Genomic DNA, 43,420 nt, shown 5'->3' with positions numbered 1-43,420 from the left:
GGGCCGAGCAGGCCGAGCGCGCCCATTTCGCGGAAGATCGCGGGGTCGGTCTTTTCATGGCGGAACGCCTCGAGCACGCGCGGCTGCAGCCGGTCCTGGCAATACGCATTGGCCGCGTCGCGCACCATGCGCTCGTCATCGCTCAGCTGGTCGTTGAGCAGCAGCGGGTCGTCCCAATGGAACTGCGCCTTGTGTTTCATGACGTCTCCTCTGTTTTCTAAACCCGTTCCAGCACCAGCGCCAGCCCCTGCCCGACGCCGATGCACAGGCTGACCACCGCATAGCGGCCGTTGCGGCGCACCAGCTCGCGACTGGCGGTGAGCGCGAGGCGGGCGCCGGAGGCGCCGAGCGGATGGCCGAGCGCGATCGCGCCGCCGTTCGGATTGACGCGCGCCTCGTTCAGGTCGAGCTCCAGCAGCTTCAGGCAGGACAACACCTGGCTGGCGAACGCTTCGTTGATTTCGATGATGTCCATGTCGGCGAGCGACAGGTTGGCGCGCGCGAGTGCCTTTCGTATTGCATACACCGGGCCGATGCCCATCACGCGCGGCTCCACGCCGGCGACCGCGGCCGACAGGATGCGCACCAGCGGCGCCTTGCCGGCCCTCTCGCCGGCGGCGCGGCTGCCCACCAGCAGCGCGGCGGCGCCGTCATTGATGCCGGATGCATTGCCGGCGGTGACCACGCCGCCTTCGAACAGCGGCTTGAGTTTTTCCAGACTGGCGGCCGTGGTGTCGGGACGCGGATGCTCATCCTTGTCGACCACGGCAGGCGGCGTCTTGCGGCCAGTGGGCACGCTGACAGGGTGGATCTCCCCGGCGAAGAAGCCGTCCTGCAGTGCCGCGTGATACTTCATCTGCGACGCCAGTGCGAACGCGTCGGCCTGCTCGCGCGTGATCCCGAATTCCTTCGCGACGTTGTCGCCGGTCTCGGGCATGGTATCGGCGCCGTACTGCGCGGTGACCTTCGGGTTCGGGAAGCGCGCGCCGATGGTGCTGTCGAAGACCTTGAAGTCGCGGCCGAACGCGGCTTCCGACTTGGCCACGACGAACGGCGCGCGGCTCATGCTTTCCACGCCACCGGCGATGAACAATTCGCCTTCGCCGCAGGTGACCGCGCGCGCCGCATCCATCACCGCGGCCAGCCCGCTTGCGCACAGGCGGTTCACCGTCTGGCCGGGAACCGTCACCGGCAGGCCGGCCGCGAGCAGCGCGTTGCGCGCGACATTGCGCGAATCCTCACCGGCCTGGTTGGTATCGCCGAGAATCACGTCCTCGATCTGTTCCGGCTTCCAGGGGTTGCGCGCGACCAGGGCGCGCATCACTTCCGCCGCCAGGTCGTCGGGACGCACCGGCGCGAGCGCGCCGGCGTGGCGGCCGAACGGGGAGCGCAGGCCGTCGTAGATGTAGGCGTCGAGCATGGCTCAGATCTCCTTGTGGTAGAGCGACAGACCGAGCAGCGCGCGCCGCTGCAGCCAGGGGCTGGGGCGATAGCGCGTATCGCCGGTCTGCTGTTCCAGGTTCTTCAGGATGGTGAGGATGTTGAGCGGGCCGATGCGGTCGCCCCAGGCAAGCGGGCCGACCGGATAGCCGAGGCCGAGCTCGACCGCGCGGTCGATGTCCTGCGGATCGGCGATCTGCTGCTGCGCGATCTCGCAGGCGATGTTGACGATGTGCGCGATCACGCGCTGCGTCACCAGCCCGGCGCTGTCGCGGATCACGCTGACCGGCACGCCGGTGGCGCCGAGCACGCCGCATGCCATCGCCAGGTAAGCCTCGCTGGTGCCGGGCGTGGTCATCACGACGCGCCGGCGGCTGATGTCGAGCAGGCTTTCGACGCCCACCGTGCGCTGCGTATCGAGGTGTTCGCGCACGCAGCAGGTGGTGGCGTCTTCGCCGAACGGCGTCACGATGCACAGCGCGCTGTCGCCCGGCTGGTCGCCCGGCTCGAGCGTCACGCCGGCGGCGGCGACCAGCGTGGCGATGCGCTCGGCCAGTTCCGGGCGGTCGCGGCTGATCCACACGCTCGGCGGCATCTGCGCCGGCGGCGCGGGTTCCGCCACGGCTTCCTTCCTGCCGTCCGCGCCGTAGCGGTAGAAACCGTGTCCCGTCTTGCGCCCGAGGGCGCCGGCGGACAGCATCTGGCGCGTCAGCCCCTGCGGCCGGAAGCGCGGCTCTTCGTAGTACTGGTGATAGATCGATTCCATCACCGGATGCGAGACGTCCAGCCCGGTGAGATCGAGCAGTTCGCACGGCCCGAGCTTGAAGCCGGCGGTGTCGCGCAGGATCGCGTCGAGCACCGGCGGCGTGCAGACCCCTTCGGCAAGCAGCCGCATGCCTTCGGTGCCGTAGCCGCGTCCGGCATGGTTGACGATGAAACCGGGCGTGTCTTTCGCGAGCACCGCGGTATGGCCCCAGTGGCGGCCGAGCGCGAGCAGGGTGTCGGTTACCTCCGGGCGGGTGTGGAAGCCGCCGATCACTTCGACGATCTTCATCAGCGGCACCGGATTGAAGAAATGGAATCCGGCCACGCGTTCCGGATGCCGCAAGCCGGCGGCGATCGCGGTCACCTGCAGGGAAGAGGTGTTGGACGCAAGGATGGCGTCGGCGCCGACGATGTCTTCCAGCGCGGCAAACAGGTTTTTCTTCGCCGCCAGGTCCTCGACGATCGCTTCGACCACCAGATGGCAGCCTCGCAAATCTTCCAGCCCTTTGCCGACCAGCAGCCGGTTGCCGGCATCGGCCGCCGCCGCGGCGTCCAGCTTGCCTTTTTCAGCCAGCCTGCCGAAGGTCGCAATCAATTCCCTGCGCGCCGTTTCCGCAGCGCCCTCGCGGCTGTCGATCAGCCACACCTGCGCGCCGGCCAATGCCGCGATCTGCGCGATCCCGCGGCCCATCACGCCGCACCCGACCACGCCGGCTACCAGTGTTTCGGATCCGGGCTCGGGGCGAGTTCCGTTTTGCATGATGCGTCTCCTCGCAAAGAAAAGTTATAATTCCGCATTGCAGAACTATAACTACTAAAATGGAATTCTCTTCGTTTCACTACAGGATGTCAACGCGGGCTGAGCTGCCGTTTAAGCCAAGAAAAGATGAGTGATTCCCCGGCATGCCGAGGTGTTTGTCATCTTTTCATATGAAACTGCACTGCAGAATTTCGTTCCAAACAACCGTTGCTTCTGTAACTTTCATGTGAGAGTATCGGCAACCACCGGTTTGAGGCCCTGAAGAAGGCCTCCCGGGCAGGAGACTCCATGGAACACGCGGTTTCGCCGTCCGCGCCGCATACAGAAAGCCTTCCATTCTTGGACAGCGTCGCATGCCGACAAGCTCGCGCCGCGCGGCGGCAGCCGTTCGATTACCGACGGCGAACGCCTGGGTCATGGCGCAGCAGGGCGTGACGCTGGTGCGGCTCGCATGGCGTTCCGCGACATGAGCGTCGAGGCCAACCTGAGCAGAACACCCGTGCGCTGGGCGCCGCCGGCCCGGTGGTTATGATGCGAAGCGGCAAGGTGGTGCTGGACGAGCCGGCGCTGGAGGTGGATATCGCGACGCTGCACGACCCGGGTATCGGCAGTACGGGGCAGGCGTTGCGCTAGAATTCGGCATTCAACAGGAATCGAGGCACATGGCGCAAGAACAACCGGGCGAGCAGGCTCCCCAGCAGAAACAGTCGAACGCGAAGGAAGACCGGCACTTCGTCACCGCGCTCGCGCGCGGGCTGGATGTCCTGTCCTGCTTCCGCTCCGGCGAGAAGACGCTGGGCAACCAGGAACTGGCGGAACGCACCCGGTTGCCGAAATCCACCGTTTCGCGCCTGACTTACACCCTCACCAAGCTCGGCTACCTCGACTACGACGACCATCTCGGCAAGTACCGGCTAGGCACCGCCAGCCTGGCGCTGGGCAGCGCGATGCTGTCCAAGCTCGACATCCGCCAGTACGCGCGGCCCTGGATGCAGGAACTGGCGGACTATTCCCATGCAACGGTGTCGCTCGGCATGCGCGACCGCCTGTCCATGATTTACGTGGAGAACTGCCGCAGCCAGGCCGCGCTCACGCTGCGCCTGGACGTCGGCGCGCGCATTCCGATCGCGCAGACCGCAATGGGCCGCGCCTACCTGGCGGAGACCTCGGACACCGAGCGCAACGACATACTGGAGCGGGTGCGCGAACTCGACGAACTGAAATGGCCGTCGATCCGCGACGGCGTCAAGCGCGCGCTCGACGAATACGATACGCTCGGCTGCTGCACCTCGTTCGGCGACTGGCAGCCCGACGTCAACGCGATCGCGGTCGCCTTCCGCCCGGCCAACGGCGGCGCCATCCTCAGCATCAACTGCGGCGGGCCGGCATTCAACCTCACGCCCGACTTCCTGCTCGGGGAAGTGAAGCCGCGCCTGCGCGAGCTGGTGGACCGGCTGCGCCGTACCTGAGGGACGGGGCCGGATTACGGTGTCAAATCCGGTTTTCCGCACCGACACCAGCCCCGGGATAGCGCCATGTTTTTGCCCGATCCCTCGCGGGCGCCTTGCCGCCGCGAAGGACACTTCACTTGACGTTGGCGGCCGGCACCTTCCTTCATGCCGCGCGCATCCTGTCCGAATTATGCGGCGAAATCCTGCACCCGCGGTATTCCATCATTCTTCAAACTTGCTATAGTGATCACAGGGGCCGCCTGCACACGCCGTTGATGCCGCTGTAAAAGAACACACGTTCACTTGTTAAAGTGTCAGGAACGTGTTGAGTAAGATCAAATGCAAGGGTGTGTTGCAGCGCTATCATGTATGGCTCTTTTCCTGCAGCTCTTCCGAGCGCGCCGCGCCACGCAGCACATCCGGGTTAGCTCTTCACAGTATTGTTTGTCGTTCTCGAGGGAGATTTGAAATGAATGAAGTCGTCATCGTCGCAGCGGGTCGTACCGCGGTAGGCAAGTTCGGTGGTACGCTGGCCAAGGTCGCTGCGTCGGACCTCGGCGCGCACGTGATCAGGAACCTGCTGGCGAAAACCGGCATCGCGCCGGAGTCCATCAGCGAAGTGATCATGGGCCAGGTCCTGACGGCCGGCGTGGGACAGAACCCGGCGCGCCAGGCAGTGATCCGCGCAGGTCTCCCCGACATGGTGCCCGCGATGACCATCAACAAGGTCTGCGGCAGCGGCCTGAAGGCAACCCATCTCGCGGCGCAAGCAATCATGTGCGGCGACGCCGAGATCGTGATCGCCGGCGGCCAGGAAAACATGAGTGCGTCGCCGCATGTGCTGAACAATTCCCGCGACGGCTTCCGCATGGGCGACGCGAAGCTGGTCGACACCATGATCGTGGACGGCCTGTGGGACGTCTACAACCAGTACCACATGGGCATCACCGCCGAAAACGTCGCGAAGAAATACGACGTATCGCGCCAGGAGCAGGACGAGTTCGCGGTCGCCTCCCAGAACAAGGCCGAAGCCGCGCAGAAGGCCGGCAAGTTCAAGGACGAAATCATCCCGCTCGAGATCTCTTCCAAGAAGGGTGCGATCGTGTTCGACAGCGATGAATTCATCAAGCCCGGCGTGACGCTGGAATCGATGTCCGCGCTGAAGCCCGCGTTCTCGAAGGACGGCACGGTCACTGCCGGCAATGCCTCGGGCATCAACGACGGCGCCGCTGCGGTGATCATGATGTCCGCCAAGAAGGCCGACCAGCTCGGCCTGAAGCCGATGGCGCGCATCAAGGCCTACTCTTCCGCCGGCGTCGATCCGACCATCATGGGCATGGGCCCGGTGCCGGCCACCCAGCTCTGCCTGAAGAAGGCAGGCTGGAGCCACCAGGATGTCGACCTGATGGAAATCAACGAAGCCTTCGCCGCGCAGGCGATCGGCGTGAACAAGGAAATGGGCTGGGATACCAGCAAGATCAACGTCAACGGCGGCGCGATTGCGATCGGTCACCCGATCGGCGCATCCGGCTGCCGCATCCTGGTGACGCTGCTGCATGAAATGATCCGCCGCGATGCCAAGCGCGGCCTTGCCAGCCTCTGCATCGGCGGCGGCATGGGAGTGGCACTGGCGATCGAGCGCTGATCGCAGGAATTACTGTTGGGTTCTTTTTTAGTTCAACAACACATCAAGAGAGAGAATAAGACATGGCACGAGTTGCATTGGTTACGGGCGGTATGGGCGGTCTGGGGGAGGCAATCTGCATCAAGATGGCCGCACTCGGTTACCAGGTTGTGACGACGTATTCGCCGGGTAATACCAAGGCGGCGGACTGGCTGGCCGGCATGGAAAAGCAGGGCTACAAGTTCCGCGCCTATCCCTGTGATGTGGCGGACTTCGAATCCGCCAACGCCTGCATCAAGAAGATCACCGAAGAAATCGGCCCGGTCGATGTGCTGGTCAACAACGCCGGCATCACCCGGGACATGACCTTCAAGAAGATGGATAAGGTCAACTGGGACGCGGTGATGAAGACCAACCTGGATTCCGTGTTCAACATGACCAAGCCGGTCTGCGACGGCATGATGGAGCGCGGCTGGGGCCGCGTCATCAATATTTCGTCGGTAAACGGCCAGAAGGGTGCTTTCGGCCAGACCAACTATTCCGCCGCCAAGGCCGGCATGCACGGCTTCACCAAGGCGCTGGCGCTGGAAGTGGCGAAGAAGGGCGTCACCGTCAACACCATTTCGCCCGGCTACATCGGCACCAAGATGGTGATGGCGATCCCGAGCGAAGTGCTGGAAAGCAAGATCATCCCGCAAATCCCGATGGGCCGTCTCGGAAAGCCGGAAGAAGTGGCCGGTCTGGTCGCGTATCTTGCATCGGATGAGGCAGCCTTCCTCACCGGCGCCAACATCGCGATCAACGGCGGCCAGCATATGTACTGATCGACCTGCCCGGTCTCGGTAGCATGGCGCAAGCGGCCTTCGGCCCTTGCGCCATTTTTGTTTGCAGAGATGCCCGCGCCGGCGGCGTCACCGGCATCGCAAAAAACAATGCCCGCGGCGGATTGACCGGCGCGGGCAGGAACGCGGGAGGAATCGGGTGCAGGCTCAGGCCGCCTGTTCCTTGTCGATAATGGACTGCAGCAGATCGATCAGCTTCGGCATTGGAACATAGCCGGAAATCACCAGGTCGAGCACGCCGTTGCGCTCCAGTATCAGTGTCGGGAAGCCAGTGACCTTCCATTTGTGCACCAGCAGGAAGTCATCGTTCGCTGCCTTGATTGCCACGTCGGAGCTCCAGGTGGCAAGGAAAGTGTCCTTGTCGATGTTCACACCCTGCTCCGCCATCGCCACCGTCGCAATCTCGGCCAGCACCTCGCCTTGCGTTACGTCCTTGCCTTCCGAGAAGAAACGGCGCTGGATTTCATGCAGCACATACAGGCAGGTCTGCGGCGCGAGCAGGCGGGCGGCGACCACCGCACGGCACGCCGGTTCCGTGTTGTATGCAAAATTTTCGCGGGCCAGAGCGTTGTAGTCGAACGGCAGGTTCGTCTGTTGTGCCACCTTTTTCCATTCGTCGATCTGCTCTTGTTTCAGGGCCGCGTCGACGACTTCGGTTTTGTACGCGCGCAGTCCGCCGACCACGACTTCCACCGGCAGCTCGGGTACGCCTTCCATCAGCGCGGCCAGTTCGGGACCGAAGCCGTAGCACCAGGAACACATCGGATCAGCTATGTAAATCAGGCTGGGCATAGTTTTTCTCTCTTGTACGGGGTTGTGTAGGCAGGATTGCGCATATTCCATGCTATCCCAGCCCGCGGCCGCCCCGAAACCGGAGCATGCGCCGAATTCCCGTCCTTTTCGGCGGATGCCGTGTCATTGCCTGAACTTATCACCCGCTTGGCCGCTCTTATCCGCGATGGCAGGCGGGCATCATCCCTGTTTTTTTGGGCAGCGGGTTCTACACTGGGATTAGCGCGGTTTTTATCGGAGAGCTTTATGCGGATCGATTACATCCAGCGGTTCGGGACGGAAGGCGACGAGGCATTTGAGAAGCAGCGCCGCGACGTGATGCGCACGATAGAAGGGCATGGCAAGCGGCTGGTCACCGACCTGTCGGAGATGACCGAAGGCGAGCGCGCGAAATGGTTTTTCTGGAACCTGCACGAAAACCTGGATGAGTTCAGGAAGCTGGAACCCACGCTGATCGGCCAGGTGATGTGCACCCAGCTGACGGTCACCGACGGGCTGTCGATGGCGACCGAGCGCGTGGGCATGGAAAAGAAGATCGCGCTCAACTGCCGCTGGCACCTGCGACTGGCCTATGCCACCTACCAGAACGAGGAGTCGTTTTCGATCGGCGAAGGTTCGGTCGACCTGTCGGTTTCGAACACCGTTCCGGAGCAGCCGCCGCTGCAGTCGAAGCAGAAGGGCTACATCGACGCCGACAATTCACTCTACCCGAATCAGCTTTATCTCTACGGCTGGGTCACGGAACCGGTGTGGGATGAAATCAAGCCGCATCTCTATCAGCCCACGCCCAACTGCCACACCGACCTGGTGCTGCGCGACAATTGTCTGTTCCCGGTGAAGACCGGCTTCGGCTTCGTCGCCGGCCCGCCCGGCGCCGTCGGCATCACCAACATCGAGTTCCGCGTGTCGTCGCACTCGATGGATCGCAGGACCTCAAGGCGCAGCGACAGCCTCTGACCGCGCGCGCTTGCAGGACGCTTATGGCGGCGCAAGGAAGCGGCCCTGGAGCAGCAAGATCACCGTTCGCAACGCAAGGTAGGCAATCACTGCGGATGCGGCCAGCAGCGCCGTGATGCCGATCCATAGCGGCCACTGTCCCCTGTGCACCGCCTCGAGGATGGCGCTGGCAAGTGCGGCAAGCGGAAACGAAAACGACCAGAACCCGATGGAAAACGGCACGCTGCTCCACCAGCGGAAACGCGCAAGCACGCCAACGAACGGCGCGACGGCGACGCCGAGCCCGACCATCAGCACATCGGCCGGAAGCTGCGGCCAGATCACCGATGCCGCCAGCGTGGCGATCGCGGGCGGCGCGAGTTCGATGCCGATCGTCGGGCGCAGCACCTCCGGCATCGGCCCCTCGAACAGGCGGCTCAGGATGCGCGCTTCGAGCAGCGCCCAGCCCGACAATCCGGTGCCGAACAGCAGGGCGCCCCATCCGGGATAGCGCAGCGTCGCCATCGCCATGGCGCCGATCAGCGCGCCGCCGACGACCGGCAGGTAGAGCGCGGGCGTCACCGCATTGGCTGGCATCCGCCCGGTGGCGAGCGTGGCCACGACGCGGATCGCAATCAACAGGTGCAGGCCGAGCGCCAGCAGCGTCAGCACCAGCCACACGCCTTGCCCGGGGCGCTGAAACTGCATTACCGCCAGCAGCAGCGACAGCGGAATGAGTGCCTGCAGCGAGCCTTGCACCGGATGGTGGTGTTCCCGCACGACGCTTTGCCAATGGCGCTTGCACTTCACCGCGTAGAGCGCCAGCGACACCGCCCACGCCAGGGCGGCCGGCCAGAGCAGGAAGTCGGCGACCGCTGCGGCTTCGCTCCAGCCGAAAGCATCGGCACGGCGCCAGGCGCCAATCAGGCCGAACAGGCCGACAGACATCGCGAAGATCCCGGCAGGCAGGTGTGCCAGCCATGAGGCTCCCCGGGGTTGCTGGCCGGCGCCGAACAGGTAGTACAGGCGCGCGCGTGGATTCTCGTTATCCATCTGTTTCTATCCGATATCGATTGACAGCGCCGACGCCGCGCCGCATCCGAAAGGCGCCGGTCCTGGTTCATATTAGCCGATCCGTGATGTTTGGGCGGAAGGTAACACGGGGCCTTTCATGATGATCCTGCCATGCCTTTTGCATGCATGCCAACGCTACGCCGAATTATTTACCGCGACGCACAAAAAGAAGCTTGAACTTGAGAGAGGCCATCTCTAAAATAACGGTATGTTGCTTTGCAACAAAAAAGGCAAGACTTTTTATCTATGCCGTTCGAATCCCGTTTTTTGGAGACGCCATGTTCCCGATGCAAGACCAGATTTCCGTAGCAACCAAAGCCAACTTCGAAGCCAACCTCGCGCTGGTCGCTTCCCTGACCAGCAAGACGCTGGAAAGCATGGAAAAGCTGATCAACCTGAACATCGCCGCCGCGCGCGCATCGATGGAGGAATCGCAGGCTGCGACGCGCCAGATCCTGGCCGCAAAGGACCCGCAGGAATTCTTCTCCCTGGTAGCGTCGCAGACCAAGCCGAATTTCGAAAAGGCAGTCGCGTATGGCAACCATGTCACGAACATCGCCGGCAGCGTGCAGGCCGAGTTCAGCAAGGCCGCCGAATCGCAGTTCGCGCAATTCAGCCGCAAGATCACCGAACTGGTCGAGGATGCCGCGCAAAAGGCGCCGGTCGGCTCCGACGGCATGGTCGCAGCGATCAAGGCCGCGATGGGCAATGCCAGCTCCGCCTACGACCAGTTCACCAAGAGCGCCAAGCAGGCTGCCGAGGTCGTCGAGGCCAGCGTGAACGGCACCGTCGCGCAGTTTGCGCAATCGGCCGGCGCAACCACGAACAGCTGATCGACAGCGCATTCCTGTCATGAAGACGGGCCGCGAAAGCGGCCCGTTTTTTATGCGCGGTCAAAACGCGCGGCCTGTGGCTCGAGTTCGATCCGGCAGGCATTGGTCAGGCAGGAAATTGTGCGGTAGTAGCCGGCCAGCGCGATCAGCTCGAGCAACTGTTCGACGGAGAAGGCCCGTTCCAGCCCGGCCCATAGTGCATCGGACAGGTCGGCGCTTTCATGCAGTTCATCCGCCATCCGGATCAAGAGCGCGTCCCGTTCGCTCCAGCAATCCGCGCCCGCCGGCCCGAGCGTTGCGGCAACCTCCTGCTCGCTCAGCTGCGCACGCCCGGCAAAGAAGGCGACGTGCACGCCCCACTCATATTCCGAGCCACAGCGCGCGCAAGTGCGCAAGATCATCAGTTCGCGCTCGCGCAGGCTGATCGCCCCCTTGTCGAGCAGGCTGCCGGCAAACATCCTCTGCAGCAAGCGCGGGTTGCGCGCCATGGTGCGGAAGAGTTTCAGCGGCGCGTGGCCGGGCGGCATGGCGCGTTCGAACGCGGCGGCAAGCGCGGGATCGTAGGGCGGTTCGGCGGGCATGATGCGGGGCAGGTTCATCGTATTCTCCTTTTGCGGATTGACCGGCAGCGCCGGTATCGACATGACGCTACGTTTACAGTAGCATATCGCTACTATTTTTGTAGTGGAGGTGTGATGGCTCTGCCGAAACCGGGGACAGCCGTGCGCGGATCGCGCAGCGGTCGTCCGATCATGGTCTTGCTCGACCTGCTGGGCAGGCGCTGGGTGCTGCGGATCCTGTGGGAATTGCGGGACGCGCCGCTTTCCTTCCGCGCCTTGCGGGAACAGTGCGACGCGATGTCGCCCACGGTGCTCAACCAGCGCTTGCGCGAGCTGCGCGAGGCCGATATCGTGGTGCTCGAAGAGCCGTCCGGCTACGCGCTGAGCAGGCAGGGGCGGCAGCTGCTGGAGGCCCTGATGCCGTTGCAGCGGTGGTCGGAACAGTGGCAGAAGAGGCTGGCGAAGGCGGCGGAATAGCAGGGCAGTGGAGGGCAGGGACAGCCGGCGCCGTTCAATGCCGCGCGAGAGGGCGCATTTCCACCTTGCCCGATTCCAGCGCGCGCGATGCGATGCGGTAGGTATCGACCTCGAACGCCGGTCGCGCCGGCGCGCGCGCCAGCAAGCGCCGCACGCCTTCCGCATCGCTCGTGCCGAGCCAGCACCAGTTATCGACGAGATGCACATCGGTGCGGCCGTCGGCGCGAGTCTCGAGCAGGCCGACCGGTCCGTCCCAGGTCCAGTTGATCCGGGGCAGGGATGCGAGCGCGTGCGCAAGACGGCCGGCATGCGCGGCCGCGGGTTCGCGGCCGATGCATGCGCCACGGCATTGTCCGGCCGCCCGGGCGCTGCAGGGCGTCGCCGGCTCCCGCGTTTCCAGTCCGAGCAAGGCCAGGCAAAGGCCTTCCTTTTGCGCCAGCGCGCGCAATGCCGCTTCCGCTTTCGCGCGCGAGGTGAACAATCCGTGCAGCGGCGCGCCGCGTCCGAAGCCTTCCTCGTCCGCATGCGCAAGCAGCGGCGCGCCGTCGCCGGCCGCAAGCCGCCATGAACACGCCTGCCGCTCGTCCGGCCTGCCTTCGGTTCCGGGCGGACGCAGTTGCCGGATCAGGCGCGCTTCCAGCAGCTGGGCGCCGACTTCCCCCGCCGTCTCGTGCCAATCCACCCGATGCGTGTCATGCGCGAGCCGCACGTCGCGCTGCGACGGCCGCTCCCCATGGAAATGCGACAGCACCCGTTGCCGCAGATGCGCGGCCCTGCCGACGAACAGCGGCATGTCGTCCTGCGCCCGGAAGACGTAGACGCCGGGTGTGTCCGGAATGTCGTCGAGCAGGTCGGCATCGAGATGGACCGGCAGATTGGGCCGCTGCAGCAGGTGCTGCACGGCACCGGCCAGCGTGTCGCGCGCTACCGACTCTTCCAGCACGCGCCAGTACTGCCACAGCAGTTCGGCGTCTGCCAGCGCCCGGTGGCGCGCATCCGCGACCAGGCCGTGCCGCTCGATCAGCGCATCCAGGCTGTGGCGCAGCTCCAGCGGGAACAGGCGCCGCGACAGCTTCACGGTACACAGTACCTCGCTGCGGAAGGTCTTGCCGAGGCGCCGGAATTCATTGCGCAGGAAGCCGTAGTCGAAGCGCGCGTTGTGCGCAATGAAGAGGCCGCCGTCCAGGTGCCGCAGCAGTTCATCCTGCAGCAGTTCGAAGGTGGGTGCAGCGCGCACCATCTCGTCGCTGATCCCGGTCAGGCCGGTGATGAAAGGGGGAATGGGTACCTGCGGATTGACCAGCGCCGACCAGCGTCGCACGCCTTCGGCGCTGACCGCGACCAGGCCGATCTCGGTGATGCGGTCGCGCAGGGGATCGGGGCCGGTGCTCTCAAGGTCGATGAAAACCAGTTTTCCAAATTGATGAATCATGCCGCCGCGCCCCGTATGTCAGGGTGGACTGCTTGCGGCGGGCGAAGTTCAGCCGGGGATGACCCGGATCCGGACGTCGCCGAGCGCGACGGTCTGCCCGGCGCGGATCTTGGCCGTCTTGCGCAGTTCCTGCTGCCCGTCGACCGAGACGTCGCCGCCGGCGACGATCGCCTTGCCGGCGCCGCCGCTGTCGCAGATGCCGACCAGCTTGAGCAGCTGGTTCAGTTCCACGTACTCGCCTTCGAGGCGGAAATCGATCTGCTGCATCATGCCTCCAGCGCTTGTTGTGCCTTGTCCAGCCACACCGACAGGCTCGCGCGCAAGTCTTCCTGGCTGAACGAGCAGCTTTCCTCGGTGAACAGGCTGCCGGCTTCCATGCGGCCGAGCAGGTCTTCCATCACTTGCCTGTAGCGCCCGGGCAACGCGTCGAGCAGGGCCGACTGCGCGCGCCAGGTGCGGCAGAAGGAAGCGGTGTCTGTACGTCGGTGCTTCAGCTCCTCCAGCGACGCGCGCAGGAGTTCGATGGCGGGCAGGTGCTGCATGGGAAAGGGCGGTGAATGGGAAGGCGCCATTGTACCCGCTTACAGCTGTCTTGCCTCGAAGGTATTGCAGGCAGTGATCTGGCCGCTCTGGATGCCGCGCTGGAACCAGCGCACCCGCTGCGCTGAGGTGCCATGGGTAAACGAATCCGGCACCACTTCGCCGCGCGCCTGCCGCTGCAGCGCATCGTCGCCGATCGCGCTGGCCGCGTTCAGCGCAGCCTCGACATCGCCCGACTCGAGGATGCTGCGCGCGCGGTCCGCATGGTAGGCCCAGACGCCGGCGAAACAGTCCGCCTGCAGTTCCAGCCGCACCGACAGCGCATTGCCCTCTGCTTGAGACACGCGGCGCCGCACGCCGTCCACCTTGTCGCTGATGCCAAGCAGGTGCTGCACATGGTGGCCTACCTCGTGCGCGATCACGTATGCCTGCGCGAATTCGCCGGAGACCTGGAAGCGTTGCTGCATCAGGCGGTAGAAGCTCAGGTCGATGTAGATCTTCTGGTCGCCCGGGCAGTAGAAGGGGCCGCTTGCCGACTGGCCGGTGCCGCAGGCGGTCGGCGTGGCGCCGGAAAACAGCACCAGCTTCGGCTTCACGTAGGTGGCGCCTTGCGTGCGGAACAAGCCGGTCCAGGTGTCTTCCGTGTCGGCGAGAACGGTCGACACGAACTTCGCCATGCGGTCGGTATCCGGCGGCTGGCGCGCCGGCGCGTCCTGCATCTGCACAGGGGCCGGCCCGCCGGTCAGCAGGCTCAGCACCGTCGTCGGACTGACGCCGAGGAAATACGACAAGACCAGTGCGATGGCAATGGTGCCGAGGCCGACCGATCGTCCGCCGAACCCGCGCCCGCCCCCGCCCCCGCCCATCCCGCGGCGGTCTTCCACGTTATCGCTTTCGCGGTTGCCTTCCCATTTCATGTTGCGCCTCCGGAATCATTGGCAGCAAATGAAGCAATAAGCGTACGCGGCCTGGATGTCGGCGCATCAAGCGGCGAACCGCCTGCCGCGAAGCAGTGGGCGGGAAATTTTTACAGCAGGCGCGCCAGCAATGCGTTCTCGAACCGGGCGTCGAGCGGAATGCGGACCCGGTGGCCGCTGCCGGCAGCGACCGTGAGCGGCGCGCCGTCTTCCGCGCGCATCTGTTCCAGTGTCACCACTTCGTTGCCTTGCGGATGGATGATTTCCAGCCGGTCGCCGACCGAGAAACGGTTCTTCACTTCCACTTCCGCCCAGCCGTCGGCCACCGCGTGCACGTCTCCGACATAGTGGCTGCGGTGCACTTCTGACACGCCGCTCATGTAGTTCTGGTATTCCTGGGTGTGATGGCGCTGGTAGAAACCGTCGGTGTAGCCGCGGTTGGCCAGGCCCTGCAGCTCGCCGAGCAGCTGGGTATTGAACGGACGGCCCGCGACCGCGTCGTCGATCGCGCGGCGGTAGACTTGCGCGGTGCGCGCGACGTAGTACAGCGACTTGGTGCGGCCCTCGACCTTGAGCGAATCGACGCCGATCTTCACCAGGCGCTCCACATGCTCGACCGCGCGCAGGTCCTTGGAATTCATGATGTAGGTGCCGTGCTCGTCTTCCAGGATCGGCATCAGCTGGCCGGGGCGGCCGGCTTCCTCGATCAGGTAGGGACGGTCGGCAAGCGGGTGGCGCGGCGCATCGCCGAGCGCCGCGAAGGACTGGTTCGCCTCTTCCAGCGCCTGCTGGTAATTGAAGCGGATGGTCTCCACCGGCACGCGCGCGATGTCGCCGCTCGCGTCTTCCGCCGCATTCATCACCTTGTAATCCCAGCGGCAGGAATTGGTGCAGGTGCCCTGGTTGGGGTCGCGGTGGTTGAAATAGCCCGACAGCAGGCAGCGCCCGGAATAGGCGATGCACAGCGCGCCGTGCACGAAGACTTCGAGTTCCATGTCCGGGCATTGCTGGCGGATTTCCTCGATCTCGTCGAGCGACAGTTCGCGCGACAGGATCACCCGGGTCAGGCCCATGCGTTGCCAGAACTTCACATCCGCCCAGTTCACCGCATTGGCTTGCACCGACAGGTGCACCGGCACATCCGGCCATTTGTCGCGCACCATCATGATCAGGCCGGGGTCGGCCATGATCAGCGCGTCCGGCTTCATTGCGATCACCGGTTCCATGTCACGCAGGTAAGTCTTCAGCTTGGCATTGTGCGCAAAGATGTTGCTGGCGACGAAAAACAGCTTGCCGCGCGCGTGCGCGTCGCGGATCCCGGTTTCCAGCGCTTCCAGCGTCGAGAATTCATTGTTGCGTGCGCGCAGGCTGTAGCGCGGCTGGCCGGCGTACACGGCGTCGGCGCCGTAATCGAAGGCGGCGTGCATCTTGGCGAGCGAGCCGGCGGGAAGCAGGAGTTCGGGGGAGCGCAGCATGGCAAGTCCGGGAGGATGAAACTGAACGCGCCATTATACTGAATGCCCGCGGGCACCACCGCAGTTCTCCTGCCGTTTCGCGGCCCCGGGAAAGGGAAGGGCGCGCATTCACGAGGAATGCGCGCGCGCCTGATGGCAGAACGACACCAGTTAGCGCGCCGCGTCGCCAGCAGCAAGAAAAGTCAGAGCGCGACCCGGTCGCGCCCATCCTGCTTTGCGCGGTACAGGGCGGCGTCGGCGGCCGAAATCAGCGCTTCCGCATTCTGTTCCGGTTCCAGCGTGGCCACGCCGAAGGACGCGGTGATGTGGGGCAGCGGGCGGCTCGCGGTGCTGAACACCACCGCCTGGCGCAGGCGCTCGCAGAGGCGCTGCGCGACCAGCAGTGCGCTTTTCTGGTGGGTCGCGGGCAGGATGACGATCAGCTCCTCGCCGCCGAAGCGCGCGGCAAAGTCACTGGGGCGCAAGCCGGCGCTGATCACCCTGGCCGCTACCTGCAGCGCGTGGTCCCCCGACACATGGCCGTGCACATCGTTGAATTGCTTGAAATGGTCGAGGTCCACCATGATGACCGACAGCGGGCTGTTGACCGTGTGCGCGTTCTCGATCATGGTCGGCAGGTTGTCGTTCAGCCATGCCCGGTTCTGCAGGCCGGTCAGGCCGTCGACCATCGACAGCTGGCGGTAGAACTCGCCGACCTTCTGGCGCCGCCGCAATTGCGCATTCGCCGCGCGGATGCGGAAAGACAGCAGGCGCAGCAGGTTGCGCGCGATGCCGTTGGATTCGTCGATCAGCTTCCACAGGACGTCGGCCTCGATCACCAGCAGATCGGAATCGACGCGCGCCACGATGCGGTCCGGCGTCGCTTCGCCGTCGAGCACCGACAGTTCACCCACGCATTCGCCCGGCAATACCTTGGTGATGACGTTGTCCATCCGGATGTCGCGCGCGTCGGTGTGCAGCACGTCGAGCGCGCCTTGCAGCACCACGTACAGGCAGCCGCCCTTGTGCGGCCCGTCGTGCACCACCTCCCGCGCGCATACCCGCTTTACCGGGCAGTCCGCGATCAGCGCCGCGACCTGCTGCCGCGCGGCGCCTTCGAAGAGATGGATGGCGGCGATGTCGTAACCCGATGCGGCAAAGGTATGCAGTTGATCCATCAGAAGACCTGCTTTGTGACGGCGAGCTTGACGATGTAGCCGAAGAGCAGCAGGGCGACCGCGTAGGCAGCGGTCCGCATGCCCTTGGTCTTGCCCCGGCGCAGCGCGATTGCGCCGGCGACGATGTAGGCAAGAATGGCGATCACCTTCACCGTCAGCCAGGGCAGCACGAAGGGATATTGCGTACTCCAGAAAACCAGCGTCAACGCGCTGCCGAGCAGCACGGTGTCGATCGCGTAGGAACCGTGGTTCAGCCACGGCTTGTGCAGCAGTGGCGACTCGCGCAGCATCATGATGCCGCGCAGGAAAAACAGCGCGCCGCTCAGCGCGGCGAAGGTCATGTGCAGGTGTTTGAGGGCAAGGTAGCTCATGGGCTTCATTCATTCGGCAGGATCGGCCGGCGCGCGTGACATGGCACCACCCGGCGGTCCCCATTCTATCAATGTCGGGGCGGCCGATAGCTGCAGGAAATAAAAAACGGACGAATACCGACGTACTCGTCCGTGTTTATGCCGCGAGCAGGGTTCTCAGTCGTCGTGGCCGTGGTGCTTGCCGTGCTTTTCCTTGTGCTTGTGCTTTTCCTTGTGCTTGTCTTTCCCGTGGCCGTGCTTTTCCCGCCAGGGCTGGCCATAACGCTCTTCCACATAGATATGCTCGGTATACGGCCGCGCGGACGCCAGCGTGACGGATACGCCGGAGGAGGTGCCGCCCTGGTAGTGCACCGGCAGGCTTGCGCCGAACCGCCAGTTGCTGCCGCTCATCCAGAACCAGAGGCGCTGCTCCGGCGCGTAATACACCTGCTGCGCCGGGTAATACACGTAACGGTAGCTGCGCGCCGCCTCCTGCTTGGCGCGATGGCCGTGCGCCGGCGCCCAGGGCGGCGGGTCGGCCTGCGCCGGCAGGCCGGTACAGACGCCGATCGCGGCGGTCGCCAGTAGCGCTGCGTAGTGCCTTTTCATTGTATTCCTCCGTGTTGACGGGCTGAATTCGAGCCACGGCGCTATCTTCGCCAGAACTCCCGTTCGCGTGTGAAAAATGTTGTTCTAGATTGTAACTGCAGGTGATGAGCAGCGCAGAAGCGCGTTCGATCCGGTTACACGATGTTGCAATTCAGCGATGCGATTGTTTCAGCATTCATCCGACGAATACCAGATATCGCTACTCGCAATTGGAAGTATGCGGCCGGCGTCCCTACACTATGACCAACGGAAATTTTGATCGAGAGGAATACACCATGGCCACCATGACCATCACATCCCCGGCCCCTGGCGACGCCGGCCTGAGCTATACGCAGAACGTCAGCCGCGCGGCACGCGCACTGCTGGCGGCACTACTTGCAGTAAAGGCAGCGGAACCGGCTTCCCGCCGTGCGCCGGTGCACGGCGGCTCCTGGTTCAGCCGCGACGACGAGCCGCAATTCATGATGCCGAACCTGGCGCAGGAACTGGCCCGCTTCGCCGGCCGCGCCGACTAAAGTCATGCAAGGATCGTCCTGAACGTCAGGTTGATCCTTGGCCCCCGCGTGCCGCTTTCCTTCGGCACGCTGTGCTGCCAGCAGCGTTGCGTCGGCCCCGCCATCAGCAACAGGCAGCCGTCGTCGAGATCGATCGCCACCACCGGCTTCAAATCCCTGCGTGTCTTGTGGCGCAGCCGGAAGCTGCGTGTTTCACCGAGACTGAGCGACGCGATCGCCGGGCAGCTGCCTAGTTCCGGTTCGGCATCGCTGTGCCAGCCGACGCTGTCGCGTTCGTCACGGTACAGGTTCAGCAGCACGCTGTTGAAATGCCATCCCGTCGCCTGCTCGATATCCGCCTTGATGCGCAGCAGGGGCGGCGTCCACGGCTGCGGGGTCAGCACCACGCCCGAATAGGAATAACCCCGTCCCGCGTCGCCATGCCAGGCTGACAGCCGCGGCTGCAGGTGCGCCTTTCCCCATAGCGTGATCGTTTCCTGGCGCCATGCGGTCTCCCGCAGGAGTGCCTGCAGGAACAGCGCGGTATCGGGTTGGCGGTAGAAGCCGCGAAGACAGCGCAGGTCGGCGTCCGGCAGCGCGATCCGCGCTGCGCCGCCGTCGTCGAACAAGTCTTGTGCGTGCATGGCGGCCCCGTCCCGGTCATCCCTCGACCAGCCGGAAGCGCGGCAGCTGCCGCCCGTCGACCATGACCGTCTCCCGGAACATGTCGGCGTTGCGGTGGACCAGATAGGGCCAGTCGGTTTCGTACAGCGGGCGGTAGATCACACAGACTTCATTTGTCTCGGTGTTGCGCGACAGGCCAAGGACGAAATATTTCCTGCCCTTGTAGTGCTCGTAGATGCCCGGGCGGATCGGTTGGTCGTTCATGCTGTTCATGATAGTGGAAGCGTCGGCGAATGGCAGCCGCGCTACTTCGGCCACAGGATCATCTGCGTGCAGCGGAAGGTCGCGATCAGCTTGCCGGTGTCGCGATGCTTCACCAGCGCATCCCATACCTGCGTGGTGCGCCCGGCATGCACCGCCTTCGCCTCGCACTCGATCACGCCTTCGCGTGCGGTGCCGAGGAAGTTGCTTTTCAACTCGATCGTGGTGAAGTTCGTCGCGCCTTCCGGCAAATTGGCCATGCAGGCATAGCCGCAGGCGGTATCGGCCAGCGTCACGACGGTGCCGGCGTGCAGGTAGCCATTCGGCGCGAGCAAGGATTTCTGCACCGTCAATTCGGCGTGCAGCGCGGTCTTGTCGAGCGCGGTGATCCGTATGCCGAGCAATGCGGGCAGATAGCCCTCGCCCATGTTGCTGAAATAAGCGGCGTCCTTGTCCTGTGACATGTTCTTTTCCTTTATCAATGTTCGTGATCAAGCTGATCCGGTTCGCCTGGCCACGTACAGGAAATATTCCTGCCTCCGGCGATGGTCTGCTCGTTCGCGCTCGGGCTGTCATCTTCCCGGAAAAGTGTACATCCAATTGTCAAACCCGGCGGCTTCCTTCATGCAAGGTGGAAAAAAACACATTGAACTCGCCGGGCACCCCGCCTTCCAACTGCTTCATTCATCAGCAGGAGGAAAACAATGCACTACGCCACACGGAACGACTTCGACGATTACAAGCGCCGGCCGGCGGCGCGACTGCGCGCCAATCCGCGCCGCGACAAGACCTTGCTCGCGGTCGGCGCGGCATTGGCCGCTGCCGCCCTGGTGGTGCACCGGCGCACGCGGCAAGTGGAACATGAGAACCCCCCGCTGGGCAACTTCATCGAGGTCGACGGCATCCGGTTGCACTACGTGGAGCGCGGGAGCGGGCAGCCGGTGGTGCTGCTGCATGGTGATGGCACGATGATCCAGGATTTCGACATCAGCGGACTGATCGACATGGCTGCGCAAAAGTACCGGGTGATCGTTTTCGACCGGCCGGGCTACGGTTACAGCGAACGGCCGCGCACCACGATCTGGACACCGCAGGCGCAGGCCGCGCTGCTGCACCGGGCCTTGCAGCAGATCGGCGTGCAGCAGCCGATCGTCGTCGGACATTCGTGGGGCACGCTGGTCGCCGTCGCGCTCGGGCTCGACTATCCGGAGGACGTGAAGAGCCTGGTGCTGCTCTCAGGCTACTACTACCCGACCGCACGCCTGGACGTCCCCCTGCTGTCGCCGCCGGCGATCCCGATTATCGGCGACCTGATGCGCTACACCATCTCGCCGCTGATCGGACGCATGATCTGGCCGGCGATGAAACGGCGCATCTTCGGGCCGGCCGAGGTGCCGCAGAACTTCGAGGCGCGCTATCCGGTGTGGATGACGCTGCGGCCGTCGCAGATGCGCGCCACCGCGGCCGAGGCGGCGCTCATGATTCCTGCCGCTTATGCGCTGCGCCACCGCTACCATGAACTCACGATGCCGGTGGTGATCATGGCGGGCGACGCCGACCTGCATGTGAGCAGCGAGAAGCAATCGGAACAACTGCACAAGGAACTGCCGCACAGCAGTTACCACGTGACGCACGGCGCGGGTCACATGGTGCATCACCTTGCGCAGCATGAGGTGCTGGATGCGATCGACCAGGCGGCGACCGCCCTGAGCGCCGACCAGCGCGGCGGCCAGGCGGAGCGCCACATCTTCCCGGCGCCGGCCACGGTGATCTGACCGGCCTCAGCCGGCGATGAACTGGCGGTAGCGGCTCGGGGACAAGCCGACACCGGCGCGGAAGCGATGGCTGAAATGGCTCAGGTTCGCGTAGCCGCAAGCGTCGGCCACCTGCTGAAGGGGCACTGCGCTCGCCTTCAGCAGCGCGCGCGCGCGGTCGAGCCGGCGCGCCGCGATCCAGGCGTGCGGCGGCATGCCGAACGAGATGCGGAACATGCGCGCGAGGTGGTATTCGGACAGGCAGGCGATATCGGCGAGCATGCCGAGTGTGACCGGCTTTTCCAGGTTCGCCTCGATGTAGTCGGCGAGGCGCCTCCTGATGGCCGGCGCCAGCCCGCCCCGCAATGCGCCGCCGGAGCGCACCGCAGCCTGTGACTGCAGCAGGCTGCTCAGCGCTTCATGCACGGTTTCATTGGCGCGCAGCAGTGCGTCCGGCGCGTCCCACGGCATCTGCTCGAGCGAAGCGCACAGCCGGGCGGTCTGCGCGTGTTCGAAATAGGTGCGGTCCGCCAGCGCCAGTTCGCGCGGTTCGCGGTCGAGTTCCAGCACCGCGCGCCGGGTGAAGTGCTCCTGCAGGAAATAGACGTGCAGGAAACGCAGGCGGTCGCGCACCACCCAGCGCGATTCATGCTCATCCGGCAGCGTGCACAGCATGCCGGGACTGCCGTACAGTCCCGGCGCTTCGTTGCGCTCGGTACGATAGCCGCCGCCAAGGTAATACGAAAGCGTGTGATGGCCGGGTCGGATATACGCAGTCTCTTCCTCGTCGGTCTGGCGCCGCCAGATCGCCACCGCGAGGTCGTCGCCCAGCCATGCAAACCGTTCCAGCTCGGCATTGGTGCCGCGCAGCGTGCGGAATACCGCATGCTCGATGCGGGTCTTCGGTGCGGCGTCGGCGGAGGGTGGGGGCGTGCTGTTCATCGGAGGCGACTGGCTTGTTGTCGTTCACTTTATCATTTCCCCCGAAGACGTGTGCAGGGACCCGGCCGCGGTGCGCAAAAATGCGCAAGAACGGACAAGCGGTGCGGCGTGGCCGCGCTTGCCGGCGGCGGGCATGTGCAACACCGCAAGTCCGGACAAGCCGTGCCACGTCGGCGGCGTCATGATAGCGTCAACCAAACAAGAACACGCTGCCATGAACGCCTTCCTGTACCTCCTTACCGTCCTCATCTGGGGCTCCACCTGGATCGCCATCAAGTGGCAGCTCGGCGTCGTCCCGGCGCCGGTTTCCATCGCCTATCGCTTCTGGATCGCCGCCGCCGTGCTGCTGCTGATACTGGTGGTGATGCGCAAGCCGGTGCGGCCGCCGCAACAGGCCTGGCGCTACCTGGTTGCGCAAGGCATCGCTCTGTTCTGCTGCAACTTCCTGTGCTTCTATTACGCCAGCCAATGGGTGCCCAGCGGCCTGGTGGCGGTAGTGTTCTCGACAGCGCCGCTATGGAATGCGGTCAACGGCCGCCTGTTCCTCGGCCGCGCGCTGCAGCCGCAGGTGGTGCTAGGCGCACTGCTCGGCCTGGCCGGCATCGGGCTGCTGTTCCTGCCGCAGATGCAAGGCCACTGGAGCGACGGCGGCATGCTGCGCGGGCTCGGGCTGGCGCTGCTGGGAACGCTGTTCTTCTCGACCGGGAACCTGCTGTCCTCGCGCATGCAGGCGCTCGGCCTGACGCCCTGGCTGACCAATACCTGGGCGATGTTCATCGGCGCCGGCGTCCTCACGCTCGCCGGGGTGCTGCTCGGCTTGCCGTTTGCGATCGAACCCAGCGCGCGCTATGTCGGCTCGCTGCTCTACCTGGCGGTGCCCGGCTCGGTGATCGGCTTCACTGCCTACCTGCTGCTGGTCGGCCGCCTCGGGCCGGACAAGGCGGCCTACTGCACGGTGCTGTTTCCGGTGGTGGCGCTGACGATCTCGACGGTGTTCGAAGGCTATCGCTGGAGTGCGCTGGCGTTCGCGGGACTGGCCTGCGTCCTTGGCGGCAACCTGCTGGCATTCCTGCCGATGCGTGCCAGGCTGAAAGCGGTTTCAGCGTAACGGGACTTCCGGTTCGCCCTGGGCGCGGCTAATAGCCCCTGCGATAGCGGTGCCCGCGGTAGTTGAGCACCATCCCGTTCGGCAGCATCCTTTCCAGCACCAGGCCGGGGGCGACTTCGTCGCCTTCACGCAGCAGGCGCTGGTTGATCAGCACTGAACGGTCGGCCTTGCTGCCGGAATAGATGTAGCCGCCGACCGCCAGCGCAGGGATTTCGCGCTGGATCTGCTCCGGCAGGTCGCGCAGCGCCGGCGCAGGCGGCTCGCGCGGTTCGGCGGGGGCCGCCTTCGCGGTTCTTGCTTCCGCCGACGCTGGCGGCGTTTTCTTTTCCGCGCGTTTCCTCGCGGGTTTTTCCTTCGGCGCGGATGCAGGCGCGCCGGTGCCGGCGGGCGGCGTGTCCGCGGGTGGTGTTGCCGGCTGTGCCCCGGTTGCGGCCGGTTCGGCGCGGGCAACCGGCGGCGCTGCGGCCGGCGCCGGCGCGGCAACCGCCGGTGAGGGCGATGCGGCGGGGGATGCCGCGGGTGACGGCGCAGCAGGCTTGTCGCGCGTGACCGCATACCAGCCGGCGCAGGCGAGCGTGACGGCGAGGCTGGCCAGCGCCGCCGACGGCAAGGGGCGCCGCCATGCCGGCGCGTTGCGCGCGGCAGGCGCGATCGGCGGCAGGATCTGCACCTTCGGCAGGGCGCCGCCCTTGCGTTCCGCTTCCGCTTTCTTCAGCGCTTCCAGGATATAGGACATTCCATTACTCCACCCTGCGTTCCGGTTCGGTCCGCTTGTCCAGGCGCGGCTCGGCGAGGCCGGCGGCGCGGTTGATGTGCATCGCAGTCACCGGCCCGATCACGCCGTCGACGTACAGGCCGAGCGCCTGCTGGAACTGCTTCACCTGCTTCAGCGTCTTCGCCCCCAGCGGCTCGCCCGGCGCCGGCGGTTTCACCCTGTTCAGTTTCGCCAGTTCGGCGGCGAACCAGTCCGCCGCCGGCCCCTTGTCCTTTTCCTCGACGGCGACGTCGAAGCCGGAGGGCGCGCGCCACAGCGTCACGAACTCGCTGCGGAAGTGCCGCACCAGGTGCAGCAGGCTGACTTCCTGCGTGATGTCGCCGACCCGCAGCGTCAGGCTGTTTTCGCCGAGACCGGTCATGAGGACGTAGAAAGGCTTGTTCGCCTGGTCGTACAGGGTCAGCACCGCGGGACGGTCGAGCTGGCGCAATTCGGCGATGCCGCCGTTGCTGCGATGGCAGCGCAAGGTGTCGCTTTGTGCCGGCGCGCAGGGATCGCCGGACGGGGCGGTTTCGCCCCACAGCGCCCAGAGGCGGCGGACGGCGTCGCGCTCGTCGCGCAGGCCGGCGCGGGTAGCACCGTTATTCTCTGCCAGGATGCGCTGCTCCGGGGCCGGCTTTTCCTGCGTCGCCGGCGCCGGTTGCGCCGGACGCAACGGAGGATCATCCGGTTTTGCCGGCGCTGCGGCCTGGGTTGCCTGCGCTGCCGGCGCCGTTTGTGCCGGCACCGGGTCATGCTGGCTTGTCAGCGCCGCATGCATCTTCCGCAGCACGGACTCGCCATTCCATGCCCAGCCGGCGGCAATGACCGCCGCGCCCAGTCCGACGGCGGCGAACGCCGGCCAGCGCCTGGCCGGCGCAGGACGCGGCGCGCGCAGGTTGATGAAAAGCTCGGATGCGGCTTCGTCGACGGTGCGGCTGTCGACCTGCTGCGCACCCTGCGCATAGGCGCCGAGCAGCGCCCGGTCGCACAGCAGGTTGATGCGCCGGGGCACGCCGCCGGTCAGCCGGTGGATCTGTTTCATCAGCGGTTGCTGGAACGGCGACGCGGCAGTCAGCCCCGCGGTCGCCATCCGGTGCTGGATGTAGCTCGCGGTTTCCTGTTCAGACAGCGCGGTCAGGTGGTAATGGGCGATCACCCGCTGCGCGAGCTGCTCCAGTTCGGGGCGGGCGAGCATCGCGCGCAGCTCCGGCTGGCCGATCAGGATGATCTGCAGCAGCTTGCGTTCATTGGTTTCCAGGTTGGTCAGCAGGCGCAGTTGTTCCAGCACGTCCGCAGACAGGTTCTGCGCTTCGTCGATCACCAGCACATTGTTGCGGCCGTCCGCATGCGCGGTCAGCAGGAAACGGTTGAGCGCGTCAATGTATTCCTTCACGCCGGCGCCGTGGCGGATGGCGGGCTCGATATGGAATTCCTCGCAGACCGATTGCAGCAGTTCGGCGACGGTCAGCTTCGGGTTGAAGATGTAGGCGACATTGCAGTTGGCCGGCACCTGTTCCAGGAAGCAGCGGCAGATCGTGGTCTTGCCGGTGCCGATGTCGCCGGTCAGCAGCACCACCCCGCCGCCCGCATCCACTCCGTACAGCAGGTGCGCGAGCGCCTCCCGGTGGCGCTCGCTCATGAACAGATAGCGCGGATCGGGCGAGATGGAAAACGGCGCCTGTGCCAGCCGGAAGAATTTCGTGTACATGGCAACGGATTAGGGAACGAGCGCAAAGGCTAGCACAAGTTTGGACAGGCAGCGGCTTCACGGAACGCGTTTGATAGAATGCAATGCCACTCGCCACCGGTGCGGAACAATATCAGGTTTCGCCCACTTCCCGGAGATACCATGCGCAAGTCTTCCCTTCCGCTGCTGCTGTGTTCACTTCTTTCCCTGCCGGCATGGGCGGCGACGCCCCAGATGAAGCCGGGCCTGTGGGAAATGACGATGAAATCCGATGCACTGAAGAACATGCCGAAGATTCCGCCGGAACAGATGGAGCAGATGCGCAAGATGGGAGTCGAAATCCCGCGCATGCAGGACGGTGCCATGACCACGCGCGTGTGCATCACCAGGCAGATGATGGAAGAAGGTCCGCTCCCCGGCATGGAAAAGAACGACATGGGATGCCAGACGAAAAACATGCAGCAGAGCGGCGGCGGCTACAGCGCTGACATTGTCTGCAGCGGCGCCGACATGAAGGGCGAGGGCAAGGTGAAAGGCAATTTCTCCGGCGACACCAGCTTTACGTCGACCTATGACTTCAAGGGCACGATGCACGGCCAGCCGGTAAGCCAGCGCCAGGAGAGCAGCGGCAAGTGGCTGGGCAGCGATTGCGGCAAGGTGATGCCGGTCGGCGCCAAGCCGAAAAAATAATTCCATGGCGCGCCGCTGGCACTACAGCGTCTACGTCGTCGAATTGTCGAAGGACGTGCTGTACGAGGCGCGCTTCAGGAAAGCCAATCCGGATTACAGGACCGGCATGCCGTGCGTCTACGTCGGCATGACCGGGGTCGATCCGGACGTCCGCTTCGACAAGCACAAGGCAGGCATCCAGTCCAATCGCTTCGTGAAGGAATACGGCTTGCGGCTGTTGCCGGAGCTCTACGAGATGTATAACCCGATGCCTTACGACGGCGCGCGCGACATGGAGGTGGAACTCGCGATCGGCCTGCGCGAAGCGGGATACGGGGTGTGGCAGGCGTAGGCCGCGCGCGCGTCAGAAGCCGATCAGCACACCGCCTGTGCCAAAGGGCATGCCTGTCCCGATGCTGGTGGTGCCCAGTCCCGGCAGCGTTCCGGTGCCGGTCAAACCCGTTCCCGTGGTTCCCGTTCCGGTGAGGCCGGGGCTGGTCAAGCCCGATCCGGTCATCCCTGTACCGGTCAGCCCGGTGCCGGTCAATCCAGATCCCGTCGTTCCTGTGCCGGTGAGGCCGCTGCCGGTCAGTCCTGATCCGGTGGTTCCGATTCCGGTCAGACCGGTGCCGGTCAGTCCCGATCCGGTGGTTCCGATTCCGGTCAGGCCGCTGCCGGTCAATCCCGATCCGGTGGTTCCGATTCCGGTCAGGCCGGTGCCGGTCAGTCCCGATCCGGCGGTGCCGAATCCGGTCAGTCCGGTCCCGGTCAACCCCGTTCCGGTGCCGGTCAGCCCTGTGCCGGCGGTGCCGGTACCGGTCAGGCCCGGAAGGGTGGGAAGGGTGGGCAGCGTCGGTACGGCGCCGGTTCCCGTCGCACCCGGCGTTCCGGTGGCGCCCGGAGCCCCGCTCGTCCCCGGCGCTCCCGGGGCTGTGGTTGCTCCGGTTGCTCCGGGTGCCGTTGCCGGTACGCCGGTGCCGGCCAGCGGAACACTGCCGAGGGTTCCGGAAACCACTTGCAGCTGCACCTGCTGCGGAAGTATCTGGCCGCGGATTTCACCATTCTGGAGTGCGGCGCTGCGCACATTGAAGTAGGCGTTTCCGCCCTGCACGGACGCCAGCTGTGACTCGGTCAGCGTTCCTTGCGCGGTCCAGATGCCGCTGCCCGGCGTCGATTCGGCAAGCGAAATACTGATGTTCCCGTTGACGCCCGGCGGCGCTTCCTGGATCTGCGCGCTGGTGCCGGTGATGCCGGCCGTGGTGATGGCCGCAGAAAATTGTCGGGTGGCAGGATTGACCAGCAAGCTCCCCGCGCCGGTTGCGGTGCTGGCATTGGCCGGCACTTGCTGGGACCCGCGCAACGCGGCAAGGAAGGTCGCGTTCGAAATCACGCTCGATACCAGTCCCGCGGGAGCGGGGGCGCCGAGGCCGGCGCTGGCTGGCGCGGTTCCAGCGCCGCCCGTGGAAGGCGCGGAGCTTTGCGCAACGATCTGTCCGCGGATTTCGCCTTCGGCAAACATTGTGCTGCCGACGTTGAAGTAGAAATCGCCTGCGCGCAAGGCGTTGTATTGCGCTTCGGTCAGCGTCGCGCGCGTGGTCCAGATCCCGCTGCCGCGCGGCGTTTCGGTGAGCGGGAAAGCGATCGTGCCGATCACGCTGGGCGCTCCCTGGCGGATCTGGGCGTCGGTCGCGGCAATCCCGGTCGTGGTCAGGGTGGCGGTCATCTGGCGCGTCGCGGGATTGATCACAACTGTGCCGGAACCGGTCGCGTTGCTGGGACGCGCCGGCACCTGCTGCACGCCGCTGAGGGTCGCGGCAAAGGTGTCCGCCAGTTCCTGTCCCGCCGCCTGCGCCGAGGGAGCGGGCGTCGTCAATGCATTGCTGGTGACGCCGCTGCTGCCGCCGCCGCCGCCGCATGCGGCGAGGGCGAGCGCAACGAGCAGGGCGAGCGCCGATGTTCCTGTCCGTTCCATGCGCATTTCTCCTTCGCGGGTGAACGTCGTGCCTGGCGAGCTTGCGCGGATAATCCGTCGGGGCAGGATGCCGGACGGCAGAAGGCCCGCTGCGCCGGGCAGCAACCGATCCAATGCAGCCTTCATGCCAGCGCCAGCGATGCGGGCGCATCGCCGACCCTCCCGCCATGCATGCGCCTGGCCGCGCGTAAGAAGTACGCGGCACGGAAAAAAATACCGGAACCTCAGCGCTTCTTCTTCAGCGCGTCGCGCATGGCGTCGAGCGCCACCGACTGGTGGCCGTCGCGCCAGACCAGCCAGGTTTTCGCGCGCGCGACCCGGTCCGGCAGCGGATAGACTGCGACGTCGTTTTCCGCATGCATCACGGCGATCACCGTGCGCGGCACGATCGCGATGCCGGAACCCGCTGCGACGCAGGCCACGATCGCGTGGTAGGACGCGAGTTCGAGCACGCGGTCGGGAACGATGGACGACATCGCAATCCAGTTCTCCAGCACACGGCGGTAGGAGCAGCCGGTGGAAAACGCGATCAGCGTCTGCTTGCGCAAGTCCTTCGGGGTCTTCACCGGCGGCGCATTCTTCGAGGTGATCAGTACCAGTTCTTCCTGGAAGGCTTCCTGCATTTCCAGGCCGGCGGCGGAAAACGGTTCGGCCACGAACGCCGCTTCGACTTCGAAGCGGTGCACCTTGGCGATCAGCGCGCCGGAGGTGCCGGTCACCAGTTCGATCTGGACTTCCGGGTAGTCGTTGTGATACCGGGAAAGCAGCGGCGGAAGACGCGCGGCCGCAGTGCTCTCCATGGTGCCGATGCGCAGCGTTCCCTGCGGCACCTTGCTGCGTAGCGCCGCCTCCGCCTCCGTCGACAGCCGCAGCAGCCGCTCCGCATAGGACAGCAGCAACTTGCCTTCGGACGACAGCACCAGCTTGCCGCCCTGGCGCTGGAACAGTTTCACGCCCAAGCGCTGCTCCAGGTTCTTGACGCGGGTGGTGATGTTGGACTGCACGCGGTTGAGCTGGCTGGCGGCGCGGGTGATGCCGCCGTAGTCGACCACCGTCTTGAAGATATGCAGCGATTCCAGGTCAATGTTTCTCATTTTGAGAACCTCCTTTCTTCATTATTCATTTTTCAGAATAGAGAGGTCAAGGTAGACTGTGTTCATGGCCGAACATCCTTCTTCCGCATCCGATGCACAAGAGCCGACCGGCATCGTTTCCGCCGGCATTGCCAAGGCGCTCGCAGGGCTGGCCGCGCTGGCGGTCGCAATGGGCATCGGCCGCTTCGCATTCACGCCCGTCCTGCCGATGATGCTGCAGGACGCCAGCTTGTCGATCTCCTCCGGCGGCCTGCTGGCGTCCGCCAACTATCTCGGCTACCTGCTGGGCGCGCTGTCCGCGATCGCGGTCCGCATCCGGCCGGAGAGGGCGATCCGCGGCGGCCTGCTGGTGATCGGCGCGGTCACGCTGGCGATGGCCTGGCCGCTGCCCTTTGCCGTGTGGGCACTGTTGCGGCTGCTGGCCGGCGTCGCCAGCGCATGGGTACTCATCTCGGTATCGGCCTGGTGCATGGAATCGCTCGCCGGCTACCGGCGCCCCTTCCTCAACAGCCTGGTGTTCGCCGGCGTCGGCACCGGCATTGCAAGCGCAGGGCTGGTGTGTATCGCGCTGATCGACGGCAATGCCTCCTCCGCGCATGCGTGGTCGGCGCTGGGCGCGCTGTCGTTCATCGTGACTGCGATGATCTGGCGTTTCTTTCCGTCCGCCGCGAGCAGCGCCGGGACCGCGAAGGCGACCGCCGCGCCGCAGCGCTACCGCTGGGACGCGCGCTCGGTGCGCCTGGTGCTGTGTTACGGCGTGTTCGGCTTCGGCTACATCATCCCGGCCACCTTCCTGCCGGTCATGGCGCGCAATGCGCTGCAGGGTTCGCCGCTGTTCGGCTGGTCCTGGCCGGTATTCGGACTGGCCGCGGCGTTGTCGACCCTGGCAACCGCCGCGCTGGTGCGGCGCATGGACAACATTGGCGTCTGGATTGCCAGCCACATCGTGATGGCGGTCGGGGTCGTGCTGCCCGTCATCTGGCCGGGGCTGGCGGCGATTTTCGCCGCGGCATTGTGCGTCGGCGGCACCTTCATGGTGATCACGCTTGTGGCGCTGCAGGAAGCCAAGCGCGTCGCCGGCGCCAGCGGGACGGTTCTGATCGCGGCAATGACGTCCGCATTTGCCGCCGGGCAGATCATCGGGCCCCTGACAGTATCGGCCGGCACCGGCAGCAATGGCGGTTTTTCGCTCGCACTGGTGATTGCTGCCGTCCTGCTGGCCGGCAGCGCCGCACTGCTGGCCGCCGGTCGTAACATGGAAGGAAAAGGAGCTGTCACATGAGCGACACCACGGCGCAAGCGCGTATGCCGCACGGCATGCCTGGTCCGGAACGCATGCCGGCACTGGCACCGGCGGCAATGGATGATGCGCAGCGCGCCGCCGCCGAGGCATTGATCGCCGGCCCGCGGGGCGCGGTGCTCGGGCCTTTCATTCCGCTGCTGCGCAGTCCGGAATTGATGAACCGCCTGCAGAAGGTCGGGGAATACATCCGCTTCCACAGTGCGCTGGAGCCGCGCATCAACGAGTGGCTGATGCTGGTCGTGTCGCGCCAATGGACCCAGCAGTTCGAATGGTGCACCCACTATCCGCTGGCGCAGAAGGCGGGCGTGAAGACGGAAGTGCTGGAGGCGCTGGCGCAGGGCGCGCGTCCGCGCGGCATGGCCGAGGACGAGGAAATCGCCTACGACTTTTGCGAGGAGCTGGCGCGCACGCACGGCGTGTCGGACGTCACCTATGAGCGCGCGCTGCGGCGCTTCGGCGAGCGCGGCGTGATCGACATGGTCGGGCTGATCGGCTACTTCACGACCGTATCGATGGTGATGAACGTGGCGCGCACGCCGCCGCAACAGGGCGCGGCGGCGCCGCCGCTGCAGCCTTTCCCGCGCTGATCAAGCGGCACCCGCCGCTACCGCCGCCGGTGTGCTGCGCGGCTTTCCGGCCCACCAGGCGGCGACGGTGAGGCCCAGGTAGGCTGCCAGCAGTTGCATTGCCACGGAGGACGGCTCGGCGGGTTGCTGGTACAGGCTGAACAGCTGCAGCGCCGTCATGCCGGCGCCGAGCGCCAGGTAACGCGCGCGGCGCGCGCCGGGAAGCCGCATGCAGAACAGCAGGCTGGCCCCCAGCAGGCCGAGTTCGAGCAGCAGTGCGAATGTCCGGTAATTCCACCAGCCCAGGCCAACCTTCATGCTGTCATACCACAGCGGCAGGTCCGGGATGTGCACCAGCAGGTCGAGCATCCAGTGCGACGCCACTGCCAGGCCGACCACGACGGCGATGCGGGCGCGGCCGGCGGTCCCGGACAGGCACAGCCAGGACAGCGCGGCGGCGGCGGCCGACCAGATGATGGCCGACGACAGGCTGTGGGTATACGGCATGAAGTAGAGGTCGAGCCCGTTCGACCGGGTGAAATCCGGAATCACCCGCAGCTTCTCCACGCCGAGCAAGACCAGTGTTCCCCAGCACAGGTCGATCAGCTGGCAGGCGATGAACCAGGCCGGCAGCGGGAGGGCCGGTGCAAGCCGATGTGCAACGAACGCAGCCGAGTAGTGCCCGACGAACATGATTGCTCCGGTTCATTTATGTTGCCTGACTATACCCCATTGCCGCCATCATACCGACAGGGCACGAAGTGATCAGAATGTCAATATATGAGTGCGGCGGGATTTGTGGCATATTGCCGGAAGTAAAGCCGGCACCGACCGGCAGCATCGCACAAGCGGAGAAGGACTCATGTTATTTCTGAAGAGCACTGCAGCGCCGGTGGCGCCGGGCGTATTTGCGGTCGATGTCGCGGCAAAGCCGCCGGGCAAGACCTTCATGATCTATGCCGCGGTCGATGCGGTGACCCTGCCGACGACCTTCATCGAGGCGGTCCAGGGGATGGGCTTCAAGCAGGTCTTTTCCAAGCCTTACACCCATCACGACGGCAAGAAGATCGTCGACCTGCACTTCCAGAAGGCAGGCACAGACATTTTCGACGGCTGGACCGCAGCAGAGAAGGAAGCGAACCTGCAGAAGATGGAAGAGGTGTTCGGCAGCTTCAACATCAAGGTCACGCCACGCGTGATGTCGCTCGCGGAAGCCTTCCGCTAGGCTGAGTTTGACAAGCTGCTGCGCGGACCGGGCTGACGCCTGCGTCGCTCTGCGTACCTCGCGTACGCGTGCGCTACTCGACGCCAATCCGGCCCGCTCGCTACGCTTGTCGAACACGGCCCGGAGCAGTTTTATCCTGTCCAATTCCGGTCTCGCTCTATGCGCCGTGCATCCTGCATGGCGAGCATCGCAGGGCCGGCCTTGGCTCGTTCTGAGGCCCGGCTTGAAGTACTCAGGCTTTCGTTCGTCATTGCGAAACATCAACGCAAGCACTGCCGCCGGCGGGCAAGCTGTGCTAGTCTATCGCCTCTTCGCGGCCGTGCGCCCACACCAGGCAATCCGGCCGCAAGAGAGATGTTTGCCCCTGCTCCCTTATCAACGGGAGCGACCGGCGGGCTGGCGGCAAAGCCGCCCCTGCCCCGGAACGGCGGAGACTTAAGCAGTCTTCGCCGGCACCGCAAACGATGGCAAGAACGTTTGCACGAGAGATCCCCTGTGTTGCGTCCCTGATCCGCGCTCCGCTGGAACGCGGCTGACCGCCGTATTGGCGTACGCCCGCGCGTGCGCCGCGCGTTGTCGCGCCGGCATTCCGCTGCTTTCCGCTCGCGCGGGGGACGGTTCTTTGCCGTATCGCGAGCCCGACCAAAAGCATTGACCGCCGCGCGGCCCCGATTGCCGCGTCCGGCGGCATTCCGCCTTTGCCGGTGCTTGTGCCGGAAATCCAATTTCAATTTTTGCGAACCATGACGACACTGGAACAACAAGCACTCGAATATCACGCCGCCGGAATGCGCGGCAAGATCGCCATCCAGGTCACCAAGCCGGTGGCCAGCCAGACCGACCTGTCGCTTGCCTATTCGCCGGGCGTTGCGGTGCCCTGCGTCGAGATCAACAAGGACCCGGCCAAGGCTTACGACTACACCGCCAAGGGCAACCTGGTGGGCGTGATCACCAACGGCACCGCGGTGCTCGGGCTGGGCGACATCGGCGCGCTGGCCGGCAAGCCGGTCATGGAAGGCAAGGCGGTGCTGTTCAAGAAGTTCGCCGGCATCGACGCCTTCGACATCGAGATCGATGAAACCGATCCGGACAAGCTGGTCGAGATCATCGCATCGCTGCATCCCACCTTCGGCGGCATCAACCTTGAAGACATCAAGGCGCCGGAATGCTTCGTCGTCGAGCGCCGCCTGCGCGAACGGCTTTCCATCCCGGTCTTCCACGACGACCAGCACGGCACCGCGATCGTGGTCGGCGCCGGCTTTCTCAATGCGCTGCACCTGACCGGCCGCGACATCGCGCTGGCGAAGGTGGTCTGCTCGGGCGCCGGCGCCGCCGCGCTGGCCTGCCTGGACATGCTGGTCGACCTCGGCGTGCGGCGCGAAAACGTGTATGTGTGCGACAGCCGCGGCGTACTTACCACCGACCGGGAACTGAGCGCCGAGAAGCGCGCATGGGCGCAGAACACGCGGGCTCGCACCCTGTCGGACGTGATCGGCATGGCCGACGTCTTCCTCGGCCTGTCCGGCCCCGGCCTGTTGCGCCAGGAGGATGTGAAGAAAATGGCGGCGCAGCCGATCGTGTTCGCGCTCGCCAATCCCGAGCCGGAGCTGCGTCCGGAACTGGTGCGCGAGGTCGCGCCGGATGCGATCGTGGCCACCGGCCGCTCCGATTACCCGAACCAGATCAACAACGCGCTTTGCTTCCCCTACCTGTTCCGGGCTGCGCTCGACTGCGGGGCGACCACCATCAACCAGGCGATGAAGCGCGCCTGCGTAGTGGCGCTGGCGGCAATGGCGCGCAGCGACGACCAGTTCGGCAAGGCCTATATCGTGCCCACGCTTCTGGACAAGCGCCTGCTTACCGGCGTCACGCCGACCATCGTTGCCGCGGCCGAGGAAAGCGGGGTGGCATGCCGGCGGCTCGACCCCACCCGCTACGCCGCCAGGCTGCAAGCACTGGCGCAGACGCTTTTGTGACAGCGCCGGCTGCAGGCGGCGGTGCGCCGGACGCCGGCGCGTCCGCGATCATGCCGCCAGGCTGTCTTGCGCGACGATGCGGTCGCGTCCGCTCTGCTTGGCGACGTACATGCGCTGGTCGGCAAGGTCGACCAGCAGTTTCCAGTCGGTGACATTGTCGGCGATCCGTTCGGCGATGCCGACGCTGGCAGTGACCGGCGTGTTATCGGGGCGCATGCCAAAGCCGACGCCGCGCAGGCGGGCCAGTGCCGCGCGCGCCTGCTCGAGGTCGGTGTTGGGCATCACCAGCACGAATTCCTCGCCGCCCCAGCGCACCAGCGTGTCCCCGCGCCGCAGGTTGGCGCCGACCGTTCCGGTCACGTCGGTCAGCACCTTGTCGCCCGCCTCATGGCCGTACACGTCATTGACCTGCTTGAAATGGTCGATGTCGAAAAAGGCGATCGAGATCGGCGCGTTGTGGCGGGCGGCATTGGTGAACTGCAGTTCCATCACTTCCTCGCCGCTGCGGCGCGAGAACACGCCGGTCAGCGGATCGCGGATCGCCTGCCGCACCAGCGCCAGCATGAACGCGAGCTGGCTCATGCCGGCCAGCGTCGCCACGCCGGTGATGAGCACCAGCAGCCAGAACGCGCCGGCGAACGAAGGCCAGTCCATCGCCTGCCAGCGCAGATAGCCGGAAACGCCCTGCGCCAGAAGGATCGGGCTGGAAATCAGCACGCTTTCGGCAAGCGTCAGCGGAAAGATCGACAGGCCCGCCAGCAGGACGAAAGGCAGGAATGCATAGCCGGCGCCGATGGCCGCCGACAGCCCGGTCAGCTGGTAGTTCGTCAGCAGCGTGTGCGAGGCGACATAGAAAACGGTCGGAATCAGGAACAGCAATCCCATCGCGCGGTACGCGTCGAACAGGTTGCCGTTGGGCCGGTAGTACAGCAGCAGGCTGGCGAACGCGGCGGCCGCGGCAAAGCGCATCAGCGCGAGATTGAACCACAGCGGGAAGGGAAACACGACGAAGTCGACCACGCTCCACAGCGGCGTGAGAACCGCGAACAGGAAGGAGAACAGCCGCACGCGGTTGACGATGACGGTGGCGCGGCGCCGCGTGACCAGCGGAATGTGCCGGTGCGGCGAGAGCAGCCACGCCATTTCGGATTCCTGCAGTTCGCCCGGCATCAGGCCGGTGAGGCGGTGCCAGATTACGTCGCTGAGTCGGTTCATGGATATGCGCGGCGGGAAAAAGGTGTCGCGCATTATCCCATAGGCAAGCCGGTACCGCCCCCGGAGAACGCCGGCGGACTCAGGTATTGCGGATCGTGACCAGGCGCGACAGGCCGAGGAAGTTCACCTTTTTCACCGACAGGATTTCCCAGTCGTATTTGAGAATCTGCTCGTCAAAGCAGAAGTCTGACCGGAAACCGATCTTGTTGGCAAGCGAGCGTACCGCGCGCTCCAGGAACCACCAGAAGCGGCTGCCGCTGAAGTGATTCAGGATCAGGATCGTGCCGCCCTTGCGGCAGACGCGCCGGATCTCCGCCACCAGCCGCTCCGGATTGGGCGTGACCGACAGCACGTAGGGAATCGCTACGCAGTCGAAGGAGCCGTCCGGAAAATCCATCGCTTCCGCATTCATCGGCACGAGATGGATGCTGCGTCCCGTCAGCTTTTCCGCGCGTTCCCGCGCGATCGCAAGCATCTCGTTGGAAATGTCGATGCCGACCACGGAAGCACTGTCGGGATAGCGCTCCAGGGTAAGGCCGGTGCCGACACCGACTTCGAGGATGGAGGTGGGCCGCGTTGAGCAGGCGGCGGCGGTCAGGGCGCGTCGTCCTGGTTCAAGGACTGCGCCGAACAGACGATCGTAGAGGGGGGCATAGAAGCGGTAGGTATCGACAACGTTATCGACGGAGATGGGATTCATGCTGGGCCGGATGATGAGATTGTCAAAATCTTATGTAAGACAATTGGACCTCAGAAAGTTCAGGCAAGGTGAAGCTTCGCAAACGTTTGCGCAAACGATCGCGACATCGTTTTAATGCGGCGCAAGCGCGATGCCTCCGAACAATCTGTAGGCAGGGCATCAGCCATGGTTGCCGGACCCCGTTCGCGCCGGTCGAGATCAAGGCAGCCCGGCGCCCGGTACCTCGACCTGGATCGCGGCTATCCGCCCGTTGCGTTCGGCCAGCGCGCGCGGCGCTTTCGAGACCCGGCCGGTCACCACGTACAAGGTATGGCGGCCGGGGCCGCCGAGCGTACATGCGATCGCCTGCTGCGTAACGGCAACCCGCGCCGCGATGCGGCCGCCTTCGAACACGCGCAGGAATTCGGCGGTGGGCGGGGAGGCGATCCAGACCGCGCCTTCCGCGTCGAGACAGATGCCGTCGGGACAGGCATTGCCAAGGTCGGCCCAGAGCCGGCGCCGATGCAGGGAGCCGTCATCGGCAATGTCGAAGGCGGTCAGCCGCTTGCCGAAGGTTTCGGCGACGATCAGCGTACCGCCGTCCGGGGTGATCACGCAGCCGTTCGGGAAAAGCAGCCCGTCCGCCGCAATCCGGGCCTTGCCATCGGGCGTGACGAGGAAGAGCGCCGTCGGCTGCGGCGCCGCCCTGTTGAACATGTCGAAGCCGAAATTGCCGATGTAGGCGCGGCCCTGCGCGTCGACCACCATGTCGTTGCAGGGGAAGGCTGCGAGTGGAGAAAGGTCGGCCGCTGTCGCCAGTTGCCCGCCGTCGAGCCGGAGCAGCCGGCGGTCTTCCATGGATACCACCAGCAGCCGCCCGTCGGGCAGCCAGCCCAGGCCGGAGGGCTGGCCCGGGACCTCGGCGACGGTGCGCAGGATGCCGTCGGAGCCGATGCGGTGCACCTTGTGCGTATAGAAATCGGAAAACCAGAGCGCGTCGTCATGCCAGCGCGGCGCCTCCGGAAAGGCGAGCCGGTCGACGACGGTGACCATGCCGGAATCGTTCTTCATGTCAGCCTCCTGCGATTTGTTGCCCGGACCCTGGCCGCTACGCGGCGCAGCCGCCATCCCACTGACTTCCCGGGCCTTCAGGCAATCCCCTTGCGTATGCTCAACAATGGCATGGGGGTAACCGGTACAGTCACCACAAGTTACAAATGATAAAACCTAATCGCCAATCGGGAGGGCAGATGGTCAACTTTATCGTCACCGGCAACTGCAAGCGCGTCGTCACGGCGGTGCTGCTTGCGATCCGCAGCTTCACCGATGCCAAGTGCGTCGTCGTCGGCGGCGCGGCGACCGGGGTCTTGCGCTGGTCCGGCCTGTGCAAGCGTCAGGTGACGGTGAACATCGACGGCGGCGATGATGCGGGTTACGTCGATGCGGTGCGCCGCGTCGCGGCGCAGAACCCGCAGGCAATCCTGATTCCTGCCGATTGCGATGCCGTCAGGCTGGTCAACCGCGTGCGCGGCAGGCTGGGTGTCCGCACCTCGCCGATACCCGACCTGCCGACGCTGAACATGTTCGACAACAAGTGGCTGTTCCACCAGTTCTGTTCCGAGCAGCGGCTGCCGGTGCCGGCCACGCGCTACTTCGGCGGCAAGGCGGAGATGGACTTCGGCGCCATCGTCGGCGAGCTCGGCCTGCCCTTTGTCGTCAAGCCCCTCAATTGCGCCGGCTCCACCGGCGTCCACATCGTCCGCTCGGAAGCCGATTTCCGAAGCTCGATCCTGGAAAACGCCGGTTACGACTACGGCGCGCTGATTGCGCAACGCTTCATTCCCGGCGCCGATGTCGATATCAGCTTCCTTGCCGTGAACGGGCGCCTGTCCGCGTGCGCGGTGCAGCAGGCGAGCGGTTCGCAGATTCATTTTCTTGCCCATCCCGCGCTGCAGGCGCTGGCGGCGGAGCTTGCCGCCGCCAGCCTCTATCACGGCGTCATGCATGTGGACGCGCGCGTGGAGGAGGGCAGCGGCAAGCTCTACCTGATCGAATCGAATCCGCGCTTCTGGGCCTCGCTAACCGCGTCGGTCTGGTGCGGGCTGAATTTCGTCGCCGAGAGCCTGCTGCCGGCGCCGAAAAACAGCGGCGTGCGCGCACTGACCGCCGGCAGCGCAAGCATGCGCCATCCGTTGATCCGGCCGGCCGCGTGGCGCGGCCTGCTGACCGACAGGAGCAGCCGCGGGCGCCTGCTGCGCGCAATGGCTTTCGATCCGCCGGCCCTGGGCGGCTTTGCGCGCGAGCTGCCGGCCACGGTGCTGCGCGCCGCGCAGCGGCCGCTGCCGGGAGGCTCGCGGCGCGCGGCCAACGCCGGGGAGCTGGCGGAGGAAATCGCGTGAGGCCGTTGCGCTCGGCATAGGTCCGTCCCGCTTTTAGAGCGTTCCTTCTGTTTTATACGGATTTCACCCTAAGTAGTTGAGCCTATTGTTATTTTCGGTTAATTACTTAGACTGAAAATAAAATGTGTGCTGGCCGGCTCCGATTCGTTCCGCCTGACGGACCATGCGACACGCAAGCGGAGGGGACGAGGATGGAGCAGAGGCGCATTTCCATGTCGGACATCGTGGTCGGCAAGCCATTGCCATGGGATGTCTACGATTCAAACAACAAGCTGCTCCTGCGCAAGGGACATGTGGTGCAGCGCGAGCAGCAGGTAGAGATGCTGGTCATGCGCGGTCTGTTCGTGATCACGAAGGGGGTGGAAACCGCCTCTCCCGCTGCCGTCGCGCGCCCGGTGGAAAGGCCGTCGGCGCTGCGCATGATCAACCTTGCCGGCAAGCGCTTGGAACGGCTTCTCTACAACCTGCACAACGAGTCCGAGTTGCAACCCAAGATTGCCGAGGTTGTCACCGCGCTGACCTGCGCGGTCAAGCTCAATTCCGATGTCGCCCTCGCCAGCATCCTGCTCAACCAGGACACGATTGCCTATCCGGTCCGCCATGGCATCGACACCGCAATCGTGTCGATGCTGGTGGCGAGGGTAATGAACAGGACGGCGGAAGAGACGCAGGCGATGATGGCGGCTGCGCTGACGATGAACGTCGGCATGCTGCGTCATCACGAGGAGCTGCACCGGCGCGAGACGCCGCTGTCGGCGGAGGAAGAGGTGATCATCCGCAGCCATCCGGAAGAAAGCGTCAGCCTGCTGCGGCGCGCCGGCATCGACGACGAGACCGTGCTGAACTATGTGCTGCTGCACCATGAGAACGAAGATGGCAGCGGCTATCCCTTCGGCAAGGGCAACGCGGACATTCCCGGGAATGTGAAGATCATCGCGCTGGCCGACCGCTATTGCGCGCGCGTGTCGGCGCGGCTTTATCGCAAGGCGATGTTGCCCAACGCGGCGCTGCGCGACATCCTGCTGTCGGAAAAGAAGAACATCGACCCGATGCTCGCCGCCAGCTTCATCCGCGAACTGGGAATCTATCCCACCGGTACCTTCGTGCGTCTCGTCAACGGCGAGGTGGGCGTGGTGACCGGACGCGGCAGCACCACCACGACGCCGGTCGTGCATGCGCTGGTCGGACCGCGCGGCGCGCCGCTGTCATTCCCGATCCGGCGCGAAACGCACAAGGAACTGCATGCGATACGCGAAGTGCTGCACGAGTCGCAGGCGGGCGTGCACGTGAACATGCAGCAGGTGTGGGGCGCGGACGCTTCGCTGTAGCCGGGCGCTGTGCGCGATTCCGGTCGACGCCCTTCCATTCTTTCCCGGGCAATGCAGGAATTTTTCCTCTTGCCCGCTTGTCTACTGGCCCCGAGGTTTTCCTGACAACAGCAGAGGTGCAACATGGACAACGTCAAGCCGCCGGCAAAGCGTCTGGACAAGACGGAAGCGGATGTGAAATCGGTCGACGGCCGTTCCGGCCAAAGCAACAAGAGCAGCCACAACAACAAGAGCCACGTGAAGTCCGGCTCCAATAGCGGGGCCGGCGGCGGAAAGAAGCAGGAGCGGCATCAGGGCCACTGACTTCTTGCGTCGGCCGCCGGCTGGCAGCGCCGCTGCGGCAGCGCCTGCGGCGGCACTATTTCTTCAACTGCCGCAACAGCTCTTCGGTCACTTCCACGATCGATTGCGGCGTCATGTCCGGCCGGATTACCCCGCGGCTGCCGTCGTCGGGCATCGTCACGCGGCGCCCCGTGAGCTTTTTCATCAGCTTGCCGAACAGGATCTCTTCGTCCGGCAGCTTCCCTTCTGGTTCGTTCATGTCACCTCCAAAGGGAGCTTAGTTGCTGTGGCTCAATATTGGTTCCGACAGGAAACTGAAATTTCGCACGGGATCACGGCACTGCCGTCCGGTGCGAATGTCCTGGAGTTGACAGAAAATATTCGCTGGGGTGCGTATTATCGTGCGCGAACCGCCGGTTTTCATCCGGCGCGCAGGCTCATTGGCAAACTACCAAGGAAAACAGGATGGCAAATACCAGAGACGTAGTAATCGTCGGTGCCGCGCGCACCGCAATCGGCACCTTCGGCGGCAGCCTGAAGGATTTCACCGCCTGTGACCTGGGCGCGATCGCAGTGAAGGAAGCGTTTGCACGGGCCAAGGTCGACCCGGCGCAGGCCGGCCAGATCGTGATGGGCAATGTTATCCATTGCGAACCGCGCGACATGTACGTATCGCGCGTCGTGGGCGTCAATGCCGGCATGGCGAAGGAGTCGGCGGCACTGACGCTGAATCGCCTGTGCGGTTCCGGCCTGCAGGCGATCGTGACCGCGGCCAATGCGATCCAGCTCGGCGACACCGACATCGCCGTCGGCGGCGGCGTCGAAACCATGAGCCGCGCGCCGTACTCTGCGCAGACGGCGCGCTGGGGCCAGCGCATGGGCGACTTCAAGATGATCGACATGATGGTGGGCGCGCTGTCCGATCCGTTCGGCGCCGGGCATATGGGCATCACCGCGGAAAACGTTGCGGCCAAGTACGGCATCTCGCGCGAGGAGCAGGACGCCTTCGCGCTCGACAGCCAGAAGAAGGCAGTCGCGGCGATCGCCGCCGGCCATTTCAAGTCCCAGATCGTGCCGGTCGAGATCCAGAGCCGCAAGGGCACGGTGGTGTTCGACACCGATGAGCATCCGAAGCAGGAGACGACGCTGGAAATGCTGGCCAAGCTCAAGCCGGCGTTCAAGAAGGAAGGCGGCACCGTCACCGCCGGCAATGCGTCCGGCCTGAACGACGGCGCCGCCGCGTGCGTGCTGATGGAAGCCGGCGCCGCGGCGCGCGCCGGCCTGCAGCCGATGGCGCGCCTGGTATCGTATGCGGTCGCCGGCGTCGATCCGTCGATCATGGGCACCGGTCCGATCCCGGCGGTGCAGCTCGCACTCAAGCGCGCCGGCCTGTCGCTGAACGACATGGACGTGATCGAATCCAACGAAGCCTTCGCAGCGCAATCGCTCGGCGTGTGCCGCGGCCTCGACCTCGATCCGGGGCGCACCAATCCGAACGGCGGCGCGATCGCACTCGGCCATCCGCTGGGTGCGAGCGGTGCGATCATCACCATCAAGTGCCTGTACGAGCTGATGCGCACCGGCAAGCGCTACGGTCTGATCACGATGTGCATCGGCGGCGGCCAGGGCATCGCCGCGGTGATCGAGCGCGTGTAACCGACGCTGTCGCGCGCAAAAAAGCCTGCATGAAGATGCAGGCTTTTTTGTTTGCGCGGGGTGTTAATAAGCAGCTGGCCCAATCTCCGTAAAATCAAAAGGTTAGTGTTTTCTTGCTGCAGCGCACAAAGGAAATTAGAGGTCGAACGGCTGCCCTGTCTTGGCCAAGAATGTGGATGTGCCGTACAGCTATTCCTGAGCACATTTATATATCGAGCCCTTATTGAACTTGCAATTTGTAAAACTTCGCCTACATTAAGTTGCTGTCATTCAGCATCCAGAGGGGAGAGTACAGATGAGCAGCATATCGGCATCCGACCGGGCGTTCTTGGCGCACCACAACATTCCCCTTTCGCAGGTTTTTGACGCCAAGGGCCGTACCATCGGCGAGTGCAAAGCCATGATGGAAGCGTTAGCCGCCATCATTGCCATAAATGCGGTTCCCTGCAAAAAAGGTGGCCACCGAATCCGGACACGTAGTAACCACTGTCCCGTCTGTGACCCCGCCAAGGTCTCCTTTATGCGGCGACATGTCGAGCCAGGGTACGTCTATATCGCACTCTCCCAACGCGGCAATCTTGTAAAGGTCGGCACGACTATCGACATTGACTCGCGTCAAAAGAATTTGAACAGCTATGCATACGGTGACCGGCGCGACTGGCAAATCAAGCACTTCAAGAAATTCGCGAAGGCCGGAGAAGCTGAATCAAAAATGCACAGCGCTTTAGCGGCATACAACGTGCCGGGTCTCTACTTTAGAGAAGGACGCTGGCAGGATTGCTACGAGCTATTTGCTTGCAGCGAGGCTGTCGCTCTGGAAGCCTTTACCCGTCTTTCAGCGTGACTACCGAACAGGGAAGCAAACTTTATTGAGGTATTACGTACGAAACCGTACAGAAGAGATGTAGCTGCTACCAATCCAGTCATACAGTTGGACCTCACCGACGGCGTTTAATCGGTGGCCGAGCGCCATCGCGAAGAACGCAGGACCTTTGATGACGAGGTGGAGTGTTTGAATCTTCTCCTCCGAGCGAAATACAGACAAGGCGTGCTTGGTCTCTGCAACCGCTGTATTCAATGTGGCTAAATCGGGGATTGGGCTGGCAGACTCCAAATAAAGCCGCGGCGCTGTCGACAACCTATGTTCATTCAGTGCCTCGTTGAGGTCATTTCTTGTCGCAGACCCAATGTGAATCATTACCACACCGTCTTGGCCCTCTCCAGCATGGCGCTCCTGGCTAAAGTAGGCGGTTGGGACCTTGTCGAAGCGGTGTAACTCGAAAACGTTATCTCGATGTATGACTTCCAGTTGATGCCCCTTTGCCGCTTTCAACGACACACCCAGCAGGGTAGCAAGGGACATGCGCAGCTCGCCATTTACACGCAATCGTTTAC

The 43,420-nt window shown here is 64.7% G+C and carries 47 protein-coding genes and 1 pseudogene; 20 read left to right on the top strand and 28 right to left on the bottom strand.

Translation table 11 applies throughout. The features are described 5' to 3' along the window. The 3 genes from VEC01_RS05940 to VEC01_RS05930 form a co-directional block, all read right to left on the bottom strand. Positions 1–200, bottom strand: a 200-nt coding sequence (locus tag VEC01_RS05940; RefSeq protein WP_324899718.1) for an acyl-CoA dehydrogenase family protein, incomplete at its 3' end; no start/stop codon positions are given. 17 nt (positions 201–217) lie between these two features. After that, positions 218–1,420, bottom strand: coding sequence for a 3-oxoadipyl-CoA thiolase (locus VEC01_RS05935; protein ID WP_324899716.1), 1,203 nt, complete (start codon positions 1,418–1,420; stop codon positions 218–220). Positions 1,421–1,423: 3 nt separating this feature from the next. Further along, positions 1,424–2,965: a 3-hydroxyacyl-CoA dehydrogenase gene (locus tag VEC01_RS05930; protein ID WP_324899714.1), complete on the bottom strand. Its 1,542-nt coding sequence runs from the start codon at positions 2,963–2,965 to the stop codon at positions 1,424–1,426. 662 nt (positions 2,966–3,627) lie between these two features. Between VEC01_RS05930 and VEC01_RS05925 the strand changes: the two genes are divergently transcribed. From VEC01_RS05925 to phbB, 3 genes are all read left to right on the top strand, one after another. Next, positions 3,628–4,434, top strand: a complete 807-nt coding sequence (locus VEC01_RS05925; protein WP_324899712.1) for an IclR family transcriptional regulator — start codon at positions 3,628–3,630, stop codon at positions 4,432–4,434. Positions 4,435–4,885: 451 nt separating this feature from the next. Further along, positions 4,886–6,061, top strand: coding sequence for an acetyl-CoA C-acetyltransferase (locus tag VEC01_RS05920; protein ID WP_324899710.1), 1,176 nt, complete (start codon positions 4,886–4,888; stop codon positions 6,059–6,061). 62 nt (positions 6,062–6,123) lie between these two features. Continuing rightward, positions 6,124–6,864 carry an acetoacetyl-CoA reductase gene (gene phbB / locus VEC01_RS05915; protein WP_324899708.1) on the top strand — a complete coding sequence of 247 codons (741 nt, stop codon included), beginning with the start codon at positions 6,124–6,126 and terminating at the stop codon, positions 6,862–6,864. Positions 6,865–7,029: 165 nt separating this feature from the next. Here the strand turns inward: phbB and VEC01_RS05910 are convergent, their stop codons facing one another. Then, a complete protein-coding gene (locus tag VEC01_RS05910; RefSeq protein WP_324899706.1) occupies positions 7,030–7,674 on the bottom strand; it encodes a DsbA family protein in 645 nt (214 codons plus the stop codon). Positions 7,675–7,920: 246 nt separating this feature from the next. Between VEC01_RS05910 and VEC01_RS05905 the strand changes: the two genes are divergently transcribed. Then, a complete protein-coding gene (locus tag VEC01_RS05905; protein ID WP_324899704.1) occupies positions 7,921–8,631 on the top strand; it encodes a hypothetical protein in 711 nt (236 codons plus the stop codon). Between the two features lie 21 nt (positions 8,632–8,652). On the opposite strand, the gene VEC01_RS05900 is transcribed toward VEC01_RS05905, so the two are convergent. Further along, positions 8,653–9,663, bottom strand: a complete 1,011-nt coding sequence (locus VEC01_RS05900; RefSeq protein ID WP_324899703.1) for a hypothetical protein — start codon at positions 9,661–9,663, stop codon at positions 8,653–8,655. A 299-nt stretch (positions 9,664–9,962) separates the two neighbouring features. Between VEC01_RS05900 and phaP the strand changes: the two genes are divergently transcribed. Continuing rightward, a complete protein-coding gene (phaP, locus tag VEC01_RS05895; RefSeq protein ID WP_324899701.1) occupies positions 9,963–10,517 on the top strand; it encodes a TIGR01841 family phasin in 555 nt (184 codons plus the stop codon). A gap of 50 nt (positions 10,518–10,567) precedes the next feature. Here the strand turns inward: phaP and VEC01_RS05890 are convergent, their stop codons facing one another. Then, complete coding sequence (locus VEC01_RS05890) at positions 10,568–11,116, bottom strand: carboxymuconolactone decarboxylase family protein (protein ID WP_324899698.1); 549 nt, start codon at positions 11,114–11,116, stop codon at positions 10,568–10,570. Positions 11,117–11,212: 96 nt separating this feature from the next. On the opposite strand from VEC01_RS05890, the gene VEC01_RS05885 reads away from it, so the two are divergent. Further along, a complete protein-coding gene (locus VEC01_RS05885; protein WP_324899696.1) occupies positions 11,213–11,554 on the top strand; it encodes a helix-turn-helix domain-containing protein in 342 nt (113 codons plus the stop codon). A gap of 34 nt (positions 11,555–11,588) precedes the next feature. Here the strand turns inward: VEC01_RS05885 and VEC01_RS05880 are convergent, their stop codons facing one another. The 8 genes from VEC01_RS05880 to VEC01_RS05845 form a co-directional block, all read right to left on the bottom strand. Continuing rightward, the gene (locus VEC01_RS05880; RefSeq protein WP_324899694.1) at positions 11,589–12,986 is read right to left on the bottom strand and encodes a 3'-5' exonuclease family protein; all 1,398 of its coding nucleotides are present in this window, start codon (positions 12,984–12,986) and stop codon (positions 11,589–11,591) included. Positions 12,987–13,034: 48 nt separating this feature from the next. Beyond that, positions 13,035–13,253, bottom strand: a complete 219-nt coding sequence (locus VEC01_RS05875) for an RNA-binding S4 domain-containing protein (RefSeq protein WP_324899720.1) — start codon at positions 13,251–13,253, stop codon at positions 13,035–13,037. Then, on the bottom strand, positions 13,253–13,528 hold the full coding sequence (locus tag VEC01_RS05870; RefSeq protein WP_324899692.1) for a hypothetical protein: 276 nt from the start codon (positions 13,526–13,528) through the stop codon (positions 13,253–13,255). Before VEC01_RS05870 ends, VEC01_RS05875 begins: the two co-directional genes overlap by 1 nt. Before the next feature lie 39 nt (positions 13,529–13,567). Further along, a complete protein-coding gene (gene ypfJ / locus VEC01_RS05865) occupies positions 13,568–14,443 on the bottom strand; it encodes a KPN_02809 family neutral zinc metallopeptidase (RefSeq protein ID WP_324899691.1) in 876 nt (291 codons plus the stop codon). 110 nt (positions 14,444–14,553) lie between these two features. Continuing rightward, entirely contained in the window at positions 14,554–15,918 is a 1,365-nt protein-coding gene (yegQ, locus tag VEC01_RS05860; RefSeq protein WP_324899689.1) for a tRNA 5-hydroxyuridine modification protein YegQ, read from the bottom strand. Positions 15,919–16,100: 182 nt separating this feature from the next. Next, complete coding sequence (locus tag VEC01_RS05855; protein WP_324899687.1) at positions 16,101–17,075, bottom strand: GGDEF domain-containing protein; 975 nt, start codon at positions 17,073–17,075, stop codon at positions 16,101–16,103. Beyond that, positions 17,075–17,446 (bottom strand): SirB2 family protein, encoded by a 372-nt coding sequence (locus VEC01_RS05850; protein WP_324899685.1) that lies wholly within the window; start codon positions 17,444–17,446, stop codon positions 17,075–17,077. Before VEC01_RS05850 ends, VEC01_RS05855 begins: the two co-directional genes overlap by 1 nt. A 156-nt stretch (positions 17,447–17,602) precedes the next feature. Continuing rightward, positions 17,603–18,034, bottom strand: a complete 432-nt coding sequence (locus tag VEC01_RS05845; protein WP_324899683.1) for a hypothetical protein — start codon at positions 18,032–18,034, stop codon at positions 17,603–17,605. 275 nt (positions 18,035–18,309) lie between these two features. On the opposite strand from VEC01_RS05845, the gene VEC01_RS05840 reads away from it, so the two are divergent. Beyond that, the gene (locus tag VEC01_RS05840; RefSeq protein WP_324899681.1) at positions 18,310–18,549 is read left to right on the top strand and encodes a hypothetical protein; all 240 of its coding nucleotides are present in this window, start codon (positions 18,310–18,312) and stop codon (positions 18,547–18,549) included. A gap of 2 nt (positions 18,550–18,551) precedes the next feature. Here the strand turns inward: VEC01_RS05840 and VEC01_RS05835 are convergent, their stop codons facing one another. From VEC01_RS05835 to VEC01_RS05825, 3 genes are read right to left on the bottom strand one after another with little or no spacing between them, the layout of a single operon-like run. Continuing rightward, positions 18,552–19,172, bottom strand: coding sequence for an alpha-ketoglutarate-dependent dioxygenase AlkB (locus tag VEC01_RS05835; RefSeq protein ID WP_324899679.1), 621 nt, complete (start codon positions 19,170–19,172; stop codon positions 18,552–18,554). Between the two features lie 16 nt (positions 19,173–19,188). Then, positions 19,189–19,416, bottom strand: coding sequence for a DUF1653 domain-containing protein (locus tag VEC01_RS05830; protein ID WP_324899676.1), 228 nt, complete (start codon positions 19,414–19,416; stop codon positions 19,189–19,191). 41 nt (positions 19,417–19,457) lie between these two features. After that, positions 19,458–19,877 carry a PaaI family thioesterase gene (locus VEC01_RS05825; RefSeq protein WP_324899675.1) on the bottom strand — a complete coding sequence of 140 codons (420 nt, stop codon included), beginning with the start codon at positions 19,875–19,877 and terminating at the stop codon, positions 19,458–19,460. 240 nt (positions 19,878–20,117) lie between these two features. Here VEC01_RS05825 and VEC01_RS05820 point away from each other — a divergent pair, with 240 nt between their 5' ends. Then, positions 20,118–21,188 (top strand): alpha/beta hydrolase, encoded by a 1,071-nt coding sequence (locus VEC01_RS05820; RefSeq protein WP_324899673.1) that lies wholly within the window; start codon positions 20,118–20,120, stop codon positions 21,186–21,188. A gap of 6 nt (positions 21,189–21,194) precedes the next feature. Here VEC01_RS05820 and VEC01_RS05815 read toward each other — a convergent pair whose 3' ends face one another. Beyond that, a complete protein-coding gene (locus tag VEC01_RS05815) occupies positions 21,195–22,109 on the bottom strand; it encodes an AraC family transcriptional regulator (protein WP_324899671.1) in 915 nt (304 codons plus the stop codon). Between the two features lie 214 nt (positions 22,110–22,323). On the opposite strand from VEC01_RS05815, the gene VEC01_RS05810 reads away from it, so the two are divergent. After that, positions 22,324–23,217: a DMT family transporter gene (locus VEC01_RS05810; RefSeq protein WP_324899669.1), complete on the top strand. Its 894-nt coding sequence runs from the start codon at positions 22,324–22,326 to the stop codon at positions 23,215–23,217. 28 nt (positions 23,218–23,245) lie between these two features. Here the strand turns inward: VEC01_RS05810 and VEC01_RS05805 are convergent, their stop codons facing one another. Both VEC01_RS05805 and VEC01_RS05800 read right to left on the bottom strand, forming a co-directional pair. Further along, positions 23,246–23,953 carry a general secretion pathway protein GspB gene (locus VEC01_RS05805; RefSeq protein WP_324899667.1) on the bottom strand — a complete coding sequence of 236 codons (708 nt, stop codon included), beginning with the start codon at positions 23,951–23,953 and terminating at the stop codon, positions 23,246–23,248. 4 nt (positions 23,954–23,957) lie between these two features. Then, on the bottom strand, positions 23,958–25,682 hold the full coding sequence (locus VEC01_RS05800; protein WP_324899665.1) for an AAA family ATPase: 1,725 nt from the start codon (positions 25,680–25,682) through the stop codon (positions 23,958–23,960). Between the two features lie 141 nt (positions 25,683–25,823). Here VEC01_RS05800 and VEC01_RS05795 point away from each other — a divergent pair, with 141 nt between their 5' ends. After that, positions 25,824–26,351, top strand: coding sequence for a DUF3617 domain-containing protein (locus tag VEC01_RS05795; RefSeq protein ID WP_324899664.1), 528 nt, complete (start codon positions 25,824–25,826; stop codon positions 26,349–26,351). Positions 26,352–26,355: 4 nt separating this feature from the next. Then, positions 26,356–26,682, top strand: coding sequence for a hypothetical protein (locus VEC01_RS05790; protein WP_324899662.1), 327 nt, complete (start codon positions 26,356–26,358; stop codon positions 26,680–26,682). A gap of 12 nt (positions 26,683–26,694) precedes the next feature. On the opposite strand, the gene VEC01_RS05785 is transcribed toward VEC01_RS05790, so the two are convergent. Both VEC01_RS05785 and VEC01_RS05780 read right to left on the bottom strand, forming a co-directional pair. Then, the gene (locus tag VEC01_RS05785; RefSeq protein ID WP_324899660.1) at positions 26,695–28,302 is read right to left on the bottom strand and encodes a CHRD domain-containing protein; all 1,608 of its coding nucleotides are present in this window, start codon (positions 28,300–28,302) and stop codon (positions 26,695–26,697) included. A 224-nt stretch (positions 28,303–28,526) separates the two neighbouring features. Then, on the bottom strand, positions 28,527–29,396 hold the full coding sequence (locus tag VEC01_RS05780; protein WP_324899658.1) for a LysR family transcriptional regulator: 870 nt from the start codon (positions 29,394–29,396) through the stop codon (positions 28,527–28,529). A 64-nt stretch (positions 29,397–29,460) separates the two neighbouring features. Between VEC01_RS05780 and VEC01_RS05775 the strand changes: the two genes are divergently transcribed. Further along, the gene (locus VEC01_RS05775) at positions 29,461–30,678 is read left to right on the top strand and encodes a YbfB/YjiJ family MFS transporter (protein ID WP_324899656.1); all 1,218 of its coding nucleotides are present in this window, start codon (positions 29,461–29,463) and stop codon (positions 30,676–30,678) included. Next, positions 30,675–31,286, top strand: coding sequence for a carboxymuconolactone decarboxylase family protein (locus VEC01_RS05770; RefSeq protein WP_324899655.1), 612 nt, complete (start codon positions 30,675–30,677; stop codon positions 31,284–31,286). The genes VEC01_RS05775 and VEC01_RS05770 overlap by 4 nt, the downstream gene beginning before the upstream one ends. Here the strand turns inward: VEC01_RS05770 and VEC01_RS05765 are convergent, their stop codons facing one another. Next, complete coding sequence (locus VEC01_RS05765) at positions 31,287–31,958, bottom strand: hypothetical protein (RefSeq protein WP_324899653.1); 672 nt, start codon at positions 31,956–31,958, stop codon at positions 31,287–31,289. A gap of 169 nt (positions 31,959–32,127) precedes the next feature. On the opposite strand from VEC01_RS05765, the gene VEC01_RS05760 reads away from it, so the two are divergent. Beyond that, positions 32,128–32,490, top strand: coding sequence for a hypothetical protein (locus tag VEC01_RS05760; RefSeq protein ID WP_324899651.1), 363 nt, complete (start codon positions 32,128–32,130; stop codon positions 32,488–32,490). A 743-nt stretch (positions 32,491–33,233) separates the two neighbouring features. Further along, positions 33,234–34,415: pseudogene (locus VEC01_RS05755) on the top strand (malic enzyme-like NAD(P)-binding protein); the annotation flags it as partial. A gap of 99 nt (positions 34,416–34,514) precedes the next feature. On the opposite strand, the gene VEC01_RS05750 reads toward VEC01_RS05755, so the two are convergent. The 3 genes from VEC01_RS05750 to VEC01_RS05740 all read right to left on the bottom strand — a co-directional run bounded on the left by VEC01_RS05750 (position 34,515) and on the right by VEC01_RS05740 (position 37,431). Continuing rightward, positions 34,515–35,681, bottom strand: a complete 1,167-nt coding sequence (locus VEC01_RS05750; RefSeq protein ID WP_324899649.1) for a GGDEF domain-containing protein — start codon at positions 35,679–35,681, stop codon at positions 34,515–34,517. 79 nt (positions 35,682–35,760) lie between these two features. After that, on the bottom strand, positions 35,761–36,381 hold the full coding sequence (locus VEC01_RS05745; RefSeq protein ID WP_324899647.1) for a class I SAM-dependent methyltransferase: 621 nt from the start codon (positions 36,379–36,381) through the stop codon (positions 35,761–35,763). 198 nt (positions 36,382–36,579) lie between these two features. After that, entirely contained in the window at positions 36,580–37,431 is an 852-nt protein-coding gene (locus VEC01_RS05740; RefSeq protein ID WP_324899645.1) for an SMP-30/gluconolactonase/LRE family protein, read from the bottom strand. Positions 37,432–37,610: 179 nt separating this feature from the next. Here VEC01_RS05740 and VEC01_RS05735 point away from each other — a divergent pair, with 179 nt between their 5' ends. The 3 genes from VEC01_RS05735 (at position 37,611) to VEC01_RS05725 (ending at position 40,390) form a co-directional block, all read left to right on the top strand. After that, on the top strand, positions 37,611–38,759 hold the full coding sequence (locus VEC01_RS05735; RefSeq protein ID WP_324899643.1) for an ATP-grasp domain-containing protein: 1,149 nt from the start codon (positions 37,611–37,613) through the stop codon (positions 38,757–38,759). A gap of 191 nt (positions 38,760–38,950) precedes the next feature. After that, positions 38,951–40,087 (top strand): HD-GYP domain-containing protein, encoded by a 1,137-nt coding sequence (locus VEC01_RS05730; RefSeq protein WP_324899641.1) that lies wholly within the window; start codon positions 38,951–38,953, stop codon positions 40,085–40,087. A 123-nt stretch (positions 40,088–40,210) separates the two neighbouring features. Next, positions 40,211–40,390 (top strand): hypothetical protein, encoded by a 180-nt coding sequence (locus VEC01_RS05725; RefSeq protein ID WP_324899639.1) that lies wholly within the window; start codon positions 40,211–40,213, stop codon positions 40,388–40,390. 55 nt (positions 40,391–40,445) lie between these two features. Here the strand turns inward: VEC01_RS05725 and VEC01_RS05720 are convergent, their stop codons facing one another. Beyond that, positions 40,446–40,628 carry a hypothetical protein gene (locus VEC01_RS05720; protein WP_324899637.1) on the bottom strand — a complete coding sequence of 61 codons (183 nt, stop codon included), beginning with the start codon at positions 40,626–40,628 and terminating at the stop codon, positions 40,446–40,448. Between the two features lie 206 nt (positions 40,629–40,834). On the opposite strand from VEC01_RS05720, the gene VEC01_RS05715 reads away from it, so the two are divergent. Further along, positions 40,835–42,025 (top strand): acetyl-CoA C-acyltransferase family protein, encoded by a 1,191-nt coding sequence (locus VEC01_RS05715; RefSeq protein WP_324899635.1) that lies wholly within the window; start codon positions 40,835–40,837, stop codon positions 42,023–42,025. 295 nt (positions 42,026–42,320) lie between these two features. After that, positions 42,321–42,869, top strand: coding sequence for a GIY-YIG nuclease family protein (locus VEC01_RS05710; RefSeq protein WP_324899633.1), 549 nt, complete (start codon positions 42,321–42,323; stop codon positions 42,867–42,869). A 33-nt stretch (positions 42,870–42,902) separates the two neighbouring features. Here VEC01_RS05710 and VEC01_RS05705 read toward each other — a convergent pair. Beyond that, positions 42,903–43,420, bottom strand: a 518-nt coding sequence (locus VEC01_RS05705; protein ID WP_324899631.1) for an SAVED domain-containing protein, incomplete at its 5' end; no start/stop codon positions are given.

Origin of the sequence: Noviherbaspirillum sp. (assembly GCF_035627455.1) — a bacterium.
Classification (GTDB): Bacteria; Pseudomonadota; Gammaproteobacteria; order Burkholderiales; family Burkholderiaceae_D; genus Noviherbaspirillum.
This window is presented reverse-complemented; position numbering and strand designations above follow the sequence as displayed.

What these genes read in the sequence shown, in the direction of transcription:
- VEC01_RS05775 (WP_324899656.1), top strand. Translation starts at nt 29,461, where the DNA reads ATGGCCGAACATCCTTCTTCCGCATCCGATGCACAAGAGCCGACCGGC.
- VEC01_RS05920 (WP_324899710.1), top strand. Translation starts at nt 4,886, where the DNA reads ATGAATGAAGTCGTCATCGTCGCAGCGGGTCGTACCGCGGTAGGCAAG.
- VEC01_RS05820 (WP_324899673.1), top strand. Translation starts at nt 20,118, where the DNA reads ATGCACTACGCCACACGGAACGACTTCGACGATTACAAGCGCCGGCCG.
- VEC01_RS05870 (WP_324899692.1), bottom strand. Translation starts at nt 13,528, where the DNA reads ATGCAGCACCTGCCCGCCATCGAACTCCTGCGCGCGTCGCTGGAGGAG.
- VEC01_RS05890 (WP_324899698.1), bottom strand. Translation starts at nt 11,116, where the DNA reads ATGAACCTGCCCCGCATCATGCCCGCCGAACCGCCCTACGATCCCGCG.
- VEC01_RS05750 (WP_324899649.1), bottom strand. Translation starts at nt 35,681, where the DNA reads ATGAACCGACTCAGCGACGTAATCTGGCACCGCCTCACCGGCCTGATG.
- VEC01_RS05840 (WP_324899681.1), top strand. Translation starts at nt 18,310, where the DNA reads ATGGCCACCATGACCATCACATCCCCGGCCCCTGGCGACGCCGGCCTG.
- phbB (WP_324899708.1), top strand. Translation starts at nt 6,124, where the DNA reads ATGGCACGAGTTGCATTGGTTACGGGCGGTATGGGCGGTCTGGGGGAG.
- VEC01_RS05815 (WP_324899671.1), bottom strand. Translation starts at nt 22,109, where the DNA reads ATGAACAGCACGCCCCCACCCTCCGCCGACGCCGCACCGAAGACCCGC.
- VEC01_RS05900 (WP_324899703.1), bottom strand. Translation starts at nt 9,663, where the DNA reads ATGGATAACGAGAATCCACGCGCGCGCCTGTACTACCTGTTCGGCGCC.
- VEC01_RS05880 (WP_324899694.1), bottom strand. Translation starts at nt 12,986, where the DNA reads ATGATTCATCAATTTGGAAAACTGGTTTTCATCGACCTTGAGAGCACC.
- VEC01_RS05905 (WP_324899704.1), top strand. Translation starts at nt 7,921, where the DNA reads ATGCGGATCGATTACATCCAGCGGTTCGGGACGGAAGGCGACGAGGCA.
- VEC01_RS05925 (WP_324899712.1), top strand. Translation starts at nt 3,628, where the DNA reads ATGGCGCAAGAACAACCGGGCGAGCAGGCTCCCCAGCAGAAACAGTCG.
- VEC01_RS05765 (WP_324899653.1), bottom strand. Translation starts at nt 31,958, where the DNA reads ATGTTCGTCGGGCACTACTCGGCTGCGTTCGTTGCACATCGGCTTGCA.
- VEC01_RS05785 (WP_324899660.1), bottom strand. Translation starts at nt 28,302, where the DNA reads ATGGAACGGACAGGAACATCGGCGCTCGCCCTGCTCGTTGCGCTCGCC.
- VEC01_RS05780 (WP_324899658.1), bottom strand. Translation starts at nt 29,396, where the DNA reads ATGAGAAACATTGACCTGGAATCGCTGCATATCTTCAAGACGGTGGTC.
- VEC01_RS05810 (WP_324899669.1), top strand. Translation starts at nt 22,324, where the DNA reads ATGAACGCCTTCCTGTACCTCCTTACCGTCCTCATCTGGGGCTCCACC.
- VEC01_RS05740 (WP_324899645.1), bottom strand. Translation starts at nt 37,431, where the DNA reads ATGAAGAACGATTCCGGCATGGTCACCGTCGTCGACCGGCTCGCCTTT.
- VEC01_RS05720 (WP_324899637.1), bottom strand. Translation starts at nt 40,628, where the DNA reads ATGAACGAACCAGAAGGGAAGCTGCCGGACGAAGAGATCCTGTTCGGC.
- VEC01_RS05710 (WP_324899633.1), top strand. Translation starts at nt 42,321, where the DNA reads ATGAGCAGCATATCGGCATCCGACCGGGCGTTCTTGGCGCACCACAAC.
- VEC01_RS05745 (WP_324899647.1), bottom strand. Translation starts at nt 36,381, where the DNA reads ATGAATCCCATCTCCGTCGATAACGTTGTCGATACCTACCGCTTCTAT.
- ypfJ (WP_324899691.1), bottom strand. Translation starts at nt 14,443, where the DNA reads ATGAAATGGGAAGGCAACCGCGAAAGCGATAACGTGGAAGACCGCCGC.
- VEC01_RS05790 (WP_324899662.1), top strand. Translation starts at nt 26,356, where the DNA reads ATGGCGCGCCGCTGGCACTACAGCGTCTACGTCGTCGAATTGTCGAAG.
- VEC01_RS05825 (WP_324899675.1), bottom strand. Translation starts at nt 19,877, where the DNA reads ATGTCACAGGACAAGGACGCCGCTTATTTCAGCAACATGGGCGAGGGC.
- VEC01_RS05835 (WP_324899679.1), bottom strand. Translation starts at nt 19,172, where the DNA reads ATGCACGCACAAGACTTGTTCGACGACGGCGGCGCAGCGCGGATCGCG.
- phaP (WP_324899701.1), top strand. Translation starts at nt 9,963, where the DNA reads ATGTTCCCGATGCAAGACCAGATTTCCGTAGCAACCAAAGCCAACTTC.
- VEC01_RS05715 (WP_324899635.1), top strand. Translation starts at nt 40,835, where the DNA reads ATGGCAAATACCAGAGACGTAGTAATCGTCGGTGCCGCGCGCACCGCA.
- VEC01_RS05735 (WP_324899643.1), top strand. Translation starts at nt 37,611, where the DNA reads ATGGTCAACTTTATCGTCACCGGCAACTGCAAGCGCGTCGTCACGGCG.
- VEC01_RS05830 (WP_324899676.1), bottom strand. Translation starts at nt 19,416, where the DNA reads ATGAACGACCAACCGATCCGCCCGGGCATCTACGAGCACTACAAGGGC.
- VEC01_RS05855 (WP_324899687.1), bottom strand. Translation starts at nt 17,075, where the DNA reads ATGGATCAACTGCATACCTTTGCCGCATCGGGTTACGACATCGCCGCC.
- yegQ (WP_324899689.1), bottom strand. Translation starts at nt 15,918, where the DNA reads ATGCTGCGCTCCCCCGAACTCCTGCTTCCCGCCGGCTCGCTCGCCAAG.
- VEC01_RS05885 (WP_324899696.1), top strand. Translation starts at nt 11,213, where the DNA reads ATGGCTCTGCCGAAACCGGGGACAGCCGTGCGCGGATCGCGCAGCGGT.
- VEC01_RS05805 (WP_324899667.1), bottom strand. Translation starts at nt 23,953, where the DNA reads ATGTCCTATATCCTGGAAGCGCTGAAGAAAGCGGAAGCGGAACGCAAG.
- VEC01_RS05875 (WP_324899720.1), bottom strand. Translation starts at nt 13,253, where the DNA reads ATGCAGCAGATCGATTTCCGCCTCGAAGGCGAGTACGTGGAACTGAAC.
- VEC01_RS05770 (WP_324899655.1), top strand. Translation starts at nt 30,675, where the DNA reads ATGAGCGACACCACGGCGCAAGCGCGTATGCCGCACGGCATGCCTGGT.
- VEC01_RS05725 (WP_324899639.1), top strand. Translation starts at nt 40,211, where the DNA reads ATGGACAACGTCAAGCCGCCGGCAAAGCGTCTGGACAAGACGGAAGCG.
- VEC01_RS05845 (WP_324899683.1), bottom strand. Translation starts at nt 18,034, where the DNA reads ATGAAAAGGCACTACGCAGCGCTACTGGCGACCGCCGCGATCGGCGTC.
- VEC01_RS05795 (WP_324899664.1), top strand. Translation starts at nt 25,824, where the DNA reads ATGCGCAAGTCTTCCCTTCCGCTGCTGCTGTGTTCACTTCTTTCCCTG.
- VEC01_RS05730 (WP_324899641.1), top strand. Translation starts at nt 38,951, where the DNA reads ATGGAGCAGAGGCGCATTTCCATGTCGGACATCGTGGTCGGCAAGCCA.
- VEC01_RS05930 (WP_324899714.1), bottom strand. Translation starts at nt 2,965, where the DNA reads ATGCAAAACGGAACTCGCCCCGAGCCCGGATCCGAAACACTGGTAGCC.
- VEC01_RS05850 (WP_324899685.1), bottom strand. Translation starts at nt 17,446, where the DNA reads ATGAGCTACCTTGCCCTCAAACACCTGCACATGACCTTCGCCGCGCTG.
- VEC01_RS05935 (WP_324899716.1), bottom strand. Translation starts at nt 1,420, where the DNA reads ATGCTCGACGCCTACATCTACGACGGCCTGCGCTCCCCGTTCGGCCGC.
- VEC01_RS05760 (WP_324899651.1), top strand. Translation starts at nt 32,128, where the DNA reads ATGTTATTTCTGAAGAGCACTGCAGCGCCGGTGGCGCCGGGCGTATTT.
- VEC01_RS05800 (WP_324899665.1), bottom strand. Translation starts at nt 25,682, where the DNA reads ATGTACACGAAATTCTTCCGGCTGGCACAGGCGCCGTTTTCCATCTCG.
- VEC01_RS05910 (WP_324899706.1), bottom strand. Translation starts at nt 7,674, where the DNA reads ATGCCCAGCCTGATTTACATAGCTGATCCGATGTGTTCCTGGTGCTAC.